Raw genomic sequence first — 56342 nt, 5'->3', positions numbered from 1 at the left:
CAGCACCGCCATTCGGTGCCGACCATCCAGGAAATCGTCAACCTGCAGATGCTGCGCGGCAACATCGGCGCACCCGGCGCTGGCCTGTGCCCGGTGCGTGGCCACAGCAACGTGCAGGGCGACCGCACCATGGGCATCAACGAGCGCCCGCCGGTGGCCCTGCTTGACGCCATCGAAAAGCGTTTTGGCTTCCCCGTGCCCCGGCACAACGGCCACAACACCGTCGAAGCGATTCACGCCATGCTCGATGGCCGAGCCAAGGTATTCATCGGCCTGGGGGGTAATTTTGCACAGGCCACGCCGGACACCGAGCGTACCGCACAGGCACTGCGCAATTGCGAGCTGACCGTACATATCAGCACCAAGCTCAACCGCAGCCACCTGGTGCACGGCAAGCAGGCGCTGATCCTGCCGTGCCTGGGCCGCACCGACATCGACCTGCAGGCCGACGGGCCACAAGCGGTGACGGTGGAAGACTCGTTCAGCATGGTGCACGCCTCCAACGGCCAGCTGAAGCCACTGTCGACGCAAATGCGCTCGGAACCGGCAGTGGTTGCCGGCATCGCCGCCGCGACCCTGGGCAAGCAACCGGTGGACTGGCACTGGCTGGTGGCCGACTACGACCGCATCCGCGACCTGATCGGCGATACCATCGCCGGCTTCAGCGGTTTCAACCAGCGCCTGCAACACCCAGGCGGCTTCTACCTGGGTAACAGCGCCGCCAGTCGCGAATGGAAGACCAGCACCGGCCGCGCCAACTTCAAGGCCAACCTGCTGCCGGATTCGTTGCTCGATGAGCGCGTGCGCGCCAGTGGCCAGCTGCCGGACCTGATCATGCAGTCGATGCGCTCTCACGATCAGTACAACACCACCATCTACGGCCTGGACGACCGCTACCGCGGCGTGCGCGGCCAGCGCGAGGTGCTGTTCGCCAACGAAGCCGACATCATACGCCTGGGCTTCCAGCCGGGGCAGAAGGTCGACATCGTGTCGCTGTGGGGGGATGAGCATGTGCGCCGGGTGCAGGGCTTCACCCTGCTGGCCTTCGACATCCCGGCCGGGCAGGCAGCGGCGTACTACCCCGAAGTGAACCCGCTGGTGCCGCTGGAGAGCATTGGCGATGGCAGCCATACGCCGACATCGAAGTTCATTGCCATCAAACTGGAGCGGGCACGGGACGACGGGCGTATCCTGTAGAAACGAAAAAGCCCTGTTCCATGGCGGTTCAGGGCTTTGTCATAAAGGCCTCAGACAGCCGAAAATCGATAAAGTTTCACAGCAAATACAGTAACTTAGCGAATTGTGTACAACTCGTGTTACTCGTCGGATTTCCGTTGCCAGCCGCGCCGCTTAGCCTCAAATTCGCCTCGTCATCCCTATGAGGCTCTCTTGATGAAGAAGTACTCCTCGATTTTGTTGTTGTCTTTCAGCTTGCTCAGCGGCGTTGCCATGGCAGGCGGCAATACCGAGGCCGGCATTGGCGGCGCATTGGGTGGGGTACTCGGCTCCGTAGTGGGCAACTCCATCGGTGGTAGCACGGGCGGTGCCATTGGTGCCGGTCTGGGCGGCGCAGCCGGCGGTGCCCTGGGCGCCGACAAGCGCCAGCGTGGCGAGGCCGCTATTGGCGGCGCGCTGGGCGCTGCAGGCGGTAACGTGGTCGGTCGCTCGGTGGGCGGCACCACCGGTAGCTACATTGGTGCAGCAGCCGGCGGTGGTGCCGGTGGCGCCCTGGGTAACTACATGGGCAACAAGGCCGACGAAGACGAGCGCCATGATGATCGCCGCTACCGTCGCGACTACGACGATCGTCGCCACTACGACCGTGGTCGCCATTACGGCCACCGCAAGCACAAGCGCCACTGGCGTGACTGATGCCTGAGGGCCTCGCCCCGGCAGCAAAAGCCCCGCCCCTTTCGGCGGGGCTTTTTTACGCCTGCTGTTCCAGTACCAGGCCAGACAGGATCATTTGCAGCGGCTCAGGCAACACCACAGGCCGACCACTGGCCCGTTCGATGAACACCTGAACCACCGTACCTGCCGCACACGCCTCCGGCTCGCCCGGGCGGAACAGCGCCAGGCGGTACTCCACCGTACTACCCGCCAGGCGCGTCACCCCCAGGCCCACTTCGAGTACGTCGGGGAAGCCCGGCAGCGCGTAGAAATCCGCCGCCGAACTGACCACGAATGCCGCCAGCTCGCCGTCACGCAGGTCCACCTCGGCCTGTTCGACAAGGAAGGCCTGGATAGCCGTTTCGAAAAAGCCATGGACGGTAGCACCGGCGATATGGCCGTTGACGTCGTTGTCTGAAGGGCGGGTGAGGATGGGGTGGAAGTGAGAGAAGGCAGTGCGCTGAGGGGATTCGGTCATGAGTTATCCACAGTTGGTTGCAATCGATCAGGAAGCTTCCCACAACAAGTTCGGAAGGCCTATAGTCGCAATCAACTATAGATTGCATAGCATGGTCAGCCCCGATGAAGCCGAGAAATACACCCATGCCAACTCATCTTCTCGACCATGCCAACCTGAGCCGCATGGCGGAATCAGGCCGTATCAACGCTACGCATATCGTAGGTCACCCAGGGGGCTGGGCGGTTCAGGTAGATATCAACCATCAGGAACATGTGCTTACCGCCCAGCGCAGCGGCAACGTCAGGCTTTTCAAGAAACTTGAGACTCTGGTGACTTACCTGCTGGATCTGGGAATCGACCATTTCGTGGTCGATGCATCCACTTTCGATCCTGGGCAGATGACTACTTATCAACGGCCTGACCGCGCCCAAGCGTTGAAGCGGGCCCATGAAGCAGCTGCCTATGAGGCGTGGTTCCACGAGCAGGTAATAGCGAGCCTGGATGACACAGCGCCAGTGATGGACGATGAGGAGGCCGAACTACTGTTTGCTGCTCGTCGTGCCACCCTGGCTGCCAAGATACGTTGATGCAGCTGATGTGGCGCCAAATGGCGCTCAAAGACCGCATGCGCATCATGGACCATATCGCTCAGGACAATCCTGCAGCGGCAATCGAGCTGGACGAAACCTTCGGGGACAAAGCCAGGCGCGCAGCACAGAATCCGGTTCTCTACAAGGTGAGCAGATACCCAGGAACCAGGGAAATCGTAGTCAGGCCCAATTATGTGATGATCTACCGCGTCGTAGATAACCGTATCGAGATCATCCGCATTCTGCACGCCCGACAGCAATGGCCTTGAACACCAGATACAAAAAAGCCGCCCCTGAGGGCGGCTTTCTTGTTGCGGCTGGGTTCAGCTTACAGCTGCGGGCCAGCGGCCTTGATGGCGTCGGAAACTTCAAACTTCTTGAAGTTTTCGATGAACAGCTTGGCCAGGCCTTTGGCGGCCTCGTCGTAGGCAGCTTTGTCAGCCCAGTTGGTGCGCGGGTTGAGCAGCTCGGTTTCAACACCCGGGACAACTTTTGGCACGTCCAGGTTGATGATGTCCAGATGCTCGGTTTCGGCACCGACCAGCGCGCCGCTCTGGATCGCAGCGATCACCGCACGGGTGGTCGGGATGCTGAAGCGCTTGCCAACGCCGTAGCCACCGCCGGTCCAGCCGGTGTTGACCAGGTAGACCTTGGAGTTGAAGCCATTGATACGCTTGATCAGCAGCTCGGCGTACTCGCCAGCCGGACGCGGGAAGAACGGTGCGCCGAAGCAGGTGGAGAAGGTCGACTTGATGCCGCCGCCCGAACCCATTTCGGTAGAACCAACCAGCGCGGTGTAACCGGACAGGAAGTGGTAGGCCGCCTGTTCGTTGTTCAGGATCGAAACCGGAGGCAGAACACCGGTCAGGTCGCAGGTCAGGAAGATGACCGCGTTAGGCTCGCCGCCCAGGTTCGCTTCGGAACGCTTGGCAACGTGCTCCAGCGGGTACGCTGCCCGGCTGTTCTGGGTCAGGCTGACGTCGGTGTAGTCGGCGTGCTTGTTGGCGTCGAGAACGACGTTTTCCAGCACAGCGCCGTGCTTGATGGCTTTCCAGATGACCGGCTCGTTCTTCTCGGACAGGTCGATGCACTTGGCGTAGCAGCCGCCTTCCATGTTGAAGACAACGCCTTCGCCCCAACCGTGCTCGTCGTCACCGATCAGGTAACGGCTTTCGTCGGCCGACAGGGTGGTCTTGCCGGTGCCGGACAGGCCGAAGAACAGGGTTACATCGCCTTCTTCGCCGATGTTGGCCGCGCAGTGCATTGGCAGTACGTCGGCCGCCGGCAGCAGGAAGTTCTGCACCGAGAACATGGCTTTCTTCATTTCGCCGGCGTAACGCATGCCAGCGATCAGTACCTTCTTGGCGGCGAAGTTGATGATCACGCAACCGTCGGAATTGGTGCCGTCACGCTCAGGCTCGCACACGAAGTTGGCAACGTTGAGCACCTGCCACTGGTCGCGGCCAGCCGGGTTGAACTGCTCCGGATTGATGAACAGGCAACGGCCGAACAGGTTCTGCCAGGCAGTCTGGGTGGTCATCTTCACCGGCAGGTAGTGCTCGGCGGCTGCCCCTACGTGAACGTAGGAAACGAAGTGATCCTGGGCGTTGTTGAACGCCTCGACGCGGTCCCACAGGGCATCGAACTTGTCGGCCGGGAACTTGCGGTTGATCGGGCCCCAGGAAATGGCGTCCTGGGTGGAAGGTTCTTCGACGATGAAACGGTCAGCCGGCGAACGGCCTGTACGGTGACCAGTCTCAACGACCAGTGCGCCAGTATCGGCTAGTACGCCTTCACCGCGTTGCAGCGCTTCTTTTACCAGCTCATCGACGCTCAGGTCGGTGTACACGGTGTTGTTGGCTTGCGTCATGAGATACCCCATCCGGCCCGAGGCCGAGTGCTCCAAACGTTTTGTAGTTGTCTTGAAAAAACTACTACAGCGAAAAAAGTGGCCGGATTATGCCAGAAACGCCCAAAAAAAGTAGGCCCCTCCTGTCGTAACCGCGCTTTTGCGCAATTCGACAGGAGATTTCCCTGCAATTAAACGTTTCAGTGGCGAGTTTCTGAGGCGGTGTCTGTACCGCCACCGGCAAACAGTTGCGCCACATCGCTTGCATCGAAGAAATAGCGCTCGTTGCAGAACTGGCAATCGATCTCCACCTGGCCGCCGCACTCTTGCACCAGTGCCTTAGCGTCATGCTCGCCCAGGCTCACCAGCGCATTACCGGAGCGTTCGCGCGAGCAGCTGCAATTGAAGCGCAACGGCTGAATGTCGAACAGGCGCACGGCGTCTTCGTGGTACAGGCGGTGCAGCAGGGTTTCGTTACCTTCGGCCCATTCTTCAGGCTTGAGGGTCTTGGCCAGGGCGATCACGTGCTGCCAGCTGTCTTCACGCTCTTCGTCGTCAGGCTGGCGATCACGCGGCAGTTGCTGCAGCAGCAGGCCACGGGCCTTGCCGTTTTCGGCGTTGAGCCAGAAGCGGGTATTGAGCTGTTGCGACTGGACGAAGTAGTTGGTGAAGCACTCCGACAGGTTGGCACCGTCGAGGTCCACTGTACCCTGGTAGCGCTGGCCCTTGACCGGGTCGATGGTCAGGGTCAGGTGGCCGTCGGGCATCAACTGCGCCAGCGTGGCGTCAGCGGCGATCTGATCGGCCTCGTAGCGCGCCACGCCACGGATGTCGCGATCGCCCGAGCATTCCACCATCAACAGCGGGATCGGCCCTTCGGAGCGCGCCTGCAGAATCAGCAGGCCATCGAACTTCAGCGCCCCCACCAGCAAGGCGGTGGCAGCCATCAGTTCGCCGAGCAGCGCCTGCACCGGCTGTGGGTATTCATGACGCGCCAGCACCGCGGCATAGCTGTCATCGAGAGACACCCACTCGCCGCGCACATCGCGCTCGTCGAAGATGAAACGTTGAGTGAAATCGGTATCAGGCAAATCGCTCATAGGTTTTGGCTATCTAAAAAATGATGACAAAATGGTTACAGCGGTTGTCGAAAACCTTCGAAAACCCGTGACAGAGCGCTCACAAGGCGCTCCGAATCCTGTTTGCAATAGAGGTATCTTATGGACAATCGACCACTGTTCCAAGCAAGGTGGTCCTTGGGGCCATTGGCAGCCTGCACGCTGCTTCCCATCGCTCTACTGTGTTTCTGGTTATGGCCTTTTGGCCAGATCCTGTGCCTGACTTTCGACGAGTGGCTGTTCCACAGCCTGAATGCGCCGCTGGCCGACAACACCACCTGGCGCTACATCTGGACCGTCGGCAGCCTGCGCCCGTTCGACATCATCGTTGGCCTGATCCTTCTGGCAGTGCTTATCCGTGGTGACTGGGTGTTCAAGGCAGCTCAGGTTCGCCAGGCCTTTTTCGGCTTTCTGGTCACGCTACTCCTCTTAGTGGTGATTCGCGCGCTGTTTTCCAAGTGGGTGGATGCAGCCGGCTGGCAGCACAAGAGCCCGTCGATGATCTTCGACGACGTGGTGCACCTCAGCGACTACTACCCGAACCTGGAGGCGGCCTGGGAGCTCAAGGACCGATCCAGCAAGAGTTTCCCGGGGGATCACGCTTCGGTGCTGCTGATCTGGGCGCTGTTCATGAGCGTATTCAGCCGCCGCCTGGTGCAGTTCCTGGTGATCTGGGGGCTGGCGGTGCTGTTCATGCTGCCGCGCCTGGTGGCCGGCGCCCATTGGGGGCAGGATGACTACATTGGCGGGTTGCTGATGGCAGTGCTAGCGTTGGGCTGGAGCTACTACACGCCGCTGGCGGCCAAGGGCAGTGAGGCGTTGATGCGCTGGACGGCGCCGTTGTTCAACCTGCTGGCCAGATTACCGCTTGTCGGGCGAATGGCCGTGCTCCGCTAGATGCTTGGGGCTGCTATGCAGCCCTTTCCGACCGGTCCGGCAAGGCCGCTCCCACAAGGCTCTGTGGGAGCTGGCTTGCCGGCGATGGGCCGCAAAGCGGCCCCGGCTATTCAAAGCTCCCATGCAACTGATGAATCTGCCGCCGCTGCTTCTTGGTCGGCCGGCCATCGGTGGTCACGCCCATGGCCCCGGCCTTACGCATTTCGGCCGCCTGCTCCCGGCGGCGCACGCTTTCTTCGGTTTCCTCGTACAGCGTCTGCGCTTCTGGCGCCCCACGCCGCACCACCGACAACGCCTTCACCACCACGGTGCGTTCATCGAACCCGGTGCGCAGCAAAAATTCGTCGCCCACCCGTGGCTCCTTGCCCGGTTTGCAACGCTCGCCCCGGCAATGCACCTTGCCGCTCTCGATCGCCGCCTTGGCCAGCGCCCGCGTCTTGTAGAAACGCGCCGCCCACAGCCACTTGTCCAGGCGAACCTTGTCGTCGTCTTCGGCTTTTTGTGCCATCCCGTTACCTCGGATTCTGTCTTTCATCGAACTGTACTACCTTCACATACGGATGCAAAAAGTCCTCGCCATGCTTACAGTTCACCACCTTACTCGCAGGGTGCGCTTCGTGAAGACATTTGACCATTTGACTGTGATCGGCCTGCGTGAGTGGATAGCCCTGCCCGACCTTGGTGTCGCCGGGCTGCGCGCCAAGATCGACACCGGCGCCAGCACCTCAAGCCTGCACGCTACCGAGGTGGAACCGTTCGAGCGCGACGGCCAGCCGTGGGTCCGTTTCACCGCGCACCTGGGCTCGGTGGTGCAGTTGCGTCACCGGCGTTGCGAGGCGCCGCTGGTCACCATGAAAACCATCAAGAGCTCCAACGGCCACGCCCAGACCCGCTATGTCATCCGCACGTCACTGGCGCTGGGCGATGGTGTGTGGGAGGTGGAGTTCACCCTGGCCTGTCGCAAGAACATGCGCTACCGCCTGCTGCTCGGTTCCAAGGCCTTGATCCAGGGCCAGCTGGTCGTGAACCCCGGCTTGAAGTACGTCCAAGATAAACCGGCCTTTCCGGCCACCCTTTCCCCTGTCACAGGTGCTGCATGAAGATCGCTGTGCTGTCGCGCAATCCGCGTCTGTATTCCACCCGCCGCCTGGTCGAAGCCGGTACCCAGCGTGGCCACGAAATGGTGGTGATCGACACCCTGCGGGCCTATATGAACATTGCCAGCCACAAGCCGCAGATCCACTACCGCGGCAAGCCGCTGGAGGGCTTCGATGCTGTGATCCCGCGCATCGGGGCTTCGGTCACCTTTTACGGCTGCGCGGTGCTGCGCCAGTTCGAAATGATGGGCGTGTACCCGCTCAACGAATCGGTCGCCATTGCCCGCTCGCGCGACAAACTGCGCTCGCTGCAATTGCTGTCGCGGCGCGGTATCGGCTTGCCCATTACCGGCTTCGCCCACTCACCGGACGACATCCCCGACCTGATCCAGATGGTCAATGGCGCCCCGCTGGTGATCAAGGTGCTGGAGGGTACCCAGGGCATCGGCGTAGTGCTGTGCGAAACCACCCAGGCGGCCGAGTCGGTGATCGAGGCGTTCATGGGCCTGAAGCAGAACATCATGGTTCAGGAGTACATCAAGGAGGCCGGCGGCGCCGACATTCGCTGCTTCGTGGTGGGAGACAAGGTGATTGCCTCGATGAAGCGCCAGGCCAAGCCGGGCGAGTTCCGCTCCAACCTGCACCGGGGGGGCGTCGCCAGCCTGATCAAGATCACCCCGGAAGAGCGGATTACCGCCATTCGTGCGGCCAAGGTGATGGGGTTGAGCGTGGCGGGTGTTGATATCCTGCGGTCCAACCATGGGCCGTTGGTGATGGAGGTGAACTCATCGCCGGGGCTGGAGGGGATCGAGGTGACCACTGGCAAGAACGTGGCCGGCATGATCATCGAGCACCTTGAGAAGAACGGCGGGCCTAATCAGACCCGGACCAAGGGCAAGGGCTGAGATTTTGGGGGCTGCCTTGCAGCCCATTCGCAGCACAAGGCTGCTCCTACAGGGGATCGCGTAACCCTGTGCTGCGAATGGGCCGCAAGGCGGCCCCGGCCCTCACACGGCGTTCCGAGGTAACAGCAACCCAAGCGGCAACCGCACCCGCGCCTCGATCCCGCCACCGGACCGGTTACGCAGCTCCACATTCCCGCCATGCTGGGCCGCGATGCGCTTGACGATCGCCAACCCCAGACCGGTGCCCTTGCCGCCCCGTGCACGGTCCCCACGAATGAACGGGTTGAAGATGGTCTCCAGCTCCGATTCGTCGATCCCGGTGCCACGGTCCAGCACGCTCAGCACCACGTATGGCGCACTTTCGTCACCCGACACATAGGCAGCCACTTCCACGCCCTTGCCGGCATGGTGCAAGGCGTTGCCGATCAGGTTGCCCAGCATGCGCTTGAGCGAAACACGGCGCAGCGGGAACGGCGGGATTGGCTCCAGGCACAGGCGCACCCGTTCTTTCGGCTGGTTGTACGGGGCCACCACTTCACGCACCAGTTCAGCCAGGTCGACCTCTTCCACCGGCTCGTCGCGGCCATCGCGGATGAACGCCAGGAACTGATCGAGGATCGCATCCATGTCCTCGATATCACGGACCATGTCGTCACTCAGGTCGCTGTCGCTGTCCAGCAATGACAACGACAGGCGCAGGCGCGTCAACGGTGTGCGCAGGTCGTGGGAAACCCCGGCCAGCATCAGCTCGCGCTCGCGCCCGGCCTGTTCGACATCTTCGGCCATCTGGTTAAAGGCCTTGTACACCTCGGTCATCTCGCTGGGTGTATCGCTGATCGGCAGGCGCACGCTGCGCCCCTGGCCCAGCTGACGAGCGGCGAATACCAGGCGCTTGAGCGGCTGGTTCAACTGGCGCACAAAGATCCAGGCAGAGGCTGTGGACAACAGGCCGATGGCCAGGAACCAACCCAGCACGTTCCAGATCTTCTGCCCACGCAGCGGGTGCGGGTACAGCGGCACTTTCAGCCAGCCCGGGCCCAGGCTTGGCGCATTGACCCACAACGCCGGTGGCGCATGAATACGCAGCCGCACCTCGGTGTCTTCGCCCAGCTCCGCCTGCATCTGCCGTTGGTAGATTTCGCTGTAGGGCCAATGCTGCTCGCCCTCGGGCACACCCGAGCCGGTCACGCGGATAAGGCCCGCCGCCTCGGCAATCTTGTCTCGGTTTTCTTCGTCGGCAGCCCAATAGGCGCGCAAGGTCAGCGCCACACCGTGGCTGTACTGACGGTCGACCAGTACGTCCTCGTTCATCAGCAGGTAGACCAGGGTCAAGGCCTTGCTGAACAGGACGACGATCAACACCAGCCACAGGGTGCGGGCGAAGAAACTCTGCGGAAACCAGAGCGGCGTTTTCATGGACGACGCGGCATCATTTACCTGCGTTTCCGTCTGGCACGAACACGTAGCCCACGCCCCAGACGGTCTGGATGTAACGCGGCTTGGACGGGTCCGGCTCGATCATGCGGCGCAGGCGCGAGATCTGCACGTCGATGGAGCGTTCCAGTGCATCCCACTCACGGCCACGGGCCAGGTTCATCAGCTTGTCGCGGGTCAGCGGCTCGCGGGCGTGCATCACCAGGGCCTTGAGCACGGCGAACTCGCCGGTGGTGAGCATGTGCACTTCATCGCCACGCTTGAGTTCGCGGGTGGCCAGCGACAGCTCGTAGTCGCCGAAGGTGACCGATTCGTCCTCACTGCCCGGCGCACCCGGCACGGCGGGGGCCTGACGGCGCAACACAGCCTTGACGCGGGCCATCAGCTCGTCCGGGTTGAACGGCTTGCCCAGGTAGTCGTCAGCGCCCAGTTCCAGGCCCTTGATACGGCTCAGCTCGTCGCCCTTGGCGGTGAGCATGATGATCGGGATCTGGTTGTTCTGCTGGCGCAGGCGCTTGCACGCGGACAGGCCATCCTCGCCCGGCAGCATCAGGTCGAGCACCACCAGGTTGAACACCTCGCGCTGCAGCAGGCGGTCCATCTGCTCGGTGTTGGGCACCGCACGGGCACGGTAGCCCTTGCTGGTGAAGAACCGTTCCAGCAGGCTGCTAAGCCCCGGATCGTCGTCGACGATGAGAATCTTGTCACCTTCAGCGGTGTTTGCGGTGCCGGTCATGAATAACTCCTCTGATTTCGCCGCGCATTATGGCGTAGCCATTGCTGCACGTTGCGTGAGCATTGTTAGCAGATTTTTCCCCCGGCGCCAGTTCCAGCTGGCTGGGCGCCATCACCGCAAGCCGATTGCGATGGGTATAATGCGCGGCTTTCATCCAGCGCCGCCGGGCGAAAAGCCCACAGGCGACCCCCGTATTCACAAATGTCAGGTGGTTTACATGGACAGCATCAACAGCCGTATCGCCGAGGAACTGGGCGTACGCCCCCAGCAGGTCGAGGCGGCCGTGGGCCTGTTGGACGAAGGCTCGACCGTGCCCTTCATCGCCCGTTACCGCAAGGAAGTGACCGGTAGCCTGGACGACACCCAGCTGCGCCATCTGGAAGAGCGCCTGCGCTACCTGCGCGAACTCGACGACCGTCGCGCCAGCATCCTGGCCAGCATCGAGGAACAGGGCAAGCTGACCCCGGAACTGGCCCGCGAAATCAAGCTGGCCGACACCAAGACCCGCCTCGAAGACCTGTACCTGCCGTACAAGCAGAAGCGCCGCACCAAGGGCCAGATCGCCCTGGAAGCCGGCCTGGGCGACCTGGCCGACGGCCTGTTCAACGACCCCAACCTGGCCCCGGAAAGCGAAGCCGCACGCTTCGTAAACGCCGAAAAGGGCGTAGCCGACGTCAAGGCCGCGCTGGAAGGTGCCAAATACATCCTCATGGAGCGCTTCGCCGAAGACGCCGCCCTGCTCGACAAGCTGCGCAGCTTCCTTAAGCAGGAAGCCGTGCTCAGTGCCCGTGTGGTGGCCGGCAAGGAAGAAGAAGGCGCCAAGTTCCGCGACTACTTTGCGCACGACGAACTGCTGCGCAACGCCCCGTCGCACCGTGCCCTGGCGATCTTCCGTGGGCGCAACGAAGGCGTGCTGAGCGCTTCGCTGAAAGTGGGCGAAGAACTGCCTGGCACCCTGCACCCGTGCGAAGTGATGATCGGCAACCACGTCGGCGTTGAAAACCGCAGCCGCCCGGCCGACAAATGGCTGGGCGAGGTGGTGCGCTGGACCTGGAAGGTCAAGCTGTACACCCACCTGGAAACCGACCTGTTCGGCGAACTGCGCGACAACGCCGAAGGCGAGGCGATCAACGTGTTCGCCCACAACCTGCACGACCTGCTGCTGGCCGCCCCGGCCGGCCCGCGCGCCACCCTGGGCTTCGACCCGGGCCTGCGCACCGGTTGCAAGATCGCCGTGGTCGATGCCACCGGCAAGCTGCTGGACTACACCACGGTGTACCCGCACGCGCCAAAGAATGACTGGGACCGCACCATTTCCATCATGGCCGCACTGTGCGCCAAGCACTCGGTGGAACTGATCGCCATCGGCAACGGCACCGCCAGCCGCGAGAGCGACAAGCTGGTGGCCGAACTGGTCAAAAAATACCCAGCGCTGAAAATTACCAAGATCATGGTCTCCGAGGCCGGTGCGTCGGTGTACTCGGCATCGGAACTGGCCGCCCGCGAGTTCCCGGACCTGGACGTGTCGATCCGTGGTGCCGTGTCGATTGCCCGCCGCCTGCAGGACCCGCTGGCCGAGCTGGTGAAGATCGACCCGAAATCCATAGGCGTCGGCCAGTACCAGCACGACGTTTCCCAGCTGAAACTGGCGCGTGGCCTGGACGCCGTGGTCGAGGACTGCGTGAACGCCGTGGGCGTGGACGTCAACACCGCCTCGGTGGCACTGCTGACCCGTATCTCCGGCCTCAACGCCACACTGGCACAGAACATCGTCGCCCACCGCGATGCCAACGGCCCGTTTGCCACCCGTGCAGCGCTGAAAAAAGTCAGCCGCCTGGGTGAAAAAACCTTCGAACAAGCCGCCGGCTTCCTGCGTGTGATGAACGGCGACAACCCGCTGGACGCCTCCGCAGTGCACCCGGAGGCCTATCCGCTGGTGCAGCGCATCGCCGCCGACACCGACCGCGATATCCGCTCGCTGATCGGCGACAGCAGCTTCCTCAAGCGCCTGGACCCCAAGAAGTTCACCGACGAGTCCTTCGGCCTGCCGACCGTCACCGACATCCTGCAAGAGCTGGACAAGCCTGGCCGCGACCCACGCCCAGAGTTCAAGACCGCCACCTTCCAGGACGGCGTCGAAGACCTCAAGGACCTGGAGCCCGGCATGATCCTGGAGGGCGTGGTGACCAACGTCACCAACTTCGGTGCCTTCGTCGACATCGGCGTGCACCAGGACGGCCTGGTGCACATCTCGGCGCTGTCGGAGAAGTTCATCAAAGACCCGCGTGAAGCGGTGAAGGCCGGCGACGTGGTCAAGGTCAAGGTCATGGAAGTGGACATCCCGCGCAAGCGCGTCGGCCTGTCCATGCGCATGGGCGACACCCCAGGCGAAAAGGTCGAAGGCAACCGCGGTGGCAACCGTGGCAATGGCGGCAACCGCCAGCAGCCGGCCCAACGCCCGCGTGAAACCGCCACTGCCGCACCGGCCAACAATGCCATGGCCTCGCTGTTCGCCAACGCCAAGCAGTTGAAGAAGAAGTGATGGACGTACCCCGCGAATACGTCGAAAGCGCCTTCAGCCAGCTGCTGGGCTGCCGCCTGCAACGCCTGGACACGGGTGTTGCCGAGGTGGCCCTGGCCCTCGAGCCGCACTTGCGCAACCGTGGCCAGAAGCTGCACGGCGGGGCGATCTTCAGCCTTGTGGACATCGCCATGGGCCTGGCCTGCTCGGCCAGCCATGGCTTTGACCAGCAAAGTGTCACCATCGAGTGCAAGATCAACTACATGCGCGCCGTCAGCGACGGCGAAGTGCTGTGCACCGCCCGTGTGCTGCACGCCGGGCGGCGTACCCTGGTGGTCGACGCCGACGTAGTCCAGGGCGACAAGCTGGTGGCTAAAGCGCAAGGAACCTTCGCGGTTCTCTAGCTCACCAAGCAGTATCTGCGGTATTTTCAGCAGTGCGCTGGCACTGCTGGAACCGCGTAAACCAGGCGACAACGCCAGTTCCTTTCTTCCTACCCTTGTAGACCGTTATCTCTACCCCCATATTGGGGCGACTGACGCGTGAAGGAATACATCTTGAGCGAACTCCTCAACCGCCGCCTGAGCCTGCTCGGCGCCAATCTTCCCCTGCTCAAGCAGTGCCTGCACGGTATTGAGCGCGAATGCCTGCGCGTGACCGACGAAGGTCGCCTGGCCCAGACCCCGCACCCGGAAGCTCTGGGGTCGGCGCTGACCAACGAGCAGATCACCACTGATTATTCCGAGTCGCTGCTGGAGTTCATCACCCCAGCACTGCCCGACCCGGCCAAAGTGCTCGAAAGCCTCGAACAGACCCACCGTTTCGTCTACAGCAAGCTGGGCGACGAATACCTGTGGAGCCCGTCGATGCCGTGCACGCTGCCGGCCGAGGAGGACATCCCGATCGCCGAGTACGGCAGCTCGAACATCGGCAAGCTCAAGCACGTCTACCGCAAGGGCCTGGCCCTGCGCTACGGCCGCACCATGCAGTGCATCGCCGGTATCCATTACAACTTCTCGCTGCCCGAAGCCCTGTGGCCTCTGCTGCGCGAAGCCGAAGGCAGCACGCAAGACAACCGCGACTACCAGTCGTCAGCCTACATCGCCCTGATCCGCAACTTCCGCCGCTACAGCTGGCTGCTGATGTACCTGTTCGGCGCCTCGCCAGCGCTGGACAAAGGCTTCCTGCGTGGCCGCCCGCACCAGCTCGAAGAGCTGGACGCCGAAACCCTGTTCCTGCCCTACGCCACCAGCCTGCGCATGAGCGACCTGGGCTACCAGAGCAACGCCCAGGCCGGCCTCACGCCTTGCTACAACAACCTGGCCAGCTACACCGACAGCCTGCGCAAGGCCGTGGGCACGCCCTACCCGCCTTATGTCGAGGTCGGTACGCACGTGGACGGCGAGTGGGTGCAGCTGAACACCAACATTCTGCAGATCGAGAACGAGTACTACTCGAACATCCGCCCCAAGCGCGTCACCTACACCGGCGAGCGGCCGATCCAGGCCCTGACCTCGCGGGGCGTGCAGTATGTGGAAGTACGTTGCCTGGACATCAACCCGTTCCTGCCGGTAGGTATCGACCTGACCGAGGCGCGCTTCCTCGACGCGTTCCTGCTGTTCTGCGCCCTGGAAGACAGCCCGCAGCTGGACAACGGCGAATGCCGCCAGTGCACCGACAACTTCCTGACCGTGGTGAAGGAAGGCCGTCGCCCGGGCCTGGAGCTGCATCGTGATGGCCAGCCGATCACCCTGAAGGATTGGGCCAGCGAGCTGATTGAGCGTATCCGGCCACTGGCCGACCTGCTCGACCAGGCGCAAGGCGGCGATGCCCACGGCAAAGCCCTGGATGCCCAGCAGGCCAAGGTGGATGATGCCGCGCTGACCCCGTCAGCCCAGGTGCTGGCACGCATGACCGAGCACGACGAAACCTTCATCCAGTTCTCCCTGCGCCAAAGCCGTGTCCACGCCGAGACATTCCGCGAACAGCCACTGAGCAACGAACAGCAACAGGCGTTCGAAACACTGGCCCGCGAATCGCTCACCAAGCAGTCCGAGCTGGAGCAGGAAGAGGTCGGTGACTTCGACCTGTTCGTCGGCGCCTATCAGGCCAGCATCCTGGCGATCAGCAACTGATGAGCCGCGCCGTCGCCTCGCGCAAGCCGCGCGCCAGCAGCCAGGCCAGGATCGAGGCGATCCTGGCGGCTGCGCGTGAGCTGCTGGCCGAACAAGGGGTGGCGGCACTTTCCATCTACAGCGTGGCCGAGCGGGCGCAGATTCCACCGTCGTCGGTGTATCACTTCTTCGCCAGCGTGCCGGCCCTGCTGGAAGCGCTGACGGCCGATGTACACCGGGCGTTTCGTGAAGCCCTGAGCGCACCGTTCGACAGCAGCGCGTTCAGCACCTGGCACCAGCTGTCACGGCTGATCGAGCAGCGCATGCTGGATATCTATAACGAAGATGCTGCGGCGCGGCAGCTGATTCTGGCCCAGCACGGCCTGAGCGAAGTGGTGCAGGCCGACCGGCAGCACGACATGGAACTGGGCGACTTGATGCACAAGTTGTTCGACCAGCATTTTCACCTGCCGGTGATGCCGCTGGATGTGGATGTGTTCGCCCTGGCCATGGAACTGAGCGACCGGGTATATGCGCGGTCGGTGCAGTTGCACGAGGCGATCACCCCGCGCATGGCCGAAGAAGGCAAGCGGGTGTTCGAGGCGTATCTGGGGTTATACCTGCCGCCGTTTCTGGCCAAGCGTTCCAGCTGAAGTTATTGGGGCCGCGTTGCGGCCCATTCGCGGCACAAGGCCGCTCCTACAGGAGATCGCATTCCCGTGTCGGAGCGGCCTTGTGTCGCGACAGGGCTGCAAAGCAGCCCCATGGGCCACGTTCATCACAGCTTGGCGATAGACACTTCAGTCGATTTCACAAAGGCAATCACTTCGCTGCCAACCTGCAGCTCCAGCTCTTTTACCGAGCGGGTGGTGATGACCGAAGTGACGATACCCGAGGCAGTCTGCACGTCGATTTCCGACAGTACCGGGCCTTCGAGGATTTCTTTCACGGTGCCTTTGAACTGGTTGCGGACGTTGATGGCTTTGATGGTCATGATGTCATTCCTTCTCTATGGCTTCAGTCAGGTAAGTGAGTGGTTCAGTGCGCCCAACGCAGTTGCGTGGGCAGCGGGGCTACAGGGTCCGGCTCGGGCGCAGTGCCCGGGGCCGACAGAACACGGTTGAGCACTTCGCTTTCCAGCGCGGCCAGGCGGTGCGAACCACGTGCCCTGGGCCGTGCCAGGTCGACCGTAAGGTCAAGCCCGACTTCGCCGTCCTCGATCAGGATCACCCGGTCAGCCACGGCAACTGCCTCGCTGACATCGTGGGTGACCAGCAGCACAGTGAAGCCGTGCTGACGCCACAGGCGTTCGATCAGTTGCTGCATTTCGATACGGGTCAATGCATCCAGCGCACCCAGCGGCTCATCCAGCAGCAGCAGGCGTGGCTGGTGAATCAAGGCGCGGGCCAAGGCCACACGCTGCTTCTGGCCACCGGAGAGGGCTGCCGGCCATTCATTGGCGCGGTCGGCCAGGCCAACCGCATCCAGCGCTTCCAGCGCACGTGGGCGCCAATCACCCGACAGGCCCAGGCCAACGTTGTCGATCACCTTCTTCCACGGCAGCAGGCGCGCGTCCTGGAACATCAGGCGGGTTTCTTCACGGGCCTCTTCCAGCGGCGCAGCACCGGCCAGCAACTGCCCGCCAGTGGGCTGGTCGAGCCCGGCCAGCAGCCGCAGCAGGGTGCTTTTGCCGCAGCCGCTGCGGCCAACGATGGCAACGAACTGGCCGGCCGGAATGTGCAGGTCGATGCCCTTCAACACTTCGCGCTGGCCAAAGGTCTTGCGCAGGCCATTGGAGGCCAGCGGGATGCCACGCAGCAGGCGTGGCGGCTGTTCCTTGAGCACAGTCATGCACCCTCCTTCTTGGCCACTTGATAGGCCGGGTGCCAGCGCAGCCAAACACGTTCCAGGCCACGGGCAGCGAGGTCGGCGAGTTTGCCAAGCACGGCATACAGGACGATGGCCAGTACCACCACGTCGGTCTGCAGGAACTCACGGGCGTTCATCGCCAGGTAACCGATGCCGGCATTCGCCGAAATGGTTTCGGCCACGATCAGGGTCAGCCACATGAAGCCCAGTGCGAAGCGCACCCCCACCAGGATCGATGGCAGCGCGCCCGGCAGGATCACTTGGCGGAACAGGCTGAAGCCGGACAAGCCGTAGCTGCGCGCCATCTCTACCAGCGCCGGGTCAACGTTGCGAATACCGTGATAGGTGTTCAGGTAGATCGGGAACAGCGTGCCCAGCGCGACCAGAAAGATCTTTGCCGACTCGTCGATACCGAACCACAGGATCACCAGCGGGATCAGCGCCAGGTGCGGCACGTTGCGGATCATCTGCACCGAGCTGTCGAGCAGGCGTTCGCCCCAGTTCGACAGGCCGGTGATGAAGCCCAGTACCAGGCCGATGCTGCCGCCGATGGCGAAGCCCAGGCCGGCACGCCAGCCACTGATGGCCAGGTGGGTCCAGATGTCGCCGCTGCGCACCAGCTCGACACCGGCGCTGACTACTGCGCTAGGTGCCGGCAGGATGCGCGTCGACAGCCAGCCAGCGCTGACCGCCAGTTGCCAGACTGCCAGCAGCAGCACCGGCAGCGCCCACGGCGCCAGGCGCTGGGTCAGGGTGGAGGAAGTTGCACGACTCATGGCCCGGCCCTCAGCTCTGCGACACGGATTTGGGCAGGATGTCGTTGGCCACCATCTCGCCGAACGGGCTCACGTAGCCACCGGTTTTCGGTTGCTCCGGGCGCTGAACATCAAGGTGCGGGAACAGCAGCTCGGCAACGCGGTAAGACTCTTCGAGGTGTGGATAACCCGAGAAGATGAAGGTATCGATCCCCAGGTCGGCATATTCCTTCACCCGCGCGGCGACAGTCGGGCCGTCGCCTACCAGCGCGGTACCGGCGCCGCCACGTACCAGGCCAACGCCTGCCCACAGGTTGGGGCTGACTTCCAGGTTGTCGCGGTTGCCGCCGTGCAGGGCAGCCATGCGCTGCTGGCCCACCGAGTCGAAGCGCGCCAGCGAGGCCTGGGCACGGGCGATGGTGTCATCGTCCAGGTGCGAGATCAGGCGGTCGGCGGCGGCCCAGGCTTCTTCGTTGGTTTCCCGCACAATCACGTGCAGGCGGATACCGAAGCGTACTTCACGGCCTTGAGCGGCCGCTTTTTCGCGCACCTGGGCGATTTTCTCGGCAACGGCTGACGGCGGCTCGCCCCAGGTCAGGTACAACTCGACCTGCTCGGCGGCCAGGTCCTGAGCGGCCTCGGAGGAACCGCCGAAATACAGCGGCGGGCGTGGTTGCTGAATCGGCGGGTAGAGCAGCTTGGCGCCCTTCACCTGGATGTGCTTGCCGTCGTAGTCGACGTTTTCGCCTTCCAGCACCTTGCGCCAGATACGGGTGAACTCGACCGACGCTTCGTAGCGTTCCTGGTGGTTCAGGTGCAGGCCATCACCGGCCAGTTCATCCGGGTCGCCACCGGTTACCAGGTTGAACAAGGCACGGCCATTGGACAGGCGGTCCAGGGTCGCAGCCTGGCGTGCTGCCACGGTCGGCGAAATGATGCCCGGGCGCAGGGCAACCAGGAATTTCAGGTGCTGGGTCACAGGGATCAGCGACGCGGCCACCAGCCAGGAATCCTCGCAGGAACGGCCGGTCGGGATCAGTACCCCACCAAAGCCCAGACGGTCGGCGGCCTGCGCGATCTGCTGCAGGTAACCGTGGTCGACCGCACGCGCGCCGTCGGAAGTGCCCAGGTACTTGCCGTCACCGTGGGTCGGGAGGAACCAGAAAATATTAAGGCTCATTGGAGTTGTCTCCTCAAGGGTGGCTCAGCCAGGGCGGCGCCCCGGCACGGGCGAATCAATCAAGGCGCGCTAGCGACCTTGGCCGGGGGTGTCCAGATCACGTCCTTGATGCTCAGCGGCTTGGGTATCAGCTTGAGCGCCTGGAAGGTGTCGGCGATTTTCTGTTGTGCGGCCACTACCTCGGGAGTCAGCGGTGCTGCACCGTAGCCTTGGCGCTTGACCGAGGTCAGGGTGATGTCGGCAGGCAGGCCGAGCAGCGGTGCCACCTGGTCGGTCACTTCCTGCGGGTTGGCCTGCGACCATTCCCCCACGGCGCGCACTTCCTCGATGAGGGTGTTGATCACCGCCGGGTGCTGGGTCGCGTAGTTGCGGGTGGCCAGGTAGAACTGGTGGTTGTCGACCAGGCCCTTGCCGTCACGCAGGGTACGGGCCTGCAATTGTTTTTCCGCAGCGGCCTGGTACGGGTCCCAGATCACCCAGGCATCGACGCTGCCACGCTCGAAAGCGGCGCGGGCATCGGCAGGGGGCAGGTAAACCGGCTGGATATCGCTGTACTTCAGGCCGGCGTCTTCCAGGGCGCGGACCAGCAGGTAGTGGACGTTGGAGCCTTTGTTGAGGGCGACTTTCTTGCCTTTGAGTTCCTTGACCGACTGGATCGACGACCCCTTCGGCACCAGGATCGCTTCGCTGTGCGGCGCTGGCGGCTCGTAGGCCACGTAGAGCAGATCGGCGCCGGCGGCCTGGGCAAATACGGGCGGGGTTTCGCCGGTAACACCAAAGTCGATGGAGCCGACGTTCAGCCCTTCAAGCAGCTGCGGGCCGCCGGGGAATTCGGTCCACTGCACCTGCACGCCCTGCTCGGCCAAGCGCTTTTCCAGCGTGCCCTTGGCCTTGAGCAGCACCAGGGTGCCGTATTTCTGGTAACCGATACGCAGGCTTTCGGCCTGGGCTTGGGTAATGGCGCCGAAGGACACAGCCGCCGCAAACAGGGCGACCAGACCGCGACGCAAGAAGACTGTGCGCATGGCGCTCTCCTGTGCGAATGAGGTTCGGGTTGCACCTGCTTGCCTCGTTATCGGGCGAGTAAGGTGGTGAAGCGGGTTGTGCCGGTCAGATGCTCCAGCGGGCGCTGATCAGGCGTTCGTTCAGTACGCCGGGGGCCACGGGGCGTGGCCGACGGGCCAGGGCAACGTGGAAGGTTTCCAGCGAGTCCAGCAGGCGTTCTTCCAGTGCCGGCACCAACTGCGCGGGCTTCGTGCCGTCTGCATAAGCCACCTGGCTGTCGTCGGCGAAGATCCCTTGCAGGGTCTCTTGTGCCTTGAGTGCCGACAGCACGGGTTTCAATGCGTAATCCACCGCCAGCATGTGGGCGATGCTGCCGCCGGTGGCGATCGGCAACACGATCTTGTGGGCCAGGGCGCGTTCGGGCAGCAGGTCCAGCAAAGTCTTCAGTGCACCGGCAAACGAAGCCTTGTACACCGGGGTTGAAACGATCAGGCCATCGGCCTGGGCTACCAGTTGCTGGAAGTGCTGCACATGCGGGCTGTCGAAACGGGCATGCAGCAGGTCTTCGGCGGGGAAGTCACGTACCTGGAACGTCACCACTTCAACGCCACGGCCCTGCAGCCACTGGCGCGAACGCTCAAGCAGCACGCCGGAGCGTGAACGAAGACTTGGGCTACCACCGATTGAGACGACCAGCATTGCTGCGCTTCCTTGTGTTCTGTTGGAGGTGACATTAACAGCTGCTATATATATCTAGAAATCATATTTTTTCATTTGGTTATTCCATTATTGTCTTTATTCGCGAGGGCCTATTCGCGGGCGCGCCCGCTCCCACCGGATTATGTGGAAAGCCGGGTCTGCACTGTTTCTGTGGGAGCGGGCGTGCCCGCGAAGAGGCCCACACATTCTGCGCAGGCATAAAAAAGGGCCGTCGAAACGGCCCGAAAATCCCTGCTTGGCTAAGAGCAATGCAACGAGGAATCCTTTAACGATTTGGCTGTGGGGTCAGGCGCAGATAGGGTTTGACCGCCCGGTAACCTTTGGGGAAGCGCTGCTTGATTTCTTCCTCATCTTTGAGCGAAGGCACGATTACCACCTCGTCGCCGTCCTGCCAGTTACCTGGCGTGGCGACCTTGTGGTTGTCGGTGAGCTGCAGCGAGTCGATCACCCGCAAAATTTCATTGAAGTTGCGCCCGGTACTGGCCGGATAGGTGATGGTCAGGCGCACCTTCTTGTTCGAGTCGATGACGAACAGAGAGCGCACGGTCAGGGTGTCGCTGGCGTTCGGATGGATCAGGTCGTACAGGTCGGACACCTTGCGGTCGGCGTCGGCAATGATCGGGAAGTTGACCACGGTGTTCTGGGTTTCGTTGATGTCATCGATCCACTTGTGGTGCGAGTCGACCGGGTCTACCGACAGGGCGATGGCCTTGACCCCACGCTTGGCAAAGTCGTCCTTGAGTTTGGCGGTCAGGCCCAGCTCGGTGGTGCACACCGGGGTGAAGTCGGCCGGATGGGAGAACAACACCCCCCAGCTGTTGCCGAGCCACTCGTGGAAGCGGATTTTGCCTTCGCTGGAATCCTGTTCGAAATCGGGGGCGATATCGCCGAGTTTGAGGCTCATGGGCTGCGGCTCCTTGGCTGGGTTCTGTACCGTATGGGTTCAATGTGCCTGCATTCGGTTAAAAATAAAAAGAATAAATAACGATTTATTTATAACAAAAATTCATACGAAAATGCAGGTACAAAAAAGCCTCGCACTAGGCGAGGCTTTCTTTGTGGCTACGACTTACAGGAAGCTGTAAGTGTAGTTCACGATGAAACGAGTTTGGTCCTGGTCGTTAGCAGAGCCCGACCCTGTGCCGCGATATACGCCCTGACGAAGGCTGAAGCCCAAGCCTTTGAGCGTACCTTCTTGTAGAACATAATCAACTCGCGCGTCACGTTCCCATTCAGTGAAGGTGCCGTTGCCGTTAGTGCTGCGGCCATCCTCGCCACGCAGGTAGGCTACCGAGGCTTTCAGACCCGGCACACCCAGACTGGCGAAATCGTAGGAATACTGACCAAAGGTAGTATTTTCGCCAGCCTTGGCGAACTGGTTGATCATGCTATCGGTGAACAGATAGAAGCTCGAGCCGCCGGCGCCTTCATTGGCCAAGCTGCCCTGGTTCAACCACACAAAGCCGCCATCATCACTGACTTGCTGATGCCCCAGCATCAGAGCATGACTACCAAGGGTGTAGGTGAACATGGCGGACCAGGTCTTGTTGTCGACCTCGCCAGCGTTCTTAGCGTAGCCGCCGTTGTTTTTGAACTCGTAACCGGCTTCACCATTGCGCCCGTCTTTGCTGCTATCGAAATAGCGCAGGTCGGTTTTGAACGACTGATCGTCAGCAATCTTGAATACGTGGGTAGCGCCCAGGAAGTGCTGTTTGTAGAAGTCTTCCAGGTTCGAGTAGTAGTACTGCAGGGTCAGGTCAGGGGTTAGCTTGTAATCCAGACCCGCGTAGCGGAACTTGTTGCTCTCCTGAGTAGCACCTTGAACCGACAAACCGGTACGGTTGCTCGAAGCACGGCCCATGGCGTGGGTCAGCTGACCGGCGTTGATGGTTAGGTTGTCGATTTCCTTCGACTGGATCGTGCCACCCTCGAAGGTCTGCGGCAGGAGACGGCCATCGTTGGAGACCAGAATCGGCAGGTTCGGCGCCAGGGCGCTACCGTAGTGCACTTCTGTTTTGGAGAAACGAGCCTTGGCGTTGGCACCCAGACGCGCCCACTGTTTCTCAGCAGAACCGTCGGAATCGCTAGGGAAGAAGCTGCTGCCGTTCGGGTGATAACCCTTACCACCATCGAGATGAATACCCCAGAGTGCTTGGGCATCAACGCCGAAACCTACGGTGCCTTGGGTAAATCCGGAAATGTAGTCAAGCTTGAAGCCTTGACCCGACTCACGGTTGTCCGGGCGAGGCTTACTGCCCGAAGCTTCACGGTTGTCGTTGTTGAAGTACATGGTGCGCGAGCTAAGCGACAGTTTGCTGTCTTCAACGAAACCGGCAGCGCCTGCTTGTTGGGCGAAAACCCCCAGTGCCACGGCCAGGGCCAGGCTGGACTTGTACATGTTTTGCTCCTCTACGTTCTAATTTTTGTGTATCTCTGGCGGAGGGATCTGCTGCCCCTTCTCACCGTGGATTGGCGATTTAGTCCCAAAGCGTGACCACTAAGTCAATCGTTTCTAAACGTTTCGCGACTTTGGTCTAAGACGCCAGCTGCGCTACAGGATAATGACAATCCTATAAATCCAAAATGACCGTTTTATGAATTGGTAAGATTTTTACGGAATATGGTTGGAACCTTTACAGCCAAACGTTGTAGCAACCCCGCGAATAATAACCATTGGTTATTTGCAAACGTTTGCTCATAACCTAATACCGTATCGTTCTATAGGGACGAAAAAGCCTAGCAGCCCGCTCTGATTTCCCCACGCGGCGGCCTTTCACGGTCAATGTGGGAGCGCACTCCCCCTGGGCTTAAGGCATTTGGCTCCTAAGCTAATGCAAAAAAGTTATTTATTTTTAAATTCTTAGATCATTTAGCCTTCTCGCCATCCATCGCCCTGATTGCCTGACGAGAGGTTCACCATGATCCCGCACGCTCCGCTGCGCCTGTTCGCCGCCCTGACCCTCGCCAGCACCAGCTGGGTTGCCCAGGCCGCCGACCTGACCGTGGCCTACCAGACCACCGTCGACCCGGCCAAAGTGGCTCAGGTCGATGGCGACTATGAAAAAGCCAGCAAGGCCAGCATCGACTGGCGCAAGTTCGATAACGGCGCCGACGTGATCACTGCGGTGGCCAGCGGCGACGTGCAAATCGGCTACCTGGGTTCCAGCCCGCTGGCTGCTGCCGCCACCCGCAAGCTGCCGGTCGAGACCTTCCTCATCGCCACCCAGATTGGCGCTGGTGAAGCGCTGGTCGCCCGCGACAGCATCAAGACTCCGCAAGACCTGATCGGCAAGAAGGTCGCCGTGCCGTTCGTCTCCACCGGCCACTACAGCCTGCTGGCCGCCCTGAAAAGCTGGAATATCGACCCGTCCAAGGTACAGATCCTTAACCTGGCGCCACCGGCCATCATTGCCGCCTGGAAGCGCGGCGACATTGATGCCACCTACGTCTGGGACCCAGCCTTGGGCGTGGCCAAGGAAAACGGCAAGGTGCTGATCACCTCGGGCGAACTGGCCCAGAAAGGCGCACCCACTTTCGATGCCTGGATTGTGCGCAAAGACTTCGCCGACAAGCACCCTGAGGTGGTCAAAGCCTTTGCCAAAGTCACCCTCGACGCCTACGCCGACTACCGCAAGGACCCGAAAGCCTGGCTAGCCGACAAGGGCAACGTAGACAAGCTGGTGAAGCTGTCCGGCGCCAAGGCCAGCGACATCCCGGTGCTGCTGGAGGGCAACGTGTACCCACTGGCCGCAGACCAGGCCAACGCCCTGGGCGCGCCGACCACCCAGGCACTGACCGACACGGCCAACTTCCTCAAGCAGCAAGGCAAGGTCGACGCCGTACTGCCGGACTACTCGCCGTACGTCAGCGCCAAGTTCCTTCCAAACTGATCCGGAGCCCGTCATGGCCTTGCTCGAGCTGGAGCGCATCAGCGCACAGTACCCTGGCGCCAGCACCCCGGTGCTGGCCGACATCAACCTGAGCCTGGGGCCTCGCCAGCTGCTGGTGGCCTTGGGGCCTTCCGGCAGCGGCAAGACTTCGCTGCTCAACCTGATCGCCGGCTTCGTCGCCCCCAGCGGCGGGCGCATCACCCTCGACGGCGTACCGGTGCAGGGCCCTGGTGCCGAGCGCGGTGTGGTGTTCCAGGACGATGCCCTGCTGCCATGGCAGAACGTGCTGGGCAATGTCGCCTTCGGCCTCGAACTGGCCGGCGTGCCCCGCGCCCAGCGTGAGGCCAAGGCCCGCGAAATGCTCGCCCTCGTCGACCTCGATGGCTTTGGCGAACGGCGCATCTGGCAGTTGTCCGGTGGCCAGAAGCAGCGCGTAGGCCTGGCCCGCGCGCTGGCGGCCGACCCACGGGTATTGCTGATGGATGAACCGTTCGGTGCCCTCGACGCGTTTACCCGCGAGCAGATGCAGGAACTGCTGCTGCAGGTGTGGCAGCGCACCGCCAAGCCGGTGTTCCTGATTACCCACGACATCGAAGAAGCGGTGTTCCTTGCCAGCGAACTGGTACTGCTGGCGCCCAACCCGGGGCGCGTAGTGGAGCGCCTGCAACTGGACTTCGGCCAGCGCTATGCCGCTGGCGAATCGGCCCGGGCCATCAAGTCCGATCCCGCCTTCATCGAAACCCGCGAGCATGTGCTGGCGCGGGTGTTCTCCCAACGCCAAAGCCTGCAGGAGCGCGCATGAGCAGCCTGGACCTGCCGGTCGCCGGCAAGCACAACGCCCAAACCCGGCCAGCCGCCAAGCAGCGCCCGCCGTTGTCCACCCGCTGGATCAGTGCTCTGACCATGGTCAGCCTGCTGCTGGTCTGGTGGCTGGTGACGGCCGCCGGCTGGATCGAACCCCTGTTCCTGCCTTCGCCCGGTGACATCCTGGCCAGGGCCTGGACCCTGCTGACCCAAGGTTACATGGACGCCAGCCTGTGGCAGCACCTGGGCGCGAGCCTGGGCCGCATCGGCCTGGCGCTGGTGGCCGCGACCCTGACCGCGATCCCGGTCGGCATCGCCATCGGCTACAACCGCGTGGCCCGCGGCATCCTCGACCCGCTGATCGAGTTCTACCGGCCCATCCCGCCGCTGGCCTACCTGCCGTTGATCGTCATCTGGTGCGGTATCGGCGAGCTGTCGAAGGTGCTGCTGATCTACCTGGCGATCTTCGCCCCGATCGCCATTGCCACAGCCACCGGTGTGCGCACGGTCGACCCGGCCAAGCTGCGGGCGGCACAGTCGCTGGGCGCGACCAAGACGCAGCTGATACGCCATGTGATCCTGCCCAGTGCGCTGCCCGACATCCTCACCGGCATCCGCATCGGCCTGGGGGTGGGCTGGTCGACACTGGTCGCCGCCGAGCTGATTGCCGCCACCAGCGGCCTGGGCTTCATGGTCCAGTCGGCGGCGCAGTTCCTGGTCACTGATGTGGTGGTGCTGGGTATTTTGCTGATCGCCCTGATCGCCTTCGCCCTGGAAATGAGCCTGCGTGCCCTGCAACGCAAACTGGTGCCCTGGCACGGGCAGAGCCACTGATTGCCGACTGACCAAGCCGGCAACCCGGCGCCTAGAACGAGAAAAGACATGAGCCTGACCGTTACCCCTCTCAGCCCGGCCCTCGGTGCCCAGATCAGCGGCGTGGACATCAGCCGCGATATCACTGCAGAAGAACGCGACGCCATCGAACAGGCGCTGCTCAAGCATCAGGTGCTGTTCTTCCGCGACCAGCCGATCAACCCCGAGCAGCAGGCGCGCTTTGCCGCCCGCTTCGGCGACCTGCACATTCACCCGATCTACCCCAACGTGCCGGAAACCCCGCAGGTGCTGGTGCTCGACACGGCAGTCACCGATGTACGCGACAACGCCGTGTGGCACACCGACGTGACCTTTTTGCCGACCCCGGCACTGGGCGCGGTGCTCAGCGCCAAGCAGTTGCCGGCCTACGGTGGCGATACCCTGTGGGCCAGCGGTATCGCGGCCTTCGAAGCCTTGTCGGCGCCGCTGCGCGAGCTGCTCGACGGGCTGACCGCCACCCACGACTTTACCAAGTCGTTCCCGCTGGAGCGTTTTGGCACCACGCCGGAAGACCTGGCGCGCTGGGAGGCCACGCGGCGCAACAACCCGCCGCTGTCGCACCCGGTGGTGCGCACGCATCCGGTGAGCGGGCGCAAGGCGTTGTTCGTCAATGAAGGGTTTACTACGCGCATCAATGAGCTGAGCGAGCTGGAAAGCGATGCGCTGCTGAGGCTGCTGTTCGCCCATGCGACGCGACCGGAGTTCAGCATTCGCTGGCGTTGGCAGGAGAATGACGTGGCGTTCTGGGACAACCGCGTGACCCAGCATTTTGCGGTGGATGATTACCGGCCGAACCGGCGGGTGATGCACCGGGCGACCATCCTGGGGGATGCACCTTTCTGACAGTTTTTGCGAGGCCCTTGGCCTCCATTCGCAGCACAAGGCTGCTCCTACAGGGGATCGCGTACCCTTGTAGGAGCAGCCTTGTGCTGCGAATGGGCCGCAAAGCGGCCCCGGCGATCTAACGGACCAGATGCAGGTACTGCATGTGCCGCTCGTACTGGTCGAGGATGTCGTTGATGATCTGCTCCTTGCTGTAGCCCACCAGGTCATAGTTCTGGCTGCCTTCGCTCAGGTGCACCTCCGCCCGGTAATAGCGGCGGTTCTTCAACTCCTGCGTACCCAGCCCACCCAGGGCGAACGATGGCGTGAAGTAGCCACGCATCTGCACCTGGTAAATGAACGGCTGTTCCTCGCCATGGCCAATCTTCAGGCTGACGTTGTCGTGGCTCGGGTCGTCCTGGGTAATTATTACCAGGCCCTTCTGCTCGAACACTTCACGCACGTCGGCAATCGCCGGACGCACCACATCGTCCATGAAGCGGTACACCTCATCACGCGACGGGAAGTGCACCGCCTGGCTCAGGCGCTGGCGCCAACCGCCACGGCCGCGACGTGACTGGGCGAACGGGGCCAGCGAGTGCATCTGCGCGATCTGCCGTTGCGACTCCAGGTAAAACGCCTTGTGCAGCCCCCACATCATGCACAGCAGAATCAGCGAGAACGGCAACGAGGTCAGCACCACCGCCGACTTCAGCGAGTCGATGCTGCCCGCGAACAGCAGTGCACTGGTGATCAGCGCCGTCATCGCGCCCCAGAAGATGCGCAGCCAGTTCGGCCCGTCCTCGTCCGCGTCGCCACCCTTGGCCGACAGAGTCGACAGCACCACAGTGCCCGAATCGGCCGAGGTCACGAAGAACACGAAGCTGATGAACACCGTGGTGGCGATCACCGCCTTGCTCCATGGGTAGGTCTCCAGCAGCAGGTACAGGCTCATCGACGGGTTATCCAGTGCCGACTGGCCCAGCGCGGTCATGCCGTGGTTGATCACCTGGTCCAGGGCGCTGTTGCCGAAAATCGACATCCACGCCAGGGTGAAGCCCAGGGGGATCAGCAGCACGCCAAAGACGAATTCGCGGATGGTGCGGCCACGGGAAATACGGGCGATGAACAGGCCCACGAACGGCGCCCAGGCAATCCACCAGGCCCAGTAGAACACTGTCCAGCCGCCCAGCCAGTCGCGGTTATCACCGTAGGCATACACATCAAAACTCTTGCGTGGCAGAGCGCCCAGGTAATCACCCAGGTTCTGGATCAGCGTGTTGAACAAGTGTTGGGTAGGCCCGGCAAACAGCACGAACAACAGCAACGCGCAGGCCAGGAACAGGTTGATGTCGCTCATCACCCGCACGCCCTTCTCCACCCCGGCAACGGCAACGGCCACTGCCGCGCCCATCATCAGGGTGATGAGGATCACCTGTACCCACTGGCTGTGGCTGATACCGAACAGGTAGTCCAGGCCGGCGTTCAGGTGCAGTACGCCAAAGCCCATGTCGGCACCCAGGCCGAACACCGTGGCAATGATACCGAAGCCATCCACTGCGTAGCCGATAGGGCCGTTGATGCGCTTGCCGATCAGAGGGTACAGCGCCGAACGCAACGCCAGCGGCAGGTTGTGGCGGTAGGCGAAGTAGGCCAGCGCCATGCCGACAAAGGCGAATACGCCCCAGCCATGCAGGCCCCAGTGCAGGAACAGGATCTGCATCGCCTGGCGCCCGGCCTCGGCCGTGCCCGCTTCGCCCTGGGGCGGTTGCAGCATGTGCGTCAGCGGTTCGGAAACGCAGAAGAAGAACAGGGTAATGCTGATACCGGCGGCGAACAGCATGCCGGCCCACGAGAGGTAACTGAACTCGGGTTCGTCGTGGTCGGCACCGAGCTTGATCTTGCCGTAGCCGGACAAGGCGGTGACCACCACGAAGACCAGATACAGCGTCATGGCCAACATGTAGTACCAGCCGACCGTGTTGGCCGCCCAGTTCTGCGCCGCCAGCAGCCAGTCGCCTGCGGCTTGCGGGTTGGAGATGACTACCAGGCCAAAGATGAGGATGAAACTTGCCGCAAAGTAGAACACCGGGGGGTTCATGCGGATTTTGCCGTTGGCGGCGGAAGGGTTCGGTGCACTCATCGGGCGTGCACCTCGTCGAATGACGTGAGGTTCGGAATGAACGGGTTCAGCAAAGGAATCCTCCTGTTGAACACCGGCAGCGGACCAGCGTTTTTACATTGAACAAGCGTTCAAGTTAAACATGGATCGGATTTCAATGCGAATTGGGGCGCTGATTGGCGTCCTCCTGCACTGGCCTTCGCGGGCTTGCCCGCTCCCACAGGTACTCCACAAGAACGATTCTTTGTGGGTTACTTGTGGGAGCGGGCAAGCCCGCGAAGAGGCCAGTGCAGCCAATATCAATGCCAGATCAGTTCTTGTCCTGGCAATCCAGCTGCAGGTTGGCCTGGGTGATGTTGCTTTCAGCAGGCACACTGCGGGTCAGCCACACGTTACCGCCAATGGTCGAACCCTTGCCGATGGTAATACGCCCCAGCACCGTGGCCCCGGCATAGATCACCACATCGTCCTCGACAATGGGATGGCGCGGCAGGCCTTTGTGCAGGGTGCCGGACTCATCGCTGGGGAAGCGTTTGGCGCCCAGGGTCACCGCCTGGTAGATGCGCACGCGCTCACCGATGATCGCGGTTTCGCCGATGACCACGCCGGTGCCGTGGTCGATGAAGAAGCTCGGGCCGATCTGCGCGCCGGGGTGGATGTCGATACCGGTGGCCGAATGCGCCAGCTCCGAGCTGATCCGCGCCAGCAGTGGCAGGCCGGCCTTGTACAGGTGATGCGCCAGGCGGTGATGGATGATCGCCAGGATGCCCGGGTAGCACAGCAGCACTTCATCGACGCTGCGCGCGGCGGGGTCGCCGTGATAGGCGGCCAGCACGTCGGTGTCGAGCAGCACCCGCAGTTCCGGCAGCGCAGCAGCAAAGCCCTGGATCAGCTTCAACGCATGGCCATCGACGCTGGCCAGTTCAGCCTTGCTTTGCCGGGCGGCGTAGCGCAACTCCAGGCGCGCCTGGGTCAGCAAGGCGGTCAGCGCGGCATCCAGGGTATGGCCAACGTAGAAGTCTTCGCTCTCTTCGCGCAGGTCCACAGGCCCAAGGCGCATGGGGAACAACGCGCCGCACAGTTGCTCCAGGATCTGCCGCATTGCTTCGCGCGACGGCAACTCGCGCCCGCCCTGCTCGCCAATGCTCCGGCCATTGCGGGTGCGCCATTGCTCACGGGCGCCGCGCAGGCCGCTAACGATGTTGTGCAACTGCCAGTGCGCGGATGAAGGTTGTTCGCTCACGGTTTTCTCCTGCCGTATAGGCCATCTGGTTTTTCGCCAGGCCCGGCCCTTTCGCGGGCACGCCCGCTCCCACAGGTACAGCACCGCTATTGAGCCCTGTGCTGTACCTGTGGGAGCGGGCGTGCCCGCGAAAGGGCCGGGCCTGCCTACATGCGATCCACTCTACGGCAAATCCGCCCCTTGGAAAAAACAACGCTTTATTCCATCCTGCGCTAAGTCAGGCATAAGCCGCGATGACGTAGCGAGCATCCTCGCCTACCCTCAAAGCAGCCAGCACCTGACACAAATCAAAAAGGGAATAACAAAATAATTTTTTATTATTTCCTGGCCTAAGCAGCCAACCCTATAGTCGCCACCTCACTACTTACACAACAAGCGCGGGGCTCTGACATGTCGAAATTCGCCAAACCGCTACTCAACGCCAGCCTGGCCATCCTGCTGGGTGCCGGCCTGCTCGGCCAGGCGTTCGCCGGCGAGCAGTTGAAGACCATCCAGGAAAAAGGCGTGATCAACGTCGGCCTCGAAGGCACCTACCCACCGTTCAGCTTCCAGGACGAGAACGGCAAGCTGGCCGGCTTCGAGGTGGAGCTTTCGGAACTGCTGGCCAAGGAGCTGGGGGTCAAGGCCAAGATCCAGCCGACCAAGTGGGACGGCATCCTCGCCGCGCTGGAGTCCAAGCGCCTGGACGTGGTGGTCAATCAGGTGACCATCTCCGAGGAGCGCAAGAAGAAATACGATTTCTCCGAGCCCTACACCGTTTCCGGTATCCAGGCACTGATCCTGAAGAAGAAAGCCGAGCAGTTGAACATCAAGTCGGCGCAAGACCTGGCTGGCAAGAAAGTCGGCGTGGGCCTGGGCACCAACTACGAGCAGTGGGTCAAGCAAGACGTCCCGAAAGCCGAAGTGCGCACCTATGAAGACGACCCGAGCAAGTTCGCCGACCTGCGCAACGGCCGTATCGACGCCATCCTGATCGACCGCCTGGCCGCGCTGGAATACGCGCAAAAAGCCAAAGACACCGAACTGGCCGGCGATGCCTTCTCGCGCCTGGAAAGCGGCGTGGCCCTGCGCAAGGGCGAGCCTGAACTGCTGGCAGCCATAAACAAGGCCATCGACAAGCTCAAGGCTGACGGCACGCTGGCCAAGCTGTCCGAGAAATACTTCGGTGCCGATGTCACCAAATGATTGCTGAAAGCCTGCAACTCGTTGTCGACTCCGCGCCCTTCCTGCTGAAGGGCGCGGGTTATACAGTGCTGCTCAGTGTCGGCGGCATGTTCTTCGGCCTGCTGCTGGGCTTTGCCCTGGCGCTGATGCGGCTGTCGAAGATCTTGCCACTGAACTGGCTGGCGCGGATCTACGTGTCGTTCTTCCGCGGCACGCCGCTGCTGGTGCAGCTGTTCGTGATCTATTTTGGCATGCCGCAGATCGGCATCGAACTCGACCCCATCCCGGCTTCGCTGATCGGCCTGTCGCTGAACATGGCGGCCTACATCTGCGAAATCCTGCGCGCTGCAATTTCCTCGATCGACCGTGGTCAGTGGGAAGCCGCCGCCAGTATCGGCATGACCCGCGTCCAGGCCATGCGCCGGGCGATCCTGCCGCAGGCCTTGCGTACCGCCCTGCCCCCGCTGGGCAACAGCTTCATTTCGCTGGTCAAGGACACTGCCCTGGCGGCGACCATCCAGGTGCCCGAGCTGTTCCGCCAGGCGCAGCTGATTACCGCACGCACCTTCGAAGTGTTCACCATGTACGTGGCGGTCGCGGTCATCTACTGGGTGCTGTGCAGCATCCTCGCGCACTTCCAGAACCGCATGGAAGCGCGGGTCAACCAGCATGACCAGGAGCAATGAGCATGATTGAAGTCAAAGGCCTGACCAAGCGCTTCAAGGGCCAGACCGTGCTCAACGGCATCGACCTGACCGTGCAGCCCGGCGAAGTGGTGGCCATCATCGGCCCAAGCGGCTCGGGCAAGACCACCTTCCTGCGCTGCCTGAACCTGCTGGAAACCCCCGACGCCGGGCAGATCAAGATAGGCGCCATCAGCATTGATGCCAACCGCCCGCTGGGTGGCCAGCAGAGTGCGATACGCCGCTTGCGCCAGCAGGCCGGGTTCGTGTTCCAGAACTTCAACCTGTTCCCCCACCGCACCGCCCTGGAGAACGTGATCGAAGGGCCGGTGATCGTCAAGAAGACGCCCCGCGAGCAGGCCATCGAGCTGGGGCGGCGCCTGATGGCCAAGGTCGGCCTGGCGGGCAAGGAAGACGCCTACCCACGGCGCCTGTCCGGGGGCCAGCAGCAACGCGTGGCCATCGCCCGCGCCCTGGCCATGGAGCCGGAGGTGATCCTGTTCGATGAACCCACCTCGGCACTGGACCCGGAGCTGGTGGGTGAAGTGCTGGCGACCATTCGCGGCCTGGCCGAAGAGAAACGCACCATGATCATCGTCACCCACGAGATGAGCTTTGCCCGCGACGTGGCGAACCGGGTGATCTTCTTCGACAAGGGCGTGATCGTGGAACAGGGTGAGGCCAAGGCACTGTTTGCGGCGCCGAAGGAAGAGCGTACCCGCCAGTTCCTGCGCAAGTTCCTCGGCACCGCTGCCTCCGAATAATCACGCACAGATGCAGATCCCTGTAGGAGCGGCCTTGTGCCGCGAAAGGGCTGCGCAGCGGCCCCCAGGTTTCAGCATCAGCGCTGAGATTGCCGGGGCTGCTGCGCAGCCCTTTCGCGGCACAAGGCCGCTCCTACACCGATCGCGCCTGCCTGAAACAGCCACTCTCCCCCTTCCATCTATACATATTCCAAAGAGTTAGTTCATAAACTTTTTATAAAGCATTAGGGTATATAAACCGGACCACCGGACCAGCACACTTTTGTCGCGACCAGCTGTAGCGACACAACTTTTTTGTGAGGTCAGGAATGGTCAGGATCACAATCACCCCAGTGCGTATCGCCAGGGCATTGAGTGCAGCCAAGGAGCGGTACTGATGTCCAGCCAGCCAAATACCCAATTCCATAGCGATCTCGACAGCTCGCCCCTGCTGCTGCCGGCCAAGGTACTGCGCAACGACGCCGAAGCCTTGCAAGCGGCCCGCGAACTGGCCGAGGTTGCCCGCGAGCAAGCCGCCCGCCGCGACCAGCAACGCAAACTGCCGTGGGCGGAGATCGAGCTGTTTACCCGCAGCGGCCTGGGCAGCATCAGCGTACCCAAGGCCCACGGCGGCCCCGACGTGTCGTTCGAAACCGTAGCCGAAGTGTTTCGCCTGATCAGCGCCGCCGACCCGGCCTTGGGGCAGATCCCGCAGAACCAGTTCGGCATGCTGCAACTGATTCGCCTGACGGCCACCGAGGCGCAACAGGCGCTGATCTTCCGCAGCGTGCTCGACGGTTGGCGCATCGGCAATGCCGGCCCCGAACGCGGCACCAAGGACACGCTCACCCTCAAGGCCCGGATCACCCGCGCGGGCGATAGCTATCGCATCAGCGGCGAAAAGTTCTATTCCACCGGTGCGTTGTTCGCGCACTGGGTAGCAGTGAAGGCACTGGATGACGAAGGCCGCCAGCGCCTGGCGTTCGTGCGCCGTGGCACTCCGGGGCTGCGCATCGTCGATGACTGGTCCGGATTCGGCCAGCGCACCACCGCCAGCGGCACTGTGCTGCTGGACCAGGTACCGGTAGATGCGGAGCTGGTGATCGACAACTGGCGCCAGCGCGATATCCCCAACATCCAGGGCGCAGCCTCGCAGCTGATCCAGGCGGCGATCGACGCCGGCATTGCCGAAGCGGCAATCGATGATGCGATCACCTTCGTGCGTGAAAAGTCGCGCCCGTGGATTGAAGCCAACGTGGACCGCGCCAGCGACGACCCTTATGTGATCGCCGACATCGGCAGGCTGAAGCTTGAGCTGCACGCCGCCGAAGCGCTGCTGCGCAGGGCCGCGCGAGTACTCGACGAGGTCAATGCTGCGCCCATCGACGCAGCCAGCGCGGCCCGGGCCTCGATTGCCGTAGCCGAGGCCAAGGTGCTGACCACCGAAATTGCCCTGCAGGCCAGCGAGAAGCTGTTCGAGCTGGCCGGCAGCCGCGCCACCCTTGCCGAGTTCAACCTCGACCGCCACTGGCGCAATGCCCGGGTGCACACCCTGCACGACCCGGTGCGCTGGAAGTACCACGCGGTAGGCGCGTACCACCTTAACGGCACCCTGCCTGCGCGGCATTCCTGGATCTGATTTTTAGGCCCTTGGGGCTGCCCTGCAGCCCTTTCGCGGCACAAGGCCGCTCCTACAAAGCCGTGTGCGACCCCCTGTAGGAGCGGCCTTGTGCCGCGAAAGGGCCGCAACGCGGCCCAATGGCCCCGGAGAAACAACATGACTACAAAAATCATCACCAGCGACAGCGAAGCCCTGAATGTCGCCGAGGACATCGCCCAGCAACTGCGCCGCGACAGCGCCCTGCGCGATCGCGAGCGCCGCCTGCCCCACGCCGAACTCGAGCTGTTCACCCGCTCCGGCTTGTGGGCCATCAGCGTGCCGAAGGCCTTTGGCGGCGCCGGCGTGTCCAACGTCACCCTGGCCAAGGTCATCGCCCGTATCGCCCAGGCCGACGGCTCGCTGGGACAGATCCCGCAAAACCATTTCTACGGCCTGGAAGTGCTGCGGGTAAACGGCAGCCCCGAACAGCAACAGCGCCTGTACGCCGAAGTACTCGCCGGCCGCCGCTTCGGCAATGCCCTGGCCGAGCTGGGCACCAAGACCGCCAATGAGCGCACCACCCGCCTGAGCCGAGACGGCGAGGGCTTTCGCATCAACGGCCGCAAGTTCTATTCCACCGGCGCCATCTACGCCCAGCGCATTCCCACCTCGGTCGTCGACGACCAAGGCGTACAGCAGCTGGCGTTCGTCCCGGCCGACAGCCAGGGCCTGCAGGTGATCGACGACTGGAGCGGCTTCGGCCAACGCACCACCGGCAGCGGTTCGGTGGTGTTCGACAACGTGTATGTCAGCGCCGCCGACGTGGTGCCGTTCCAGAGCGCTTTCGAGCGCCCCACCCCGGTTGGGCCGCTGGCGCAAATCCTCCATGCCGCCATCGACACCGGCATCGCCCGCGCCGCCTATGAAGACGCCCTGCACTTCGTGCGCACACGCAGCCGCCCGTGGGTCGACTCCGGCCTGGACAAGGCCACGGATGACCCGCTGACGCTGAAGAGCTTCGGTCACCTGGCGATCCGCCTGCATGCCGCCGAAGCCCTGCTGGAGCGCGCCGGCGAATACCTCGACCGCGCCCGCGACGACAGCACCGCCGACAACGTGGCCGCCGCCTCCATTGCCGTGGCCGAAGCGCGGGCCATCAGCACCGAGATTTCCCTCGCCGCCGGCACCGCCCTGTTCGAACTGGGCGGCAGCCAGGCAACGCTTGCCGAGCACAACCTCGACCGCCACTGGCGCAACGCCCGCGTGCACACCCTGCACGACCCGGTGCGCTGGAAGTATCACGCGATTGGCAACTACTACCTCAACGATGCCAACCCACCACGCCGGGGGACCATCTGATGGCCAGACAGATTCTGCTCAATGCCTTCAACATGAACTGCATCGGGCACATCAACCACGGCCTGTGGACCCACCCACGAGACACCTCGACCCAGTACAAGTCCCTGGAGTACTGGACCAACCTGGCGCGCCTGCTGGAGCGCGGCCTGTTCGACGGGCTGTTCATCGCCGACATCGTCGGCACCTACGACATCTACGGCCAGTCGCTGGACGTCACCCTCAAGGAGTCGATCCAGCTGCCGGTCAACGACCCACTGCTGCTGGTTTCGGCCATGGCTGCGGTCACCCGCCACCTGGGGTTCGGCCTTACCGCCAACCTCACCTACGAGGCGCCGTACCTGTTCGCCCGGCGCCTTTCCACCCTCGACCATCTGAGCAATGGCCGGGTGGGCTGGAACATCGTCACCGGCTACCTGGACAGCGCAGCCCGGGCCATGGGCCTGGCACAGCAGCCGGAGCATGACCGCCGCTATGACCAGGCCGACGAATACCTGCAAGTGCTTTACAAGCTGCTGGAAGGCAGCTGGGCCGACGACGCCGTGGTCGCAGACCGCGAGCAGCGTGTGTATGCCCAGCCCGACAAGGTGCGCAAGGTCAGCCACCACGGCGAGTTCTACAACGTCGAGGGCTATCACCTGAGCGAACCCTCACCGCAACGCACCCCGGTACTGTTCCAGGCCGGCAGCTCGCAGCGTGGCCTGGCGTTCGCCGGCAACCATGCCGAATGCGTGTTCATCAGCGGCCAGGACAAGGCCGCTACCCGCGCCCAGGTCGACAAGGTGCGCGCTGCCGCCCAGGCCGCCGGGCGCGACCCGCAAGCGGTCAAAGTGTTCATGGGCATCACGGTGATCGTCGCCGCCACCGAGCAAGCGGCCCAGGCCAAGCATGCCGAGTACCTAGGCCATGCAAGCCCCGAGGCCGGCGTCGCGCACTTCGCCGCATCCACCGGCATCGACTTTGCGGCCTACGGGCTGGACGAGCCGATTGGCTTCAGCCAGGGCAATGCCATCCAGTCCGCCACGCGCCAGTTGCAGGACAACGCCTGGACCCGCCGTCGGCTGCTTGAACAGCACGCCCTGGGTGGCCGCTACGTAACCTTGGTCGGCTCACCGGAACAGGTGGCCGAACAGTTGATCGCCTGGATCGACGAAACCGGGCTGGACGGTTTCAACCTGACCCGCACCGTCACCCCGGAAAGCTTCGAGGACTTCATCGACCTGGTCATCCCGCAGTTGCAACAGCGTGGCCGCTACAAGACCGCCTACGCCGAAGGCACCCTGCGCGAGAAGTTGTTCCAGGCCGACCACCCGCACCTGCCCGCCGATCACCCGGGCTCGACCTACCGCTTTACTCCAACCCCTGCCCCGACTGGAGCCCTGCACCATGCTTGAGAAACTGTTCCGGCCCGTCGCGGCCTTTGCCCTCACCCTGGGCCTGACCGCCAGTGCCCTGGCTGCCGAACCGCTGAAGATCGGCACCACCTCGGCCTTTGCCATTCCGCTGGAAGCTGCAGTGGAGGAAGCGCACAAGCAAGGCCTGGAAGTGAAGCTGATCGAATTCAGCGACTGGATTGCGCCCAATGTCAGCCTCAACAGCGGCGACATCGACGTGAACTACTTCCAGCACATCCCGTTCCTGGAAAACGCCAAGGCTGCTGCGGGCTTCAACCTGGTGCCTTACGCCTCGGGCATCATCAACAACGTTGGCCTGTACTCGAAAAATTACAAAAGCTTCGCCGAGCTGCCTGAGGGCGCCAGCGTCGCCATCGCCAACGACCCGATCAACAGCGGCCGTGGCCTGCAACTGTTGGCCAAGGCCGGGCTGATCACCCTGAAGCCAGGCGTTGGCTACAAGGCCACCGAAGACGACATCGTCGCCAACCCGAAGAAGCTGAGAATCCTTCAGGTCGAGGCGGTTCAGCTGGTACGCGCCTACGACGACGCCGACCTGGTGCAGGGCTACCCGGCCTACATCCGCCTGGCCAACACCTTCGATGCCACCTCGGCATTGCTGTTCGACGGCCTGGAAAACAAGGAATACGTGATCCAGTTCGTCATCCGCCCGCAAAGCAAGGACGACCCACGGCTGGCCAGGTTCGTCGACATCTACCAGCACTCGCCGGTGGTGCGCGCAGCATTGGACAAAGCCCACGGCAAGCTCTACCAAGCCGGCTGGGAAGGCTGACATGAGCCAGGCCAGCGCGCTCAGGGCGCCTACACCACAACCATTGCCGCCAACGGTCAAGGAACAGGCCCTGCGCCCGGAAGTCAATGAAGCCCATGTGCGCTTCATCGGCCTGGGCAAGACCTACCCTGGCCAGACGCAACCGGCCTTGCAAGGCATCGACCTGAACATCCGCCATGGCGAGATCTTCGGCATCATCGGCCGCAGCGGTGCCGGCAAGTCTTCCCTGCTGCGCACCATCAACCGCCTGGAGCAACCCAGCCAGGGCCGGGTACTGATCGACCAGGTGGACATCGCGCCCTTCGACGAGGACCACCTGGTCGCGCTGCGCCGGCGCATCGGCATGATCTTCCAGCACTTCAACCTGATGTCGGCCAAGACCGTGTGGCAGAACGTCGAGCTGCCGTTGAAAGTGGCCGGCGTGGCCAAGGCCGAGCGCCAACGCAAGGTGCGCGAGCTCCTGGAGCTGGTCGGCTTGCAGGAGAAACACCACGTGTACCCGGCGCAACTGTCCGGCGGGCAGAAACAGCGCGTGGGCATTGCCCGGGCGCTGGTGCACGACCCCGAGATTCTGCTGTGCGACGAGGCCACCTCGGCGCTGGACCCGGAAACCACCGCTTCGATCCTTGAGTTGCTGCGCGACATCAACCAGCGCCTGGGCCTGACCATCGTGCTGATCACCCACGAAATGGCGGTGATCCGCGATATCTGCCACCGGGTGGTCGTGCTGGAGCGCGGCGAAGTGGTCGAGCAGGGCGAAGTCTGGCGGGTGTTCGGCGCACCACGCCATGAGGTCACCCGCACCCTGCTTGCACCGTTGCAGGCCAGGTTGCCTGCCGCGCTGCAAGCCAGCTTGCGGGCGAGCCCGGTTAGCCGCGACAGCGCTTTGGTACTGAAACTGACCTTGCTCGGCGAACCCGAGCTGTCTGCCCTGTTCAACGACCTGGGCGGCCGCGTGCGCCTGCTGCAGGGCGGCGTGGAAACCATCGGCGAGCATGCCTTGGGGCAACTGATCCTGTCGGTGCAACACTCGCCGCACGATACCCATCAACTGCTGGAACGTGCCCGCCGCTGGGCCGAAGACGTGGAGGTACTGGGCCATGTGGTTTGATCGCCTGCTGGAAGGCTTGCTCGATACCTTGCTGATGGTCGGCGTCTCGTCGCTGATCGCCCTGCTGGTGGGGGTGCCGATGGCGGTGCTGCTGGTCACCAGCGACAAGGGCGGAATCTTCGAGGCACCGCTGCTGAACCGGGTGCTAGGTGCCTTCGTCAACCTGTTCCGTTCGATCCCGTTCCTGATCCTGATGGTCGCGCTGATCCCCTTCACCCGCCTGGTGGTAGGCACTACCTACGGGGTGTGGGCGGCGGTGGTGCCGCTGACCATTGCCGCCACGCCGTTTTTTGCGCGGATTGCCGAGGTCAGCCTGCGCGAAGTCGACCATGGTTTGGTGGAAGCCGCACAGGCCATGGGCTGCCGGCGCTGGCACATCGTCTGGCACGTGCTGTTGCCCGAGGCGCTGCCGGGCATCGTCGGGGGTTTCACCATTACCCTGGTGACCCTGATCAACTCCTCGGCCATGGCCGGGGCAATCGGTGCCGGCGGCTTGGGGGATATCGCCTACCGGTATGGCTACCAGCGCTTTGACAGCCAGATCATGCTGACCGTGATTGCCATGCTGGTGGCGTTGGTGGCATTGATCCAGCTGGGTGGGGACCGCCTGGCGAAGGGCCTGAACAAGCGATAGACGGGGCCGCAAAGCGGCCCCAGGGTCTCAATCCCAGCGAAGATCCTCAGCCGGCACCGGCCGCCCGAACCAGTACCCCTGACCCAGCTGACACTGCTCCAGCAGCAGGAAGCTGGCCTGCTCCGCCTGCTCGATGCCCTCGGCATGCACCTGCATGCCCATGCTGCGTGCCAGGGCAATGATTACCCGCACGATCGCGATGTCATCCTCATCCAGAGGCAACCCGGCCACGAAGCCCTGATCGATCTTCAGCTTCTGCACCGGCAAACGCTTGAGCCGCAGCAACGACGAATACCCGGTGCCAAAGTCGTCGATGGCCAGGGTCACCCCCAGCTCGCGTAGACGATGCAGTTGCTCCAGCGCCACTTCCGGGTCTTCCATCACCGCGCTTTCGGTCACTTCCAACTCCAGCAGGGCCGGAGCCAGGCCAGTCTCGTGCAGCACCTCGGCCACCTGCCGGTACAGTTCATGCTGGCCAAACAGGCGGCTGGAAATGTTCACTGCCACAAACGCCAGCTGCCGGCCTTCGGCCTGCCACTGCACCATTTGCCGACAGGCCTGGCGCAGCACCCAGGTGTCAATTTCGGCAATCAGCCCGGTGCGCTCGGCAATCGGGATGAACTCCCCCGGCGGCACCAGGCCCCGCTGGGGGTGCTGCCAGCGTACCAGTGTCTCGACCCCTACCTGTCGGCCTGTCGCCAGGTCATGTACCGGCTGGAAGTAGGCCCGCAGCTCATTCTGCTCCAGTGCCCGGCGCAGCTCACCGGCGGTCTCGACCCGGTGCTGGGCGTGAGCGGTCAGCTCTTCGGTGTACAGCGCATAGCAGGCACGCCCGTTGCTTTTGGCCTTGTACAACGCCGCATCGGCATTACGCAGCAACTGCTCGGCGCTCAAGGCGTCGCTGGGGAACAGGCTGATACCGACGCTGGCACTGATGAACAGGCGATTATCCTCGAACACGAACGGCTCGCGCATGCGTTCGATAATGCACTGCGCCAGCTTGCCCGCCTGGCCGACCTGCTGGCAGTTCTCGGCCAGCACACCGAACTCGTCGCCACCCAGGCGTGCCAGGGTCACGCCATTGCCCAGCACCTCGCCCAGGCGCTCGCCCACCAGCTTTAGCAACTGGTCACCGATGGTGTGGCCCAGGCCGTCGTTGATACTCTGGAAATGGTCCAGGTCCAACAGCAGCAGGGCACAACCGCGCTTGTTGGCCTGGGCGGCCGCCAGGGCCTGCTCGACCCGGTCGGTGAACAGCAGGCGGTTGGGCAGGCCGGTCAGCGGGTCGTGGTGCGCCAGGTAGGCCAGCTCCTGTTCCGAATGCTTGATCGCACTGATGTCACTGAACACCGCTACGTAATGGCTCAGCTCACCGTCGTCATCGCGGATGGCGCAGATGGTCTGCCATTGCGGGTAGATTTCGCCGCTTTTGCGCCGGTTCCAGATTTCGCCGCTCCATTCGCCCTGCTCGGCCAGGGTGGCAAAGATCTGCTGGTAGAACGCCTGGCCGTGGCGGCCCGATTTGAACTTGCTCGGGCGATGGCCGATCACCTCGTCCTGCTGGTAGCCGGTGATGCGCATGAAGGCACGGTTCACGTGCACGATCAGGCCTTGGCGGTCGGTAACCAGTACCCCTTCGAGGGTACTGTCGAACACCGCAGCGGCCATTCGCAGCCGCTCGCGGTCCTCGCAGCGCAAGCGCGCACCGACACCGATGAAGTTCAGCAGCCGCACGCGCGACACATAGATCAGCACGGCACTGAACAACACCCACAGCACCACATTGATCTGCCGCCCCACGGTCAGTGCCAGGGGGTCGTCAGTCATGCCGTGCAGCATCACCTCGGCGAGCGCCAGCCAGAGGATCGAGAGCACCACATACAGCGCAGCCATGCGCAAGGCGTCGCGAACGGAAACAGACATGTCGGGTGGGATTGCCCATCAGAAAAGAATGGCGATTATAAAGGTTATGCTGCTCTGTGGGAGCGGGCATGCCCGCGAAGACGGCAACTCGGCGCATGGCACCGGCGTTGCCGGTGTTCGCGGGCACGCCCGCTCCCACATGGATGGCCTGAAATATCGCGTCGTCAGCTTTGGCTGGTTTTATTTCCCTGCCAAGGGATAATCACCCCCTCCTCCTGCATTCCGAGGGTTTTTACACCTATGTGGTACTACGGCCTGCTCGACTTGTCGGCCTGGCAACTGGTCGGCATCACCTTGTTGATGACCCACGTGACCATCGTCAGCGTCACGGTCTACCTGCATCGCTACTCCGCGCACCGGGCCCTGGAGCTCAATGGCGCGCTCAAGCACTTCTTCCGCTTCTGGCTGTGGCTGACCACGGCACAGAACACCCGCGAATGGACCGCCATCCACCGCAAGCACCACGCCAAGTGCGAAACCCCCGACGACCCGCACAGCCCGGTGCACAAGGGCCTGGGAACGGTGCTGCGCAAGGGCGCCGAACTCTACCGCGAAGAGGCACGCAACCCCGAAACCCTGCGCATCTACGGCAAGAACTGCCCGGATGACTGGATCGAGCGCAACCTCTACTCGCGCTACAAGCTGGGTGGCATCGCCTTGATGGCCGTGATCGACCTGCTGCTGTTTGGCACCATCGGCATCACCATCTGGGCGGTGCAGATGATGTGGATCCCGTTCTGGGCTGCCGGCGTGGTCAATGGCCTGGGCCACGCGCTCGGCTATCGCAACTTCGAATGCCGCGACGCTGCCACCAACCTGGTGCCGTGGGGCATCGTCATCGGCGGCGAAGAGCTGCACAACAACCACCACACCTACCCCAACTCGGCCAAGCTTTCAGTCAAGCGCTGGGAGTTCGACATGGGCTGGGCCTGGATACGCCTCTTCTGCCTGTTGCGCCTGGCCAAGGTGCAGCGCGTGGCGCCGATTGCCCACCGTGTGGCGGGCAAGGCCAGCCTGGACATGGACACTGCCATGGCCATCCTCAACAACCGCTTCCAGATCATGGCCCAGTACCGCAAGCTGGTGATCGGCCCGCTGGTGAAACAGGAACTGGCCCGCGTCGATGCGTCGGTGCGTCACCACTTCCGCCGTGCCAAACGCCTGCTCTCGCGCGAAACCAGCTTGCTGGAAGACCGCCACCATGTGCGTATCGAGTCCATGCTTGCCCATAGCCAGGCGCTGAAGACCATTTACGAAAAGCGCCTGGCCCTGCAGCAGATCTGGGCGCGCACCAGCGCCAACGGCCACGACATGCTGTCTGCCATGAAGGACTGGATACACGAGGCCGAAACCAGCGGCATCCACGCCCTGCGCGACTTCGCGGCGCAGCTCAAGACCTACTCCCTGCGCCCCACCGGCGCCTGACCGCCGTTGATCGGCACGCCCCATTGCGGTGCGTGCCGTTCGGAACTTAGCCACCTCGACGCCACTCAAATCTGGGACATCGCCCGCGTGGCGGGCCGGATGCTGGCCGCACGCTTTTACGTCGAGACCCGCTTCGTGCACATGGCCAAGAACATTCCAATAACATTGCCCGGCACCTCACCTCCCGAAGCCGCCCAGACTTTACTGGCGCTACTCCACGCCCAAGGCGAGGTTGCCCGCCTGAGTGAGCGCGACCAGCTGTTCAGCTCGTTGCTCGACAGCGTCAATGCGGTGCTCTGGGCCTTCGATTGGGAAACCCGCCAGGTGCTGTACGTCAGCCCCGCCTACGAGCGCATCTTCGGCCGCCCGGTGAGCCTGGTGCTGGCCGACTACAACGAATGGCGCGACAGCATTTACCCCGACGACCTGGAGTTCGCCGAGCGCAGCCTGGCCCAGGTGCTGATCAAGGGCGCGGTGGAGGACCGCGAATACCGTATTCTCAATGCCGACGGCCAAGTGCGCTGGCTGAGCGACAAGTGCTACATCAACCAGCAGCGCGAGGACGACCGGGTGATCATCGTCGGCATTGCCGAAGACATCACCGAGAAAAAGCAGCTTGAAAGCGAGTTGCAACGCCTGGCCACCACCGACGTGCTGACCCAGAGCAGCAACCGCCGGCACTTCTTCGAATGCGCCCAGCAGGCCTTCGACACTGCCCGCGAAGACGGTACGCCGCTGGCCTTCCTGTTGCTGGATATCGATGATTTCAAAGTCATCAACGACAGCTATGGCCACCAGGAAGGCGACCAGGTGCTGCAACGCATCGCCGACAGCGGCAAGGCCGTGCTACGCCGTGGCGACTTGTTCGGGCGCATTGGCGGTGAGGAGTTTGCCGCGATATTCCCGGGTTGCGATGCGCAGATGGCGGAACAGGTTGCCGATCGCCTGCAGCGGGAAATCCAGCGCTTAAGTTTCAACCACGGCGAACAGACATACGGGGTGACAGTGAGCCAGGGGCTGACCGGGCTGACCGAGGAAGATGTGGCACTGGACAGCCTGTATGCCCGGGCCGATGCGGCGATGTACCAGGCCAAGCGGCAGGGCAAGAACCAGATCGTCCGCGGCTGACTGCTTTACCCACAACTCAAAGGCTAGCGCGATTTGTGTGGGAGCGCCCTTTCGCGACACAAGGCCGCTCCCACAAAGCCCGCGTTCAGCCTGAAGTCGCATCCTCAGGCGGTTTTATCTCCGGGTTATCCACCTTGCGCAGCCGTTTCAGCTCCGGCAGGCCCAGCTTCAGCAAGCGCGCGGTCTTGCCACTGGCCACTTTCTCCAGCCCCTGCTCGGCCGGCAGCCGCGATAGCTGCCCGGCCAGGTTCATCGCCAGGATCTCCCGCGAATACACGCCACCGCCCAGCTGGTAGATCGCCGCGATCAACTCGCGCAATGCCAGCGGCAAGCGCCAGCGCGTGCGTAGCGCCGAACCGAACGCCGCACCAAACTCATCCAGCGATTGCTGCACGTTGCGTTCGTCCAGCTCGCCCCCGGCCAACCGCCACTCTTGCAGGCAGCGCAACACCGCCAGGTCGCCCAGGCAATGCAGCAACCCCGCGCAATAGCAGCGCCCTTCGTCCAGCTCGAGCATGCGCGCCAAGGTACGGCCATATTCGGCCGTATGCAGGGAAAGGTCCCAGTAGCCGGCTGCGTGCTGCGCCAGCAACGGGTCGCTGAGCCGTGCACTGCGCTTGAGGGTCATGCCCAGAATCAGGTTCATGCTCTGGGTACTGCCAAGCTTGTTCAGGGCCTGCAGCAACGTTTGCACCGGTGCTTCACGGTGCAGCGCGGCGCTGTTGGCAGCCGCGATCAACACGGCGGTAACCTGAGGGTCGCTACGCACTTCCTCTTCGAGCACCTTCAGGTTCAGGCCCTGAGGGTTGAGCGCCCGCTTTATCGCCACCTGCACATCGGCCAACAGCGGCCCGCCATCGGCGGTAGCACGGCGCTGCTCCAGGTATGCGGGTAGGCTGGCACCTGCCTGCAAGGCCGGCACCGGGCAGGCGATTTCTTCGCCAACGGCCACCAACAACTCTTCCAGGCGCTTGCGCAGGTTGTCCAGGTTCAGTGGTTTGCTCAGGTAGGCGGTGGGGTGCAGGGGCAACACCTCGTGCACACTGGCGCTGTCGCTGCGGTTGCTCATGAGGATGAACGGCAACCCCGGCCCTTTGGCGCGCACCTTGCGCAACAGGTCCAGGCCATCGACACCGGCCAGCTCGCGGGCGGCGATAATCAGGTCTGGCTTGCTGGACAGTGCGCTGAGTGCCTGCGCCCCATCGGCGCATACCTGCAGGCGGGCATCGCAGCGCACGCTGAGCAGCATCTCGCTGAGCATGTCACGCACCCAAGGGTCGCCTTCGACAATCAGTACGCTGGGTGGGGTGGGGTCTACAGCGCTCATCGCCAACTACTCCTGAATAGCCTGACACACATTCCGTCGCAGCTTCCAAAGCAAATCCTCCGCTAACCATAGCGCCCCATGGCTTTTCTGGGCACAAAAAAAACCCGCCGAAGCGGGTTTTTTCAGAAGCACATCACATCAAGCGAGTTCAGCGAAGCACTCTTCGATGATGGCCAGGCCTTTGTCCAGCAGTGCGTCTTCGGCAGTCAGCGGTACCAGGATACGCAGAACGTTGCCGTAGGTGCCGCAGGACAGCAGGATCAGACCCTTGTCGCGTGCCTTGGCAACAACCTGGCCAACAGCAGCAGCGTTCGGGGTGTGAGTGCCTTTCTCGAAGACTTCAACAGCAATCATCGAGCCCAGACCACGGACGTCGCCGATGATCGGGTACTTCTTCTGGATTTCGCGCAGGCCAGTGGTCAGGCGCTCACCTACAGCCTTGCTGCGGTCCAGCAGTTTTTCTTCTTCGAATACTTCGATCACAGCCAGGGCCGCAGCGCACGCGATCGGCGAACCGGCGTAGGTGCCGCCCAGGCCGCCCGGCGCGATGGCGTCCATGTACTCGGCCTTGCCGCACACACCGGCCAGCGGGAAGCCGCCAGCGATGGATTTGGCGAAGGTGGTCAGGTCAGGCGCAACGCCCATCTGTTCCATGGCGAAGAAGGTACCGGTACGGCCAGCGCCAGTCTGTACTTCGTCGGCGATCAGCAGGATGCCGTGCTGGTCGCACAGGGCGCGCAGGCGCTTCATCAGCTCTTTCGGCGCTGGCAGGAAGCCGCCTTCGCCTTGTACTGGCTCAAGGATGATCGCAGCGATGTCTTTAGGCTCGGCGTCGTTCTTGAAGATACGCTCGACCGAAGCGATTGCTTCGTCAACGCTCACACCGTGCAGCTCGTTCGGGAACAGCGCACGGAACACGCCGCCTGGCATCAGGCCCATGCCAGCGGAGTACGGAACGACCTTGCCGGTCAGGCCCAGGGTCATCATGGTACGGCCGTGGTAAGCGCCGGTGAAGGCGATGACGCCAGCACGGCCAGTGGCGGCACGGGCGATCTTGACGGCGTTTTCAACGGCTTCGGAGCCGGTGGTGACCAGCAGGGTCTTCTTGTCGAAGTCACCTGGTACCAGCTTGTTGATCTTTTCGCACAGCTCTACGTAGGGTTCGTAGGCCAGCACCTGGAAGCAGGTGTGGCTGACTTTGGTCAGCTGCTCTTGCACGGCTGCAACCACTTTCGGGTGCAGGTGGCCGGTGTTCAGTACTGCGATGCCGCCGGCGAAGTCGATCAGTTCGCGGCCTTCAACGTCGATCACGGTCGAGTTCTTCGCGGTGTCGACGAAGATCGGGTGGATCTGGCCAACGCCACGTGGGACGGCAGCTACACGACGTTGCATCAAGGATTCGTTGGTCTTGCTCATAATGCCCTCATTGCGCCGACAGGAATGGCGCTTTTATTCGGGGGTGGCTGGGAGTGCTCGCGCACAGTATTCGTTGATCGACTGCCGTAAACGCCCTGGCCACCAGGTACTGCGATGTAAAAAAGGCCAGCGAGACGTCGCTCTCGCGCCCCGCTGGCAGAGGTAAAGCCTTTACCGTGCTATCAGACGCTGATGCACAGGTATTTGATTTCGAGGTAGTCCTCGATACCGTATTTGGAACCTTCGCGGCCCAGGCCCGAAGCCTTGATGCCACCGAACGGTGCCACTTCGTTGGAAATCAGGCCGGTGTTGATACCCACCATGCCGTATTCCAGGGCTTCGGCAACACGGAACACACGGCTCATGTCGCGGGCGTAGAAGTACGAAGCCAGGCCGAACTCGGTGTCGTTGGACATGGCGATGACTTCGGCTTCGTCTTTGAAGCGGAACAGCGGCGCCAGTGGGCCGAAGGTTTCTTCCTTGGCGACAGCAGCAGTCTTCGGTACGTCAACCAGGATGGTCGGCTCGAAGAAGTTGCCTTCGATCAGCTTGCCACCGGACAGCACCTTGGCGCCTTTGGAGACGGCGTCTTCGATGTGTTCCTGAACCTTGGCGACAGCTTTACCGTCGATCAGCGGGCCAGTGGTGGTGCCGTCTTCCAGGCCGTTACCGATCTTCAGCTTGGCAACTGCAGCGGCCAGCTTCTGGGCGAACGCGTCGTAGACACCGTCCTGCACGTAGATACGGTTGGCGCAGACGCAGGTCTGGCCATTGTTACGGTACTTGGAGATGATCGCGCCCTCGACCGCCTTGTCCAGGTCGGCGTCGTCGAACACGATGAACGGGGCGTTGCCACCCAGCTCCAGGGAAACCTTCTTGATGTCCTTGGCGCATTCCTGCATCAGCTGGCGACCGATTTCAGTCGAACCGGTGAAGGACAGCTTGCGTACCAGGGAGTTGCCGGTCAGTTCGCCGCCAACTTCGCCAGCGCTGCCGGTAACGACGCTCAGCACGCCAGCCGGGATACCGGCACGGTGTGCCAGCTCGACCAGGGCCAGGGCGGAGTAAGGGGTTTGCGATGCAGGCTTGAGCACCATGGTGCAGCCAGCGGCCAGGGCCGGGCCGGCTTTACGGGTGATCATGGCAGCCGGGAAGTTCCACGGGGTAATGGCCGCGGTAACGCCGATTGGCTGCTTGATGACGATCAGGCGCTTGTCTGGCTGGTGGCCCGGGATGGTGTCACCGTAGACACGCTTGGCTTCTTCGGCGAACCACTCGATGAACGAGGCGGCATAGGCGATTTCGCCCTTGGCTTCGGCCAGTGGCTTGCCTTGTTCGGTGGTCATCAGGCGAGCCAGGTCGTCCTGGTTCTCGATCATCAGTTCGAACCAGCGACGCAGCTTGGCCGAACGCTCTTTGGCGGTCAGTGCACGCCAGGCCGGCAGGGCCTTGTCGGCGGCTTCGATGGCGCGGCGAGTTTCCGCGGTGCCCATCTTCGGCACGGTACCGATGACTTCACCGGTGGCCGGGTTGGTCACCTTGATGGTCTGGCCGTTGTCCGCATCCAGCCACTCACCATTGATATAGGCTTGCTGGCGGAACAACTGAGCGTCTTTGAGCTGCATGTCGGCTTCCCGAATTGTTGATTGTTGAAAAGCGCCCAAGGCAGGGCATCGAGCGTTTGAAATCTCAAACGAATGCTAAGCGGCTGCTGGGGTGTTGGACAATAGGCTGTTCGAAAAAAAGAACGAATGGTTGAACAGTCCATCTGAAATCGCCCTGAATACGGCCGCTTCAGGGTAGACGATCAAGCAGAAGGAAATGTGAAAGGGGGAATGGTTGCCGTGAAATTTTCAGCGCCTATGAAAACGAGCGCCGCGCGGGCGGCGCGCGATGTACGCATCAACACAAAATTTACGTCAGGCCAACCAAGCTCAGCGTGCCTTTGCCAGTCAGCCAGGCGGTGCGCTGGGTCCACGAGCTAAGGCCGGAGCTGATTGCATTGTGAATGACCGGCGACAATTTCAGTGCTGACACAAGCCCTGTAGCAGCAGCCTTTTGCTGCGAAGAGGGCATTGCAGCTGAAGATAATCTTTAGCCTTACCGGCCTCTTCGGAGCACAAGGCTGCTCCTACAAGGGCATGCGGTAGCCTGAGGGATCAGCTTCACTTGCTGACCAGGTCACGCAAGTAAGCCCAGGGGTAGATCCCGCGCTCATGCCCATCGCTGAACACCAGTTGCACGCCATACCCCTGCGAGGTAATCCGCTGTACACGCACATCGTCGCGCACCAGGCTGATCACGCCGGACAGGCGAGCCGCACGGCATTGTGAGCAAGGGCAAGCACCGCGCAAACGGGTATGGCTGAGGCTGTGTTCGCCGTCTTCCCATCGCAGTACCAACTGCCCTGGCCCGCGCAAGTTGCGAATAGCTTGCGGGGCGTTCATCAGGCAGCCCCGCGCAGTTGCGCCAAGGCAATCCGCACAGCCTTGCGCACCTCAGGATCGCTGTCGGCCTCGGCGGCCTGCAGCACCGGCAAGGCACGCGCCTGGCCCAGCTCGCCCAGCGCCAGCGCCGCCTCCTTGCGCAGGTTGGCGATGCCATGGCCAAGCAACGCGCCAAGCGCGTCCAGTGCAGCGGCATAGCGCAGCCGCCCCAGTGAACGTGCTGCCCGCAGGCGGACCTGCCAGAAGTCATCGGCAAGGGCATCCACCAGCGCCGGGCCTGCTTGGTCCTGACCGACTTTGCCTAACGTGGTGGCGGCTTCCTCGCGCACTTGCCAGGCCTGGTCAGTCAATGCCGCCACCAACGCAGGCAACACCGAGTTGTCGCGGGCAAGGCCCAGCGCGCCGATGGCCGCGCGGCGCACCTCGGTGTCCGGCTCGGCCTCGGCGAGCGCTGCCAGAGCCAGCAACGCCGGCTGGTGCTTGAGCCAGCCAAGAATGCCCACTGCCTCACGCCGCACGGCGGCGTCGTCATCGGCCAGCGCCAGCAGCGCAGGGTCGGCGGCATCCTCCAGGCGCAGCTCGCGCAAGGCTCGCAGGGCACTGGCGCGGACGAAGGCATCGGCGTGTTTGACCCATGGCAGGATCAGCTGGCCGGCCTCAAGGCTCTTGAGTTCGCTGAGGCTCTGTGCAGCTGCCAGGCGTACAGGCTCGGCGGCATCGGCCAGTGCAGCGCACAGGGCTTGCACAACTTCGGGCTCTTCCCAGGCCTCAAGCAGGCGCGCGGCCTCGGCACGCACCTCGTCGGCGGCGTCCACCAGCAGGGCATCGGTGAGCCAAGGCAAGCCATCCGGGTCTTCCAGGTCGGCCAGCTCGATCAGGGCGATGCGGCGCACGCCAGCGTCTGTGGCATCAAGACGGGGCAACAGGGCAAGAATGTCGGGGTTGTCGGTCGTTCGGTCAGTCATAGCGCGATCCGTAGCGGTGGGTGGTCAGTGTCCGGCAGGCCCAGCGAGGTCAGGCGCGGCAGTTCGCGGCCTTCCTCGTGGCGCAGCAACGCCAGGCAGTGACGCTTGAGGTGAGTGAATTCAGGGCTGGTCAGCAGGCTGGCGCGGCGCGGGCGCGCAAAGTCCAGGCGCAGGTCTTCGATGAAGCGACCGGGGCGCGGGCTCATCACCAGGATGCGATCGGCGAGGAACAGCGCTTCGTCGATATCGTGGGTGACGAAGACTACGGTGGTTCGGATGCTGGCCCAGATATCCAGCAACAGCTCCTGCATCCGAGCACGGGTTTGCGCGTCCAGTGCGCCGAAAGGTTCGTCCATCAGCAAGAGCCGTGGGCGGTTGATCAGCACCCTGGCAATTTCGGCCCGCTGCTGCATACCGCCGGACAGCTGGTTGGGCCAGCGCCCGGCAAAGTCGGCCAGCCCCACCAGTTGCAGCATTTCGCGAGCCTGCCGGTGACGTTCGGCGCGCCCAGGCCCTGCATCTTCAGGCCGAAGGCCACGTTGTCGAGCACGCTACGCCAGGGCAGCAAGGTGTGGTGCTGGAACACCATGCCACGCTGTGGTGACGGCCCGGCAACGGGCTGGCTGTCCACGTTCAGCTGGCCGCTGCTGGGCACCAGGTGGCCGGCCAGGGCGCCGAGCAACGTCGACTTGCCACAACCGGAGGGGCCGAGGATGCAAACGAACTCGCCCGGCTCCACGGCAAAGTCCAGCCGCTGCACCGCCTCGAACGCTTCGCTGCCGTGCCCCAGGCGAATCGACAGGCCACGACCATTGATACGCCCCGGCGCCTGTTGATAACTGTTCATCAACTGGCCCTCCGCGTGCGGTACCACGGCGTGGCCAGCGCCCCCAGGTGCTTGACCAGGGCGCTGCTGCCCATGCCCAGCACGCCGATCAGCAGCATGCCGACGATGATGTCCGGGTAGTTTTGCAAGGTGTAGGACTCCCAGGTGTAGTAGCCGATGCCGAACTGCCCGGAAATCATCTCGGCAGTGACCAGGCAGAACCATGACGTACCCATGCCGATGGCAAGGCCGGTGACGATGCTCGGCAACGCCCCAGGCAACACCACTTCGCGCAGGATCGCCCAGCGCCCGGCACCGAGGCTGCGCGCCGATGCCACCAGGCGCGGGTCGACGGCCTCGACGCCATGCACGGTGTTGAGCAGGATGGGGAACAACGCACCGGTGAAGGTGATGAACACCATCGACAGTTCCGACGACGGGAACATCAGGATTGCCAGCGGGATCCACGCCACCGCCGGAATCGGCCGCAGCACCTCCAGCGGCGGCAGCAGGGTATCTTCAGCCCATTTCAAGCGGCCGATCAGCAACCCCAGGGCCACGCCAACCAGTGCCGCATTGGCATAACCGGCAAATACCCGCGACAGGCTGCTGCCCAGGTGCGCCAGCAGGGTGCTGGAGGTCAGCAACTGCCAGGCAGCGTCCAGCACCGCCCTGGGTGTGGGGACATAGGTGAACGTCAGCAAACCAAGGTCCAGTTTCACGTTTGCCGCCACCTGCCAGAACAGCAGGCAGGCCAGCAGCGACGCCAGGCGCAGCGGCCAGCGCTTGAGGTTGCGGGTCATGTCGGTGCCTCCCGGTCAGCGCTGGGCGACCAGCTTCTGGTTGGCGCTGACGAAGTCCAGCGCCTCGCCACCATGGGCCTTGGCATACAGCTCGGCCTGGTCCTTGAGCAGGAACGCCGCCAGTTCGCCTTTACCGTTGCGCACGAACCAGGCCTGGTTTGCCAGCAACTTGATGCCGCTGTCGGCGGCCTGGGCGTAGATGGCGCGGATGTCCTTGCCCTCCTGCTCCAGCTGGGCCAAGGCACCAAGGGCGGCCTCCGGCGAAGCGTAGTGGAGGACCTTGTCTTCACCGCGCACCCAGATCTGCGCCAGGCGGCTGAAGTCGGTGATCGGTTTGCCGGTCAGCGCGTCATTGGCCTTGAGTGGCAGCGGGTCGTAGTCTTTCAGCGCCTTGTCGTAGTCCAGGCCAGCCTCTTTGAAGGCGGCACGGATGTACTGGTCGTCGATGAACTTGTCGGTGTCCAGGCCACGGTCGGTCTTTTTCAGCAGCTTGAGCGTATCGATGGATGTAGCCACTGCCTGGCGGTATTCAGGCTTCCAGGTCAGGTCGCGGGTCTGCAGGCCGAGCGGGCCGTGGAACAGGTAATTGACCTCGGCTTCGATCCCCGTGACCTTCTCGATCAACTCGCTGTACTTTTCAGGCTGCGCAGCGATCAGGCGGTCGGCTTCAAGGCTGGCGCGCAGATAGGCGGTGACCACTTCCGGGTACTTCTTCGCGTAGTCGGCATCGACCAGGGCACCATGGAAGGTCGGTGCGTTGGCCTGGGCGCCATCGTAGATCTTGCGAGCGAAGCCGCGGTTGGGGAACAACTCGGCGAACGGCACGAAGTCGGCGTGGGCTTCGATGCGGTTGCTGCGCAGGGCGGAGCCGGCGATTTCCGGCGCCTGGGCGATGATTCGCACATCCTTCTGCGGGTCCCAGCCCTGAGCGGCGACTGCGCGCAACAGCATGCCGTGGGCAGTGGAGGCGAACGGCACCGAAATGGTCTTGCCCTTGAGCTCCGCCAGCGACTGCACGCTGGAGGCGGCGGGCACGACGATGCCGTTGCCGCTGCCATGCACGCTGCCCGACAGCACACTGATGAACAGGCTGCGCTTGCCGGCATCCAGATGGGCAACGCCGTTGAACGACCCCGGGAAGTCGGCCATTGCGCCGAAGTCGAGTTTGCCGGCGACCATTTCGTTGGTCAGCGGCGCACCGCTGGTGAAGTTCTTCCACTCGACCTGGTAGGTGGCGTCCTTGTACTTGCCGTCGTGCGGCAGGTACTTGTCCAGCAGGCCCAGCTCACGGATCAGCAGGCCACCGGTGGCGCAGTTGATGGTGGTGTCCTGGGTGCCGATGGCGATGCGGATGGTTTCGGCGCTGGCGTTCAGGCCAGTGAGCGCCAGCGCGAGGCCGGCCACGGTTGCAACAAGGCGCATGGGTGTTTCCCCTCGAATCGTTATAAGAGTTGGCGTCGTCTCCGCCGCCCGGCTTGGGTGGTGGGAAACGAGGGGCACAGCAGGAGGGCGTCCGGTGGTTCGCCGGATGGCAGGATGAATCAGCGAAGCAGGTACGGGATGTCGACCTTCACCGCACCGGTGGGGCAGTCCTTCTCGCAGGGCATGCAGTACCAGCATTCGTCGAAAGCCATGTAGGCCTTCTGCGTGGCCGGGTTGATCGCCAGCAGGTCCATGGGGCAAACCTCGACACACACGGTGCAGCCTTTTTCGGCGATGCATTTGTCTTCGTCGATGGTGACCGCGGCGCTGCTGCGGAAGAAGATTTCTTGCGGCTGGTAGGCCATTTCACGGAGTCCTTGGGGCCTGTGGCCCTCGTTCTGTTTTTTGCAGAGGCTGATGGCCTCATCGCCGGCAAGCCAGCTCCCACAGGAGGGTGCAGACTTCACCGCCGATGCAGTACCTGTGGGAGCTGGCTTGCCGGCGATTGGGCTGCAAAGCAGCCCCATTCAGGCTGCATCAGCCTTCACTCGCAACCGGTCATAGGCGGTCTGTTCATCGGCATCCAGGGCGATCAGGTAGGGTTCGACGGCCTTCCTGAAACTGGTCATTTCACCGTTCTCGCCCTTTTTCAGGTGGCAATGGCAAAACCACTCGCTATCGTTGCGCTCAGGGAAGTCCACCCGGTGGTGGTACAGGCCCCAGCGGCTTTCCTCGCGGAACAACGAGGCCCGCGCCGCCATCTCGGCGCAATCGCGAATCACTGACACTTCCATCGCACGCATCAGTTCATGAGGGTTGCTGGCCTTCATCTGCTCCAGATCACGCTCGATCTCGGCAAAGCGCGCCAGGCCGATTTCCATCTTCTTGGTCACCTTCGGCGGCTGCAGGTAGTCGTTGACCATGCGCCTGAGCTTGTACTCGACCTGGGCTGGCGGCAGGCCATGCTCACGCTGCAGCGGGGCAAACACCCGCGCGCGCTCGCGCTCGACTTGCTCGGCATCGACCTCGGCAAGTTCGCGCCCGGCCACGTAATGCGCGGCGTTCACACCGGCAAACCAGCCATAGGTAAAGGCGCCGAGCATGTAGTTGTGCGGGACCGCAGCCATGTCGCCAGCGGCATAAAGCCCTTTGACGCTGGTCTCGGCCTTTTCATTGACCCACACCCCCGACGCCGAATGCCCGGAGCAGAAACCGATCTCGGAGATATGCATCTCGACCATGTGCTGGCGGTAGTCGGTGCCACGCCCGGCGTGAAACTGGCCACGGCTGGGGCGCTCGTTGCTGTGCAGGATCTCTTCGATGTTCTGGATGGTCTCTTCGGCCAAGTGGTCCAGTTTGAGGAACACCGGGCCATTGCCGCCTTCGAGCTCCTGGTGGAACTCCCACATCATCTGGCCGCTCCAGTAGTCGCACTCGATGAAGCGCTCGCCCTTGCTGTTGGCGGTGTATCCACCCAGCGGGCCGGTGACGTAGGCACAGGCCGGGCCGTTGTAGTCCTTGATCAGCGGGTTGATCTGGAAGCACTCGAGGTTGGCCAGCTCGGCGCCCGCATGGTAGGCCATGGCGTAGCCGTCACCGGCGTTGGTCGGGTTCTCGTAGGTGCCCATCAAATAGCCTGACGAGGGCAGGCCCAGGCGCCCGGCGGCGCCGCAGGCAAGGATTACCGCCTTGGCCCGTACCACCCGAAACTCGCCGCTGCGGCAATCGAAGCCCAGCACACCCGCCGCGGCGCCTTCGCCATCAAGCAGCACACGGGTGCAGACCATACGGTTGCTGATCTCTACCCGGGCACGCTTGAGCTGGCGGTACAACACCTTCTTGATGTCGTGGCCTTCGGGCATGGGCAGCACGTAGGCGCCCATGTGGTGAACTTTCTTCACCGCGTAGTCGCCGGTTTCGTCCTTCTCGAACTTCACGCCCCAGCGGTCGAGTTGCTCGATGGTTTCAAAGCTGTGGGTTGCGTAGGCATGCACGGTGGCCTGGTTGACGATGCCGTCATTGGCCACGGTGATTTCCTTGGTGTACTGCTCGGGGGTGGCGTGGCCGGGGATGATGGCGTTGTTCAAGCCGTCCATGCCCATACTGATGGCACCGCTGCGCTTGACGTTGGCCTTGTCCAGCAGCAGCACGCGCAGGCTTTTGTCCTGCTCCTTGGCCTTGATCGCCGCCATCGGCCCGGCCGTGCCGCCACCGATGATGATGATGTCGTAGTCCTGGGTCTGGATGCTCATGCCTTGCCCCCTTTCTGGCGATCAATGCGCAGGCGG

Annotated in this window: 54 protein-coding genes and 1 pseudogene (2 of these 55 only partly in view); 27 read left to right on the top strand and 28 right to left on the bottom strand. The window is 63.0% G+C overall.

The genetic code is table 11. The features are described from left to right. Together E8E78_RS01355 and E8E78_RS01350 are read left to right on the top strand one after the other, a co-directional pair. A protein-coding gene (locus E8E78_RS01355) for an FdhF/YdeP family oxidoreductase (RefSeq protein WP_049276049.1) crosses the window boundary here: on the top strand, positions 1-1197 show its 3' portion. 1149 nt of this gene lie to the left of the window's left edge; only the last 1197 of its 2346 coding nucleotides appear in the window; the start codon falls outside the window, past its left edge; the stop codon is at positions 1195-1197. A gap of 195 nt (positions 1198-1392) precedes the next feature. Further along, positions 1393-1872, top strand: a complete 480-nt coding sequence (locus E8E78_RS01350) for a glycine zipper domain-containing protein (RefSeq protein WP_016497564.1) — start codon at positions 1393-1395, stop codon at positions 1870-1872. 55 nt (positions 1873-1927) lie between these two features. On the opposite strand, the gene E8E78_RS01345 is transcribed toward E8E78_RS01350, so the two are convergent. Beyond that, the gene (locus tag E8E78_RS01345) at positions 1928-2368 is read right to left on the bottom strand and encodes a thioesterase family protein (protein ID WP_019472839.1); all 441 of its coding nucleotides are present in this window, start codon (positions 2366-2368) and stop codon (positions 1928-1930) included. Between the two features lie 125 nt (positions 2369-2493). On the opposite strand from E8E78_RS01345, the gene E8E78_RS01340 reads away from it, so the two are divergent. Beyond that, on the top strand, positions 2494-2937 hold the full coding sequence (locus E8E78_RS01340) for a hypothetical protein (protein ID WP_016497562.1): 444 nt from the start codon (positions 2494-2496) through the stop codon (positions 2935-2937). Continuing rightward, positions 2937-3209 (top strand): type II toxin-antitoxin system mRNA interferase toxin, RelE/StbE family, encoded by a 273-nt coding sequence (locus tag E8E78_RS01335; protein WP_084966510.1) that lies wholly within the window; start codon positions 2937-2939, stop codon positions 3207-3209. Before E8E78_RS01340 ends, E8E78_RS01335 begins: the two co-directional genes overlap by 1 nt. Positions 3210-3268: 59 nt before the next feature. Here the strand turns inward: E8E78_RS01335 and E8E78_RS01330 are convergent, their stop codons facing one another. Together E8E78_RS01330 and hslO are read right to left on the bottom strand one after the other, a co-directional pair. Next, the gene (locus tag E8E78_RS01330) at positions 3269-4810 is read right to left on the bottom strand and encodes a phosphoenolpyruvate carboxykinase (protein ID WP_063423222.1); all 1542 of its coding nucleotides are present in this window, start codon (positions 4808-4810) and stop codon (positions 3269-3271) included. A gap of 179 nt (positions 4811-4989) precedes the next feature. Next, a complete protein-coding gene (hslO, locus tag E8E78_RS01325; RefSeq protein ID WP_063423221.1) occupies positions 4990-5889 on the bottom strand; it encodes an Hsp33 family molecular chaperone HslO in 900 nt (299 codons plus the stop codon). Between the two features lie 120 nt (positions 5890-6009). Between hslO and E8E78_RS01320 the strand changes: the two genes are divergently transcribed. Beyond that, complete coding sequence (locus tag E8E78_RS01320) at positions 6010-6804, top strand: phosphatase PAP2 family protein (protein WP_280312428.1); 795 nt, start codon at positions 6010-6012, stop codon at positions 6802-6804. Between the two features lie 106 nt (positions 6805-6910). On the opposite strand, the gene E8E78_RS01315 is transcribed toward E8E78_RS01320, so the two are convergent. Next, a complete protein-coding gene (locus E8E78_RS01315; RefSeq protein WP_016497557.1) occupies positions 6911-7312 on the bottom strand; it encodes a S4 domain-containing protein in 402 nt (133 codons plus the stop codon). A 109-nt stretch (positions 7313-7421) separates the two neighbouring features. On the opposite strand from E8E78_RS01315, the gene E8E78_RS01310 reads away from it, so the two are divergent. Together E8E78_RS01310 and rimK are read left to right on the top strand one after the other, a co-directional pair. Next, the gene (locus E8E78_RS01310; RefSeq protein WP_016497556.1) at positions 7422-7904 is read left to right on the top strand and encodes an ATP-dependent zinc protease; all 483 of its coding nucleotides are present in this window, start codon (positions 7422-7424) and stop codon (positions 7902-7904) included. Continuing rightward, positions 7901-8806 (top strand): 30S ribosomal protein S6--L-glutamate ligase, encoded by a 906-nt coding sequence (gene rimK / locus E8E78_RS01305; protein WP_012316721.1) that lies wholly within the window; start codon positions 7901-7903, stop codon positions 8804-8806. Before E8E78_RS01310 ends, rimK begins: the two co-directional genes overlap by 4 nt. 102 nt (positions 8807-8908) lie before the next feature. Here rimK and E8E78_RS01300 read toward each other — a convergent pair whose 3' ends face one another. Next, positions 8909-10222, bottom strand: coding sequence for an ATP-binding protein (locus tag E8E78_RS01300; protein ID WP_059394994.1), 1314 nt, complete (start codon positions 10220-10222; stop codon positions 8909-8911). Positions 10223-10235: 13 nt separating this feature from the next. After that, complete coding sequence (gene ompR / locus E8E78_RS01295; protein WP_016484407.1) at positions 10236-10976, bottom strand: two-component system response regulator OmpR; 741 nt, start codon at positions 10974-10976, stop codon at positions 10236-10238. Positions 10977-11193: 217 nt separating this feature from the next. Here ompR and E8E78_RS01290 point away from each other — a divergent pair, with 217 nt between their 5' ends. From E8E78_RS01290 to E8E78_RS01275, 4 genes are all read left to right on the top strand, one after another. Further along, entirely contained in the window at positions 11194-13518 is a 2325-nt protein-coding gene (locus E8E78_RS01290) for a Tex family protein (RefSeq protein WP_059394995.1), read from the top strand. Further along, a complete protein-coding gene (locus E8E78_RS01285) occupies positions 13518-13901 on the top strand; it encodes a PaaI family thioesterase (RefSeq protein WP_012270050.1) in 384 nt (127 codons plus the stop codon). The genes E8E78_RS01290 and E8E78_RS01285 overlap by 1 nt, the downstream gene beginning before the upstream one ends. Positions 13902-14054: 153 nt before the next feature. Next, entirely contained in the window at positions 14055-15632 is a 1578-nt protein-coding gene (gene gshA / locus E8E78_RS01280; protein ID WP_016497552.1) for a glutamate--cysteine ligase, read from the top strand. After that, on the top strand, positions 15632-16264 hold the full coding sequence (locus E8E78_RS01275; RefSeq protein WP_043200300.1) for a TetR/AcrR family transcriptional regulator: 633 nt from the start codon (positions 15632-15634) through the stop codon (positions 16262-16264). The genes gshA and E8E78_RS01275 overlap by 1 nt, the downstream gene beginning before the upstream one ends. A 125-nt stretch (positions 16265-16389) precedes the next feature. Here the strand turns inward: E8E78_RS01275 and E8E78_RS01270 are convergent, their stop codons facing one another. The 8 genes from E8E78_RS01270 to E8E78_RS01235 all read right to left on the bottom strand — a co-directional run bounded on the left by E8E78_RS01270 (position 16390) and on the right by E8E78_RS01235 (position 23538). Continuing rightward, positions 16390-16605 carry a molybdopterin-binding protein gene (locus E8E78_RS01270; protein ID WP_008095172.1) on the bottom strand — a complete coding sequence of 72 codons (216 nt, stop codon included), beginning with the start codon at positions 16603-16605 and terminating at the stop codon, positions 16390-16392. Positions 16606-16649: 44 nt separating this feature from the next. Continuing rightward, complete coding sequence (gene ssuB, locus E8E78_RS01265) at positions 16650-17462, bottom strand: aliphatic sulfonates ABC transporter ATP-binding protein (protein ID WP_049277447.1); 813 nt, start codon at positions 17460-17462, stop codon at positions 16650-16652. Then, positions 17459-18256 (bottom strand): aliphatic sulfonate ABC transporter permease SsuC, encoded by a 798-nt coding sequence (gene ssuC / locus E8E78_RS01260; protein ID WP_016497549.1) that lies wholly within the window; start codon positions 18254-18256, stop codon positions 17459-17461. The genes ssuB and ssuC overlap by 4 nt, the downstream gene beginning before the upstream one ends. A gap of 10 nt (positions 18257-18266) precedes the next feature. Then, positions 18267-19415: an FMNH2-dependent alkanesulfonate monooxygenase gene (gene ssuD / locus E8E78_RS01255; RefSeq protein ID WP_016484400.1), complete on the bottom strand. Its 1149-nt coding sequence runs from the start codon at positions 19413-19415 to the stop codon at positions 18267-18269. 59 nt (positions 19416-19474) lie between these two features. Then, positions 19475-20440, bottom strand: a complete 966-nt coding sequence (locus E8E78_RS01250; RefSeq protein ID WP_049277445.1) for a sulfonate ABC transporter substrate-binding protein — start codon at positions 20438-20440, stop codon at positions 19475-19477. An 85-nt stretch (positions 20441-20525) separates the two neighbouring features. After that, on the bottom strand, positions 20526-21119 hold the full coding sequence (gene ssuE, locus E8E78_RS01245) for an NADPH-dependent FMN reductase (RefSeq protein WP_049277444.1): 594 nt from the start codon (positions 21117-21119) through the stop codon (positions 20526-20528). A gap of 286 nt (positions 21120-21405) precedes the next feature. Next, positions 21406-22044 (bottom strand): peroxiredoxin, encoded by a 639-nt coding sequence (locus E8E78_RS01240; RefSeq protein ID WP_059394997.1) that lies wholly within the window; start codon positions 22042-22044, stop codon positions 21406-21408. A gap of 165 nt (positions 22045-22209) precedes the next feature. After that, the gene (locus tag E8E78_RS01235) at positions 22210-23538 is read right to left on the bottom strand and encodes an OprD family porin (RefSeq protein ID WP_059394998.1); all 1329 of its coding nucleotides are present in this window, start codon (positions 23536-23538) and stop codon (positions 22210-22212) included. Between the two features lie 520 nt (positions 23539-24058). On the opposite strand from E8E78_RS01235, the gene tauA reads away from it, so the two are divergent. Genes tauA through tauD form a run of 4 tightly spaced genes read left to right on the top strand, consistent with a single transcriptional unit; the run spans position 24059 to position 27550 of the window. Then, entirely contained in the window at positions 24059-25030 is a 972-nt protein-coding gene (gene tauA, locus E8E78_RS01230) for a taurine ABC transporter substrate-binding protein (RefSeq protein WP_016497544.1), read from the top strand. Positions 25031-25043: 13 nt separating this feature from the next. Then, entirely contained in the window at positions 25044-25832 is a 789-nt protein-coding gene (gene tauB / locus E8E78_RS01225; RefSeq protein WP_016497543.1) for a taurine ABC transporter ATP-binding subunit, read from the top strand. Continuing rightward, entirely contained in the window at positions 25829-26668 is an 840-nt protein-coding gene (gene tauC / locus E8E78_RS01220; protein ID WP_280312417.1) for a taurine ABC transporter permease TauC, read from the top strand. The genes tauB and tauC overlap by 4 nt, the downstream gene beginning before the upstream one ends. A 48-nt stretch (positions 26669-26716) precedes the next feature. Beyond that, positions 26717-27550: a taurine dioxygenase gene (tauD, locus tag E8E78_RS01215; RefSeq protein WP_049276527.1), complete on the top strand. Its 834-nt coding sequence runs from the start codon at positions 26717-26719 to the stop codon at positions 27548-27550. Positions 27551-27668: 118 nt separating this feature from the next. Here tauD and betT read toward each other — a convergent pair whose 3' ends face one another. Beyond that, entirely contained in the window at positions 27669-29672 is a 2004-nt protein-coding gene (gene betT, locus E8E78_RS01210) for a choline transporter BetT (protein ID WP_016497540.1), read from the bottom strand. Between the two features lie 289 nt (positions 29673-29961). After that, positions 29962-30894 carry a serine O-acetyltransferase EpsC gene (gene epsC / locus E8E78_RS01205; protein ID WP_016497539.1) on the bottom strand — a complete coding sequence of 311 codons (933 nt, stop codon included), beginning with the start codon at positions 30892-30894 and terminating at the stop codon, positions 29962-29964. A gap of 390 nt (positions 30895-31284) precedes the next feature. Here epsC and tcyJ point away from each other — a divergent pair, with 390 nt between their 5' ends. From tcyJ to E8E78_RS01160, 9 genes are all read left to right on the top strand, one after another. Next, positions 31285-32079, top strand: a complete 795-nt coding sequence (gene tcyJ / locus E8E78_RS01200) for a cystine ABC transporter substrate-binding protein (protein WP_016497538.1) — start codon at positions 31285-31287, stop codon at positions 32077-32079. After that, positions 32076-32744: a cystine ABC transporter permease gene (tcyL, locus tag E8E78_RS01195; RefSeq protein WP_016497537.1), complete on the top strand. Its 669-nt coding sequence runs from the start codon at positions 32076-32078 to the stop codon at positions 32742-32744. The genes tcyJ and tcyL overlap by 4 nt, the downstream gene beginning before the upstream one ends. Before the next feature lie 2 nt (positions 32745-32746). Beyond that, positions 32747-33505 (top strand): L-cystine ABC transporter ATP-binding protein TcyN, encoded by a 759-nt coding sequence (gene tcyN, locus E8E78_RS01190; protein WP_016497536.1) that lies wholly within the window; start codon positions 32747-32749, stop codon positions 33503-33505. A gap of 376 nt (positions 33506-33881) precedes the next feature. Continuing rightward, a complete protein-coding gene (locus E8E78_RS01185; protein ID WP_016497535.1) occupies positions 33882-35123 on the top strand; it encodes an SfnB family sulfur acquisition oxidoreductase in 1242 nt (413 codons plus the stop codon). Positions 35124-35261: 138 nt separating this feature from the next. Beyond that, on the top strand, positions 35262-36443 hold the full coding sequence (locus E8E78_RS01180) for an SfnB family sulfur acquisition oxidoreductase (protein WP_049274601.1): 1182 nt from the start codon (positions 35262-35264) through the stop codon (positions 36441-36443). Further along, on the top strand, positions 36443-37834 hold the full coding sequence (locus E8E78_RS01175; RefSeq protein ID WP_049274602.1) for an LLM class flavin-dependent oxidoreductase: 1392 nt from the start codon (positions 36443-36445) through the stop codon (positions 37832-37834). Before E8E78_RS01180 ends, E8E78_RS01175 begins: the two co-directional genes overlap by 1 nt. Then, positions 37827-38627: a MetQ/NlpA family ABC transporter substrate-binding protein gene (locus E8E78_RS01170; RefSeq protein ID WP_049274603.1), complete on the top strand. Its 801-nt coding sequence runs from the start codon at positions 37827-37829 to the stop codon at positions 38625-38627. Before E8E78_RS01175 ends, E8E78_RS01170 begins: the two co-directional genes overlap by 8 nt. A 1-nt stretch (position 38628) precedes the next feature. Next, complete coding sequence (locus E8E78_RS01165) at positions 38629-39738, top strand: ATP-binding cassette domain-containing protein (protein WP_049274604.1); 1110 nt, start codon at positions 38629-38631, stop codon at positions 39736-39738. After that, complete coding sequence (locus E8E78_RS01160) at positions 39728-40372, top strand: methionine ABC transporter permease (protein WP_008096606.1); 645 nt, start codon at positions 39728-39730, stop codon at positions 40370-40372. The genes E8E78_RS01165 and E8E78_RS01160 overlap by 11 nt, the downstream gene beginning before the upstream one ends. Before the next feature lie 27 nt (positions 40373-40399). Here the strand turns inward: E8E78_RS01160 and dibA are convergent, their stop codons facing one another. Then, positions 40400-42295 carry a phosphodiesterase DibA gene (gene dibA / locus E8E78_RS01155; RefSeq protein WP_049274605.1) on the bottom strand — a complete coding sequence of 632 codons (1896 nt, stop codon included), beginning with the start codon at positions 42293-42295 and terminating at the stop codon, positions 40400-40402. Here dibA and E8E78_RS01150 point away from each other — a divergent pair. From E8E78_RS01150 to E8E78_RS01140, 3 genes are all read left to right on the top strand, one after another. After that, entirely contained in the window at positions 42294-42497 is a 204-nt protein-coding gene (locus E8E78_RS01150) for a hypothetical protein (RefSeq protein WP_049274606.1), read from the top strand. The genes dibA and E8E78_RS01150 overlap by 2 nt on opposite strands. Positions 42498-42535: 38 nt before the next feature. Further along, complete coding sequence (gene desA / locus E8E78_RS01145; RefSeq protein ID WP_016497528.1) at positions 42536-43720, top strand: delta-9 fatty acid desaturase DesA; 1185 nt, start codon at positions 42536-42538, stop codon at positions 43718-43720. 99 nt (positions 43721-43819) lie between these two features. Further along, positions 43820-44848 carry a sensor domain-containing diguanylate cyclase gene (locus E8E78_RS01140; RefSeq protein WP_049274608.1) on the top strand — a complete coding sequence of 343 codons (1029 nt, stop codon included), beginning with the start codon at positions 43820-43822 and terminating at the stop codon, positions 44846-44848. A gap of 85 nt (positions 44849-44933) precedes the next feature. On the opposite strand, the gene E8E78_RS01135 is transcribed toward E8E78_RS01140, so the two are convergent. The 11 genes and pseudogenes from E8E78_RS01135 to E8E78_RS01085 all read right to left on the bottom strand — a co-directional run. Then, on the bottom strand, positions 44934-46175 hold the full coding sequence (locus tag E8E78_RS01135; protein WP_049274609.1) for a response regulator: 1242 nt from the start codon (positions 46173-46175) through the stop codon (positions 44934-44936). Positions 46176-46313: 138 nt separating this feature from the next. Beyond that, on the bottom strand, positions 46314-47591 hold the full coding sequence (gene gabT / locus E8E78_RS01130; protein ID WP_016497525.1) for a 4-aminobutyrate--2-oxoglutarate transaminase: 1278 nt from the start codon (positions 47589-47591) through the stop codon (positions 46314-46316). Positions 47592-47773: 182 nt separating this feature from the next. Then, positions 47774-49216 carry an NADP-dependent succinate-semialdehyde dehydrogenase gene (gabD, locus tag E8E78_RS01125; protein ID WP_016484375.1) on the bottom strand — a complete coding sequence of 481 codons (1443 nt, stop codon included), beginning with the start codon at positions 49214-49216 and terminating at the stop codon, positions 47774-47776. A gap of 540 nt (positions 49217-49756) precedes the next feature. Further along, positions 49757-50038, bottom strand: coding sequence for a gamma-butyrobetaine hydroxylase-like domain-containing protein (locus E8E78_RS01120; protein WP_049274610.1), 282 nt, complete (start codon positions 50036-50038; stop codon positions 49757-49759). Next, positions 50038-51003, bottom strand: coding sequence for a HEAT repeat domain-containing protein (locus E8E78_RS01115; RefSeq protein WP_280312401.1), 966 nt, complete (start codon positions 51001-51003; stop codon positions 50038-50040). The genes E8E78_RS01120 and E8E78_RS01115 overlap by 1 nt, the downstream gene beginning before the upstream one ends. Then, a pseudogene (locus E8E78_RS01110) lies at positions 51000-51850 on the bottom strand (ABC transporter ATP-binding protein). Before E8E78_RS01110 ends, E8E78_RS01115 begins: the two are co-directional and overlap by 4 nt. After that, positions 51850-52632: an ABC transporter permease gene (locus E8E78_RS01105; protein ID WP_280312399.1), complete on the bottom strand. Its 783-nt coding sequence runs from the start codon at positions 52630-52632 to the stop codon at positions 51850-51852. Before E8E78_RS01105 ends, E8E78_RS01110 begins: the two are co-directional and overlap by 1 nt. 15 nt (positions 52633-52647) lie before the next feature. Further along, complete coding sequence (locus E8E78_RS01100) at positions 52648-54054, bottom strand: ABC transporter substrate-binding protein (protein ID WP_280312397.1); 1407 nt, start codon at positions 54052-54054, stop codon at positions 52648-52650. A gap of 119 nt (positions 54055-54173) precedes the next feature. Next, entirely contained in the window at positions 54174-54419 is a 246-nt protein-coding gene (locus E8E78_RS01095) for a ferredoxin family protein (RefSeq protein ID WP_280312396.1), read from the bottom strand. Positions 54420-54581: 162 nt separating this feature from the next. Continuing rightward, complete coding sequence (locus E8E78_RS01090) at positions 54582-56306, bottom strand: fumarate reductase/succinate dehydrogenase flavoprotein subunit (protein WP_061202992.1); 1725 nt, start codon at positions 56304-56306, stop codon at positions 54582-54584. Beyond that, positions 56303-56342, bottom strand: the final stretch of a protein-coding gene (locus E8E78_RS01085) for a GntR family transcriptional regulator (protein WP_049274617.1). 710 nt of this gene lie beyond the right edge of the window; 40 of the gene's 750 nt are visible here — the last part of the coding sequence; the start codon falls outside the window, past its right edge; its stop codon occupies positions 56303-56305. The genes E8E78_RS01090 and E8E78_RS01085 overlap by 4 nt, the downstream gene beginning before the upstream one ends.

The organism is Pseudomonas sp. BN505 (assembly GCF_029873175.1).
GTDB classification, from domain to species: Bacteria; Pseudomonadota; Gammaproteobacteria; order Pseudomonadales; family Pseudomonadaceae; genus Aquipseudomonas; species Aquipseudomonas putida.
This window is presented reverse-complemented; position numbering and strand designations above follow the sequence as displayed.

Coding starts and splice junctions, on each gene's coding strand:
- gabT (WP_016497525.1), bottom strand. CDS start 47,591: ATGAGCAAGACCAACGAATCCTTGATGCAACGTCGTGTAGCTGCCGTC.
- E8E78_RS01105 (WP_280312399.1), bottom strand. CDS start 52,632: ATGACCCGCAACCTCAAGCGCTGGCCGCTGCGCCTGGCGTCGCTGCTG.
- E8E78_RS01285 (WP_012270050.1), top strand. CDS start 13,518: ATGGACGTACCCCGCGAATACGTCGAAAGCGCCTTCAGCCAGCTGCTG.
- E8E78_RS01140 (WP_049274608.1), top strand. CDS start 43,820: ATGCTGGCCGCACGCTTTTACGTCGAGACCCGCTTCGTGCACATGGCC.
- E8E78_RS01160 (WP_008096606.1), top strand. CDS start 39,728: ATGTGGTTTGATCGCCTGCTGGAAGGCTTGCTCGATACCTTGCTGATG.
- tcyL (WP_016497537.1), top strand. CDS start 32,076: ATGATTGCTGAAAGCCTGCAACTCGTTGTCGACTCCGCGCCCTTCCTG.
- E8E78_RS01115 (WP_280312401.1), bottom strand. CDS start 51,003: ATGACTGACCGAACGACCGACAACCCCGACATTCTTGCCCTGTTGCCC.
- ssuD (WP_016484400.1), bottom strand. CDS start 19,415: ATGAGCCTTAATATTTTCTGGTTCCTCCCGACCCACGGTGACGGCAAG.
- E8E78_RS01270 (WP_008095172.1), bottom strand. CDS start 16,605: ATGACCATCAAAGCCATCAACGTCCGCAACCAGTTCAAAGGCACCGTG.
- desA (WP_016497528.1), top strand. CDS start 42,536: ATGTGGTACTACGGCCTGCTCGACTTGTCGGCCTGGCAACTGGTCGGC.
- tcyN (WP_016497536.1), top strand. CDS start 32,747: ATGATTGAAGTCAAAGGCCTGACCAAGCGCTTCAAGGGCCAGACCGTG.
- gabD (WP_016484375.1), bottom strand. CDS start 49,216: ATGCAGCTCAAAGACGCTCAGTTGTTCCGCCAGCAAGCCTATATCAAT.
- E8E78_RS01330 (WP_063423222.1), bottom strand. CDS start 4,810: ATGACGCAAGCCAACAACACCGTGTACACCGACCTGAGCGTCGATGAG.
- E8E78_RS01340 (WP_016497562.1), top strand. CDS start 2,494: ATGCCAACTCATCTTCTCGACCATGCCAACCTGAGCCGCATGGCGGAA.
- E8E78_RS01090 (WP_061202992.1), bottom strand. CDS start 56,306: ATGAGCATCCAGACCCAGGACTACGACATCATCATCATCGGTGGCGGC.
- E8E78_RS01185 (WP_016497535.1), top strand. CDS start 33,882: ATGTCCAGCCAGCCAAATACCCAATTCCATAGCGATCTCGACAGCTCG.
- E8E78_RS01345 (WP_019472839.1), bottom strand. CDS start 2,368: ATGACCGAATCCCCTCAGCGCACTGCCTTCTCTCACTTCCACCCCATC.
- tauD (WP_049276527.1), top strand. CDS start 26,717: ATGAGCCTGACCGTTACCCCTCTCAGCCCGGCCCTCGGTGCCCAGATC.
- ssuB (WP_049277447.1), bottom strand. CDS start 17,462: ATGACTGTGCTCAAGGAACAGCCGCCACGCCTGCTGCGTGGCATCCCG.
- E8E78_RS01170 (WP_049274603.1), top strand. CDS start 37,827: ATGCTTGAGAAACTGTTCCGGCCCGTCGCGGCCTTTGCCCTCACCCTG.
- E8E78_RS01095 (WP_280312396.1), bottom strand. CDS start 54,419: ATGGCCTACCAGCCGCAAGAAATCTTCTTCCGCAGCAGCGCCGCGGTC.
- E8E78_RS01250 (WP_049277445.1), bottom strand. CDS start 20,440: ATGCGCACAGTCTTCTTGCGTCGCGGTCTGGTCGCCCTGTTTGCGGCG.
- ssuC (WP_016497549.1), bottom strand. CDS start 18,256: ATGAGTCGTGCAACTTCCTCCACCCTGACCCAGCGCCTGGCGCCGTGG.
- E8E78_RS01350 (WP_016497564.1), top strand. CDS start 1,393: ATGAAGAAGTACTCCTCGATTTTGTTGTTGTCTTTCAGCTTGCTCAGC.
- E8E78_RS01180 (WP_049274601.1), top strand. CDS start 35,262: ATGACTACAAAAATCATCACCAGCGACAGCGAAGCCCTGAATGTCGCC.
- E8E78_RS01175 (WP_049274602.1), top strand. CDS start 36,443: ATGGCCAGACAGATTCTGCTCAATGCCTTCAACATGAACTGCATCGGG.
- E8E78_RS01320 (WP_280312428.1), top strand. CDS start 6,010: ATGGACAATCGACCACTGTTCCAAGCAAGGTGGTCCTTGGGGCCATTG.
- tcyJ (WP_016497538.1), top strand. CDS start 31,285: ATGTCGAAATTCGCCAAACCGCTACTCAACGCCAGCCTGGCCATCCTG.
- E8E78_RS01135 (WP_049274609.1), bottom strand. CDS start 46,175: ATGAGCGCTGTAGACCCCACCCCACCCAGCGTACTGATTGTCGAAGGC.
- tauC (WP_280312417.1), top strand. CDS start 25,829: ATGAGCAGCCTGGACCTGCCGGTCGCCGGCAAGCACAACGCCCAAACC.
- E8E78_RS01315 (WP_016497557.1), bottom strand. CDS start 7,312: ATGGCACAAAAAGCCGAAGACGACGACAAGGTTCGCCTGGACAAGTGG.
- E8E78_RS01335 (WP_084966510.1), top strand. CDS start 2,937: ATGCAGCTGATGTGGCGCCAAATGGCGCTCAAAGACCGCATGCGCATC.
- betT (WP_016497540.1), bottom strand. CDS start 29,672: ATGAGTGCACCGAACCCTTCCGCCGCCAACGGCAAAATCCGCATGAAC.
- E8E78_RS01165 (WP_049274604.1), top strand. CDS start 38,629: ATGAGCCAGGCCAGCGCGCTCAGGGCGCCTACACCACAACCATTGCCG.
- E8E78_RS01120 (WP_049274610.1), bottom strand. CDS start 50,038: ATGAACGCCCCGCAAGCTATTCGCAACTTGCGCGGGCCAGGGCAGTTG.
- rimK (WP_012316721.1), top strand. CDS start 7,901: ATGAAGATCGCTGTGCTGTCGCGCAATCCGCGTCTGTATTCCACCCGC.
- E8E78_RS01290 (WP_059394995.1), top strand. CDS start 11,194: ATGGACAGCATCAACAGCCGTATCGCCGAGGAACTGGGCGTACGCCCC.
- E8E78_RS01100 (WP_280312397.1), bottom strand. CDS start 54,054: ATGCGCCTTGTTGCAACCGTGGCCGGCCTCGCGCTGGCGCTCACTGGC.
- E8E78_RS01235 (WP_059394998.1), bottom strand. CDS start 23,538: ATGTACAAGTCCAGCCTGGCCCTGGCCGTGGCACTGGGGGTTTTCGCC.
- ompR (WP_016484407.1), bottom strand. CDS start 10,976: ATGACCGGCACCGCAAACACCGCTGAAGGTGACAAGATTCTCATCGTC.
- ssuE (WP_049277444.1), bottom strand. CDS start 21,119: ATGCTGGTCGTCTCAATCGGTGGTAGCCCAAGTCTTCGTTCACGCTCC.
- E8E78_RS01275 (WP_043200300.1), top strand. CDS start 15,632: ATGAGCCGCGCCGTCGCCTCGCGCAAGCCGCGCGCCAGCAGCCAGGCC.
- E8E78_RS01150 (WP_049274606.1), top strand. CDS start 42,294: ATGTCGGGTGGGATTGCCCATCAGAAAAGAATGGCGATTATAAAGGTT.
- E8E78_RS01240 (WP_059394997.1), bottom strand. CDS start 22,044: ATGAGCCTCAAACTCGGCGATATCGCCCCCGATTTCGAACAGGATTCC.
- E8E78_RS01300 (WP_059394994.1), bottom strand. CDS start 10,222: ATGAAAACGCCGCTCTGGTTTCCGCAGAGTTTCTTCGCCCGCACCCTG.
- tauA (WP_016497544.1), top strand. CDS start 24,059: ATGATCCCGCACGCTCCGCTGCGCCTGTTCGCCGCCCTGACCCTCGCC.
- hslO (WP_063423221.1), bottom strand. CDS start 5,889: ATGAGCGATTTGCCTGATACCGATTTCACTCAACGTTTCATCTTCGAC.
- tauB (WP_016497543.1), top strand. CDS start 25,044: ATGGCCTTGCTCGAGCTGGAGCGCATCAGCGCACAGTACCCTGGCGCC.
- dibA (WP_049274605.1), bottom strand. CDS start 42,295: ATGTCTGTTTCCGTTCGCGACGCCTTGCGCATGGCTGCGCTGTATGTG.